Origin of the sequence: Streptomyces gamaensis, assembly GCF_042656465.1 — a bacterium.
Classification (GTDB): domain Bacteria; phylum Actinomycetota; class Actinomycetes; order Streptomycetales; family Streptomycetaceae; genus Streptomyces; species Streptomyces gamaensis.
Genome location: NZ_JBHSPB010000025.1, coordinates 1 through 57,490, shown reverse-complemented (window position 1 = coordinate 57,490; position 57,490 = coordinate 1). Strand labels below are relative to the sequence as shown.

At 72.6% G+C, this 57,490-nt stretch carries 46 protein-coding genes, 1 tRNA gene and 1 pseudogene; 27 read left to right on the top strand and 21 right to left on the bottom strand.

Going from position 1 to position 57,490, the window contains the following annotated elements:
* Positions 1 to 44: 44 nt before the first annotated feature.
* Positions 45 to 155, top strand: a pseudogene (locus ACFP1Z_RS29185) (hypothetical protein); the annotation flags it as partial.
* A 55-nt stretch (positions 156 to 210) separates the two neighbouring features.
* On the opposite strand, the gene ACFP1Z_RS29180 reads toward ACFP1Z_RS29185, so the two are convergent.
* Positions 211 to 1,110: a LysR substrate-binding domain-containing protein gene (locus ACFP1Z_RS29180; RefSeq protein ID WP_390320702.1), complete on the bottom strand. Its 900-nt coding sequence runs from the start codon at positions 1,108 to 1,110 to the stop codon at positions 211 to 213.
* A 138-nt stretch (positions 1,111 to 1,248) separates the two neighbouring features.
* On the opposite strand from ACFP1Z_RS29180, the gene ACFP1Z_RS29175 reads away from it, so the two are divergent.
* Genes ACFP1Z_RS29175 through ACFP1Z_RS29165 form a run of 3 tightly spaced genes read left to right on the top strand, consistent with a single transcriptional unit; the run spans position 1,249 to position 4,477 of the window.
* A complete protein-coding gene (locus ACFP1Z_RS29175; protein WP_390320700.1) occupies positions 1,249 to 1,986 on the top strand; it encodes an acetoacetate decarboxylase in 738 nt (245 codons plus the stop codon).
* Between the two features lie 23 nt (positions 1,987 to 2,009).
* Positions 2,010 to 2,975, top strand: coding sequence for a 3-hydroxyacyl-CoA dehydrogenase family protein (locus ACFP1Z_RS29170; protein ID WP_390320698.1), 966 nt, complete (start codon positions 2,010 to 2,012; stop codon positions 2,973 to 2,975).
* On the top strand, positions 2,972 to 4,477 hold the full coding sequence (locus ACFP1Z_RS29165; RefSeq protein ID WP_390320696.1) for a CoA transferase: 1,506 nt from the start codon (positions 2,972 to 2,974) through the stop codon (positions 4,475 to 4,477). Before ACFP1Z_RS29170 ends, ACFP1Z_RS29165 begins: the two co-directional genes overlap by 4 nt.
* A gap of 7 nt (positions 4,478 to 4,484) precedes the next feature.
* On the opposite strand, the gene ACFP1Z_RS29160 is transcribed toward ACFP1Z_RS29165, so the two are convergent.
* From ACFP1Z_RS29160 to ACFP1Z_RS29100, 13 genes are all read right to left on the bottom strand, one after another.
* Complete coding sequence (locus tag ACFP1Z_RS29160) at positions 4,485 to 5,912, bottom strand: hypothetical protein (protein WP_390320695.1); 1,428 nt, start codon at positions 5,910 to 5,912, stop codon at positions 4,485 to 4,487.
* A gap of 24 nt (positions 5,913 to 5,936) precedes the next feature.
* The gene (locus tag ACFP1Z_RS29155) at positions 5,937 to 7,772 is read right to left on the bottom strand and encodes a hypothetical protein (RefSeq protein ID WP_390320693.1); all 1,836 of its coding nucleotides are present in this window, start codon (positions 7,770 to 7,772) and stop codon (positions 5,937 to 5,939) included.
* Between the two features lie 119 nt (positions 7,773 to 7,891).
* A complete protein-coding gene (locus tag ACFP1Z_RS29150; RefSeq protein WP_390320691.1) occupies positions 7,892 to 9,547 on the bottom strand; it encodes an AMP-binding protein in 1,656 nt (551 codons plus the stop codon).
* A gap of 12 nt (positions 9,548 to 9,559) precedes the next feature.
* Complete coding sequence (locus ACFP1Z_RS29145; RefSeq protein WP_390320690.1) at positions 9,560 to 10,168, bottom strand: methyltransferase family protein; 609 nt, start codon at positions 10,166 to 10,168, stop codon at positions 9,560 to 9,562.
* Positions 10,169 to 10,220: 52 nt separating this feature from the next.
* Positions 10,221 to 12,482, bottom strand: a complete 2,262-nt coding sequence (locus tag ACFP1Z_RS29140) for an MMPL family transporter (protein WP_390320688.1) — start codon at positions 12,480 to 12,482, stop codon at positions 10,221 to 10,223.
* A gap of 38 nt (positions 12,483 to 12,520) precedes the next feature.
* On the bottom strand, positions 12,521 to 13,378 hold the full coding sequence (locus tag ACFP1Z_RS29135) for a 4'-phosphopantetheinyl transferase superfamily protein (RefSeq protein WP_390320687.1): 858 nt from the start codon (positions 13,376 to 13,378) through the stop codon (positions 12,521 to 12,523).
* A gap of 11 nt (positions 13,379 to 13,389) precedes the next feature.
* Entirely contained in the window at positions 13,390 to 13,947 is a 558-nt protein-coding gene (locus tag ACFP1Z_RS29130; protein WP_390320685.1) for a ferritin-like domain-containing protein, read from the bottom strand.
* Positions 13,944 to 15,050, bottom strand: a complete 1,107-nt coding sequence (locus tag ACFP1Z_RS29125) for an SDR family oxidoreductase (RefSeq protein ID WP_390320684.1) — start codon at positions 15,048 to 15,050, stop codon at positions 13,944 to 13,946. The genes ACFP1Z_RS29130 and ACFP1Z_RS29125 overlap by 4 nt, the downstream gene beginning before the upstream one ends.
* Complete coding sequence (locus tag ACFP1Z_RS29120; RefSeq protein ID WP_390320683.1) at positions 15,047 to 15,976, bottom strand: class-II aminoacyl-tRNA synthetase family protein; 930 nt, start codon at positions 15,974 to 15,976, stop codon at positions 15,047 to 15,049. The genes ACFP1Z_RS29125 and ACFP1Z_RS29120 overlap by 4 nt, the downstream gene beginning before the upstream one ends.
* Positions 15,973 to 16,269, bottom strand: coding sequence for a hypothetical protein (locus ACFP1Z_RS29115; protein WP_390320682.1), 297 nt, complete (start codon positions 16,267 to 16,269; stop codon positions 15,973 to 15,975). The genes ACFP1Z_RS29120 and ACFP1Z_RS29115 overlap by 4 nt, the downstream gene beginning before the upstream one ends.
* The gene (locus ACFP1Z_RS29110) at positions 16,259 to 17,176 is read right to left on the bottom strand and encodes a diiron oxygenase (RefSeq protein WP_390320681.1); all 918 of its coding nucleotides are present in this window, start codon (positions 17,174 to 17,176) and stop codon (positions 16,259 to 16,261) included. The genes ACFP1Z_RS29115 and ACFP1Z_RS29110 overlap by 11 nt, the downstream gene beginning before the upstream one ends.
* Complete coding sequence (locus tag ACFP1Z_RS29105; RefSeq protein WP_390320680.1) at positions 17,173 to 18,231, bottom strand: 3-oxoacyl-[acyl-carrier-protein] synthase III C-terminal domain-containing protein; 1,059 nt, start codon at positions 18,229 to 18,231, stop codon at positions 17,173 to 17,175. The genes ACFP1Z_RS29110 and ACFP1Z_RS29105 overlap by 4 nt, the downstream gene beginning before the upstream one ends.
* 306 nt (positions 18,232 to 18,537) lie before the next feature.
* The gene (locus ACFP1Z_RS29100; RefSeq protein ID WP_390320678.1) at positions 18,538 to 19,863 is read right to left on the bottom strand and encodes a PucR family transcriptional regulator; all 1,326 of its coding nucleotides are present in this window, start codon (positions 19,861 to 19,863) and stop codon (positions 18,538 to 18,540) included.
* Positions 19,864 to 20,384: 521 nt separating this feature from the next.
* On the opposite strand from ACFP1Z_RS29100, the gene ACFP1Z_RS29095 reads away from it, so the two are divergent.
* The 9 genes from ACFP1Z_RS29095 (at position 20,385) to ACFP1Z_RS29055 (ending at position 33,416) form a co-directional block, all read left to right on the top strand.
* Positions 20,385 to 21,605: an MFS transporter gene (locus tag ACFP1Z_RS29095; RefSeq protein ID WP_390320677.1), complete on the top strand. Its 1,221-nt coding sequence runs from the start codon at positions 20,385 to 20,387 to the stop codon at positions 21,603 to 21,605.
* 285 nt (positions 21,606 to 21,890) lie between these two features.
* On the top strand, positions 21,891 to 25,640 hold the full coding sequence (locus ACFP1Z_RS29090) for a non-ribosomal peptide synthetase (RefSeq protein ID WP_390320676.1): 3,750 nt from the start codon (positions 21,891 to 21,893) through the stop codon (positions 25,638 to 25,640).
* Positions 25,637 to 26,929, top strand: a complete 1,293-nt coding sequence (locus ACFP1Z_RS29085; RefSeq protein WP_390320675.1) for an ATP-grasp domain-containing protein — start codon at positions 25,637 to 25,639, stop codon at positions 26,927 to 26,929. Before ACFP1Z_RS29090 ends, ACFP1Z_RS29085 begins: the two co-directional genes overlap by 4 nt.
* Complete coding sequence (locus tag ACFP1Z_RS29080; protein WP_390320673.1) at positions 26,926 to 27,873, top strand: peptidase; 948 nt, start codon at positions 26,926 to 26,928, stop codon at positions 27,871 to 27,873. Before ACFP1Z_RS29085 ends, ACFP1Z_RS29080 begins: the two co-directional genes overlap by 4 nt.
* A 3-nt stretch (positions 27,874 to 27,876) precedes the next feature.
* Positions 27,877 to 29,718: an asparagine synthase (glutamine-hydrolyzing) gene (gene asnB / locus ACFP1Z_RS29075; RefSeq protein WP_390320671.1), complete on the top strand. Its 1,842-nt coding sequence runs from the start codon at positions 27,877 to 27,879 to the stop codon at positions 29,716 to 29,718.
* Complete coding sequence (locus ACFP1Z_RS29070; protein ID WP_390320669.1) at positions 29,715 to 30,560, top strand: hypothetical protein; 846 nt, start codon at positions 29,715 to 29,717, stop codon at positions 30,558 to 30,560. Before asnB ends, ACFP1Z_RS29070 begins: the two co-directional genes overlap by 4 nt.
* Positions 30,557 to 31,441 carry an aminotransferase class IV gene (locus ACFP1Z_RS29065; RefSeq protein ID WP_390320667.1) on the top strand — a complete coding sequence of 295 codons (885 nt, stop codon included), beginning with the start codon at positions 30,557 to 30,559 and terminating at the stop codon, positions 31,439 to 31,441. Before ACFP1Z_RS29070 ends, ACFP1Z_RS29065 begins: the two co-directional genes overlap by 4 nt.
* Entirely contained in the window at positions 31,432 to 32,382 is a 951-nt protein-coding gene (locus ACFP1Z_RS29060; RefSeq protein ID WP_390320665.1) for an AEC family transporter, read from the top strand. The genes ACFP1Z_RS29065 and ACFP1Z_RS29060 overlap by 10 nt, the downstream gene beginning before the upstream one ends.
* A gap of 71 nt (positions 32,383 to 32,453) precedes the next feature.
* Positions 32,454 to 33,416 carry a TauD/TfdA dioxygenase family protein gene (locus ACFP1Z_RS29055; RefSeq protein ID WP_390320664.1) on the top strand — a complete coding sequence of 321 codons (963 nt, stop codon included), beginning with the start codon at positions 32,454 to 32,456 and terminating at the stop codon, positions 33,414 to 33,416.
* 60 nt (positions 33,417 to 33,476) lie between these two features.
* Here ACFP1Z_RS29055 and ACFP1Z_RS29050 read toward each other — a convergent pair whose 3' ends face one another.
* From ACFP1Z_RS29050 to ACFP1Z_RS29035, 4 genes are all read right to left on the bottom strand, one after another.
* Entirely contained in the window at positions 33,477 to 34,619 is a 1,143-nt protein-coding gene (locus tag ACFP1Z_RS29050; protein WP_390320663.1) for a lanthionine synthetase C family protein, read from the bottom strand.
* Between the two features lie 128 nt (positions 34,620 to 34,747).
* Complete coding sequence (locus ACFP1Z_RS29045; protein WP_390320662.1) at positions 34,748 to 34,885, bottom strand: hypothetical protein; 138 nt, start codon at positions 34,883 to 34,885, stop codon at positions 34,748 to 34,750.
* Between the two features lie 3 nt (positions 34,886 to 34,888).
* The gene (gene lanL, locus ACFP1Z_RS29040; protein WP_390320660.1) at positions 34,889 to 37,534 is read right to left on the bottom strand and encodes a class IV lanthionine synthetase LanL; all 2,646 of its coding nucleotides are present in this window, start codon (positions 37,532 to 37,534) and stop codon (positions 34,889 to 34,891) included.
* 122 nt (positions 37,535 to 37,656) lie between these two features.
* Positions 37,657 to 38,478 (bottom strand): DeoR/GlpR family DNA-binding transcription regulator, encoded by an 822-nt coding sequence (locus ACFP1Z_RS29035; RefSeq protein WP_390320658.1) that lies wholly within the window; start codon positions 38,476 to 38,478, stop codon positions 37,657 to 37,659.
* A 128-nt stretch (positions 38,479 to 38,606) separates the two neighbouring features.
* On the opposite strand from ACFP1Z_RS29035, the gene ACFP1Z_RS29030 reads away from it, so the two are divergent.
* From ACFP1Z_RS29030 to ACFP1Z_RS29015, 4 genes are all read left to right on the top strand, one after another.
* Positions 38,607 to 40,214: an FGGY family carbohydrate kinase gene (locus ACFP1Z_RS29030; protein ID WP_390320657.1), complete on the top strand. Its 1,608-nt coding sequence runs from the start codon at positions 38,607 to 38,609 to the stop codon at positions 40,212 to 40,214.
* Complete coding sequence (locus ACFP1Z_RS29025) at positions 40,207 to 41,688, top strand: FGGY-family carbohydrate kinase (RefSeq protein ID WP_390320656.1); 1,482 nt, start codon at positions 40,207 to 40,209, stop codon at positions 41,686 to 41,688. The genes ACFP1Z_RS29030 and ACFP1Z_RS29025 overlap by 8 nt, the downstream gene beginning before the upstream one ends.
* A 129-nt stretch (positions 41,689 to 41,817) precedes the next feature.
* On the top strand, positions 41,818 to 42,420 hold the full coding sequence (locus ACFP1Z_RS29020; RefSeq protein ID WP_390320654.1) for a histidine phosphatase family protein: 603 nt from the start codon (positions 41,818 to 41,820) through the stop codon (positions 42,418 to 42,420).
* Positions 42,421 to 42,456: 36 nt separating this feature from the next.
* Positions 42,457 to 43,551, top strand: a complete 1,095-nt coding sequence (locus ACFP1Z_RS29015; protein ID WP_390320653.1) for a 2-hydroxyacid dehydrogenase — start codon at positions 42,457 to 42,459, stop codon at positions 43,549 to 43,551.
* On the opposite strand, the gene ACFP1Z_RS29010 is transcribed toward ACFP1Z_RS29015, so the two are convergent.
* Positions 43,514 to 44,614: a cytochrome P450 gene (locus tag ACFP1Z_RS29010; protein ID WP_390320652.1), complete on the bottom strand. Its 1,101-nt coding sequence runs from the start codon at positions 44,612 to 44,614 to the stop codon at positions 43,514 to 43,516. The genes ACFP1Z_RS29015 and ACFP1Z_RS29010 overlap by 38 nt on opposite strands.
* Positions 44,615 to 44,945: 331 nt before the next feature.
* Between ACFP1Z_RS29010 and ACFP1Z_RS29005 the strand changes: the two genes are divergently transcribed.
* A tRNA-Ala gene (locus ACFP1Z_RS29005) sits at positions 44,946 to 45,018 on the top strand.
* 137 nt (positions 45,019 to 45,155) lie between these two features.
* Positions 45,156 to 46,502 (top strand): cytochrome P450, encoded by a 1,347-nt coding sequence (locus ACFP1Z_RS29000; protein ID WP_390320651.1) that lies wholly within the window; start codon positions 45,156 to 45,158, stop codon positions 46,500 to 46,502.
* Positions 46,503 to 46,528: 26 nt separating this feature from the next.
* Here the strand turns inward: ACFP1Z_RS29000 and ACFP1Z_RS28995 are convergent, their stop codons facing one another.
* Positions 46,529 to 48,283 carry a fatty acyl-AMP ligase gene (locus tag ACFP1Z_RS28995; protein WP_390320650.1) on the bottom strand — a complete coding sequence of 585 codons (1,755 nt, stop codon included), beginning with the start codon at positions 48,281 to 48,283 and terminating at the stop codon, positions 46,529 to 46,531.
* A gap of 246 nt (positions 48,284 to 48,529) precedes the next feature.
* On the opposite strand from ACFP1Z_RS28995, the gene ACFP1Z_RS28990 reads away from it, so the two are divergent.
* The 3 genes from ACFP1Z_RS28990 (at position 48,530) to ACFP1Z_RS28980 (ending at position 50,691) form a co-directional block, all read left to right on the top strand.
* Entirely contained in the window at positions 48,530 to 49,345 is an 816-nt protein-coding gene (locus ACFP1Z_RS28990; protein ID WP_390320649.1) for a hypothetical protein, read from the top strand.
* Between the two features lie 87 nt (positions 49,346 to 49,432).
* A complete protein-coding gene (locus ACFP1Z_RS28985; RefSeq protein ID WP_390320648.1) occupies positions 49,433 to 49,801 on the top strand; it encodes a PadR family transcriptional regulator in 369 nt (122 codons plus the stop codon).
* On the top strand, positions 49,798 to 50,691 hold the full coding sequence (locus ACFP1Z_RS28980; RefSeq protein WP_390320647.1) for a hypothetical protein: 894 nt from the start codon (positions 49,798 to 49,800) through the stop codon (positions 50,689 to 50,691). The genes ACFP1Z_RS28985 and ACFP1Z_RS28980 overlap by 4 nt, the downstream gene beginning before the upstream one ends.
* Before the next feature lie 151 nt (positions 50,692 to 50,842).
* On the opposite strand, the gene ACFP1Z_RS28975 is transcribed toward ACFP1Z_RS28980, so the two are convergent.
* A complete protein-coding gene (locus ACFP1Z_RS28975; RefSeq protein ID WP_390320646.1) occupies positions 50,843 to 51,322 on the bottom strand; it encodes a hypothetical protein in 480 nt (159 codons plus the stop codon).
* Positions 51,323 to 51,692: 370 nt separating this feature from the next.
* On the opposite strand from ACFP1Z_RS28975, the gene ACFP1Z_RS28970 reads away from it, so the two are divergent.
* From ACFP1Z_RS28970 to ACFP1Z_RS28950, 5 genes are all read left to right on the top strand, one after another.
* A complete protein-coding gene (locus ACFP1Z_RS28970) occupies positions 51,693 to 52,181 on the top strand; it encodes a hypothetical protein (protein WP_390320644.1) in 489 nt (162 codons plus the stop codon).
* 160 nt (positions 52,182 to 52,341) lie between these two features.
* Positions 52,342 to 52,689 (top strand): hypothetical protein, encoded by a 348-nt coding sequence (locus tag ACFP1Z_RS28965; protein WP_390320643.1) that lies wholly within the window; start codon positions 52,342 to 52,344, stop codon positions 52,687 to 52,689.
* Positions 52,689 to 53,846: an MAB_1171c family putative transporter gene (locus ACFP1Z_RS28960; protein ID WP_390320642.1), complete on the top strand. Its 1,158-nt coding sequence runs from the start codon at positions 52,689 to 52,691 to the stop codon at positions 53,844 to 53,846. Before ACFP1Z_RS28965 ends, ACFP1Z_RS28960 begins: the two co-directional genes overlap by 1 nt.
* Positions 53,821 to 55,005, top strand: coding sequence for an amidohydrolase family protein (locus ACFP1Z_RS28955; RefSeq protein ID WP_390320641.1), 1,185 nt, complete (start codon positions 53,821 to 53,823; stop codon positions 55,003 to 55,005). The genes ACFP1Z_RS28960 and ACFP1Z_RS28955 overlap by 26 nt, the downstream gene beginning before the upstream one ends.
* A 381-nt stretch (positions 55,006 to 55,386) precedes the next feature.
* A complete protein-coding gene (locus ACFP1Z_RS28950) occupies positions 55,387 to 55,872 on the top strand; it encodes a hypothetical protein (protein ID WP_390320639.1) in 486 nt (161 codons plus the stop codon).
* Positions 55,873 to 57,490: the final 1,618 nt, after the last annotated feature.

The following is a 57,490-nucleotide window of genomic DNA, read 5'->3' as shown; positions in this document are numbered from 1 at the left end:
CCCCGGCGCCCTCGTCGCCGCAGCTCCCCAACCGCCCCGCGCACATGCGCGACCGGCTCGGCAAGCGCTGCGTGAGCGTCGGACTCACCTTCGGCCAGGGCTCGTTCAACGCCACGGGACCCGGCGGCCGGGTGCACCCGCACACCCTCGGCCCGGCCGGGCCCGGCAGCGACGAGCACGCGCTGGACCGGGTCTCCCGGCGCGACCACGTCACGCGTCGGCGGTGTGGCGCAGGCAGAGGTCGAGGAGCCGGAGCACGGCCGTGTCCGCCTCCGGGCGGTGCACGGCGGCGACCGTGGTCTCCAGGTAGGGGGAGGCCCCTCGCACGGGCACGAAGACGATGCCGGGGACGGGGAACGCGCGCAGGTCCTCCGGCAGCAGGCTCACGCACAGCCCGGCGGCGACATAGCTGAGCAGACCGGTCAGGTCGTCGGCGCGGGCCCGGCAGCGGGGGGCGAACCCGGCGGCCTGGCAGGCCAGTTGGGCCTGTTCGGCCAGGCCCGGCAGGGCCTTCGCGCCGGGCAGCACGAAGTCGTCCTCGCGCAGGTCCGCCAGGTCGACCGCCTCCGCCCCGGCCAGCCGGTGCCCTCGCGGCAGGGCGGCTCCGATGCGTTCGACGGTGAAGGTGTGCACCACCAGGTCGTCGGAGACGGCGGAAGGGTCCCGGAGGAACGCGAGATCCAGGGTGCCGGCCCGGATCATCTCGGCGAGCCCGGCGGTGGAGTCCTGGTGCAGATGGATCCGCAGACCGGGCAGCTCCTCGGCGGCGGCCTTCAGCAGCCTGGGCAGATCGCGGTGGCTGAGGATGCTCACATACCCGACCCGCAGATCCCCCTCCAGCCCCTTGGCGACGCGCCGGACGCGCTCCACGGCCGCGGACTGGGCGTCCAGCAGCCGCCGCGCCTCGACGGCGAAGGCCGCGCCCGCGGGGGTCAGCCGCACCCCGCGCGGCCCGCGCTCCAGGAGTGTCACGCCCAGGCCGCGCTCCAGCCGCTGGATCGCCTGGCTGAGCGGGGGCTGGCGCATCGCGAGGCGCTCCGCGGCCCGGCCGAAGTGCTTCTCCTCGGCCAGGACCAGGAACTGCTGGAGCAGACGTCTCGGAAAGTCCATATCGACGAGGATATCGAATCGGCTAGATCCATATATTGGACAGTAAAGGTCGTCGAGGAGTCCCATGGGTCCCACGGGCGCCGCGCGGAACCCTCCGCAGCTCCGCCCCTCCCGTGACACCCGAGGAGGCCCTCACCGATGCACGCGCACGACGTCGCGCAGTTGTTCACCACCCCGCTGGACGCGCCCGCCTTCGCCCCCACCCGGTACCGCTTCACCGACCGCGAGTACCTGAACATCACCTACCGCACCGACCCCGAGGCCCTGCGCCGCCTCGTCCCCGAGCCGCTGTCCGTCCCCGAGCCGCTGGTGCGGTTCGAGATCATGCGGATGCCCGATGTGAGCGGACTGGGCGACTACACCGAGGCCGGCCAGGTCATCCCCGTCGCATACGAGGGCGAGCACGGTGAGTTCAACCTCGCGATGTACCTCGACAGCGTCCCGGCGATCTCCAGCGGCCGGGAGCTCAGCGCGTACCCGAAGAAGGCCGGCTCGCCCCGGCTGTACGTCGACTCCGACACCCTGGTCGGCACCCTCGACTACGGATCGCTGCGCGTGGCCACCGCCACCATGGGCTACAAGCACCACCCGATGGACCCGGCCGAGGCCCGCGCGGAGATCTGCGTGCCCACGTTCATGGTCAAGGCGGTGCCCGGCTACGACGGCCGGCCGCGCATCTGCGAACTGGTCCGCACCCGGATCACCGACATCACCGTCAAGAGCGCCTTCCGCGGCCCGGCCCGGCTGGAGCTGTTCGCCCACGCGCTGGCCCCGCTCGCGGACCTGCCCGTCCGCGAGGTCGTCGCCGCGAGCCACATCCTCACCGACCTCACCCTCAGCCCCGCCGAGGTCGTGCACGACTACCTCGCCCACTGAGCGGCCCGGAAAGGACACACGCCATGAACGCATCCACCGCGTACCGCCGCGCCGCCGTCATCGGCGGCGGCGTGATCGGGATCTCCTGGACGGGGCTGTTCCTCGCCCACGGCCTGGACGTCGTCGTCAGCGACCCGCGCCCCGACGCCGAGGAGCAGGTCCGGGCCGGGCTGGAGGAGATCACCCCCGCTCTCGCGGAACTCGGCCTGCCCACCGCGGACCTGACCGCCCGGCTCCGCTTCGAGCCCGACCTGGCCGAGGCCGTCGCCGACGCCGACGTCGTGCAGGAGAACGGGCCCGAACGGCTGGAGGCCAAGCGGGAGATCTGGCGGACCGTCGAACAGGCCGCCCCGGACCACGCGCTGCTGGCCACCTCGACGTCGGGCATCCCCGCCACCGCGATCGCCGAGGCCCTGCGGGCCCCCGAACGCCTCGTCGTCGGGCACCCCTTCAACCCGCCGCACCTGGTACCGCTGGTGGAGATCGTCCCCGGGGAGAAGACCTCCGCGCGGACCCTCGCGCAGGCCGGCGACTTCTACACGGCCCTCGGCAAGAAGCCGCAGATCCTGCGCAAGGAGGTCCCCGGCTTCGTCGCCAACCGCCTGCAGTCCGCGCTCTTCCGCGAATGCGTGCACCTGGTCGCCGAAGGCGTGGTCACCGAGGCCGAACTCGACGCGATCGTCACCGACTCCATCGGACTGCGCTGGGCCGTCGCCGGCCCCTTCCGCACCTTCCACCTCGGCGGCGGCCCCGGCGGACTGCCGCACTTCCTGCGGCACCTCGGCCCCGCCATGGAGGCCTCCTGGACCGGCCTGGGCACCCCCTCCCTCGACGAGGCCACCGTCGCCCTCCTCACCGCGCAGGCGCGGGAGGCGTTCGCCGAAGAGCCCGTCCCCGAACTCGCCGCCCGCCGCGACCGCGCGCAGATCGCCCTGATGCGCGCCCTCGCCGCATCCTCCCCCGAACCGGCAGACAAGGCAGCAGCATGAGCCCCACCGACAGCACGACCCTCACCGACAGGATCGAAGCGGCGCTCGACCACCCGGTCACCGACGAGAGCGCGGACGACTTCGACATCCACGCCGCGCTCGACGACGTCCTCGGCGGCGTCGGCCTGAGCGCACAGGACGCCGGAGGCACCGTCACCTTCACCGGCGCCGACCCCGTCGTCCCCTCCGCCCTGCGCCTGGCCGCCGCCCCCGCCCTCGGCCTGACCGCCAAGTCCGTCGCCCTGGCCCGGCTGTGGCAGCACCGCGGCGGCCCCGGCCAGGACGTCACCATGGACCTGCGCAAGGCCCCGCACCGGCTGTGCCCCTTCTACGACGCGAAGTGGGAGAAGCTGGGCGGCTACCCCCTCGTCGCCCCCGACGACCCCTTCGCTCTCTCCTTCTACCGCGCGGGCGACGGGCGCTGGGTGATGCCCCTCAACGTCTACCCCGCGCTGAAGTCCCGCGCCCTGAAGCTGCTGGGCACCCCCGACGACGCCCAGGCGATAGCCAACGCCATCGCCCGCTGGTCCGGCGCGGAGCTCGAACAGGCCGGAGCCGACGCCGGAATCGTCATGCCGATGCTGCGCGGCACCAGGGAGTTCCTCGCCACCCGCCAGTACCGCGACGTCCTCGCCGGCCTGCCCCTGATCGAGGTCGAGAAGATCGGCGACAGCGACCCCGAACCGCTGCCGCCCGGCGCCCTCCAGCCGCTGGACGGCGTCCGCGCCCTGGGCCTGGGCCACGTCATCGCCGGCGCCGCCATCGGCCGCACCATGGCCCAGCACGGCGCCGACGCCCTCAACATCTGGCGGCCCGGCCAGTTCGAGAACGACATCCTCTACCACACCGCCCAGGTCGGCGTCCGTTCCACCACCCTCGACCACGGCCGCGACCCGCAGGCCGACGCCGTCCTGCGCGAACTGCTGCGCGGCGCCGACGTCTTCTACGCCAACCACCGCCCCGGATACCTCGAACGCAGGGGACTGACCGCGCAGGAAGCCGCCGCGATCCGGCCCGGCATCATCCACACCACCGTCAGCCTGCACGGACAGCACGGACCCTGGGCGCACCGCGTCGGCTTCGACCAGACCGCCGGCTGCGTGACCGGCATGATGAACCTGGAGGGCACCGACGACAACCCGGCCCTGCCCCCGATCAAGGTCGTCAACGACTACCTCGTCCCCTGGCTCGCCACCACCGGCATCATCGCCGCACTGCTGCGCCGCGCCACCGAGGGCGGCAGCTACCGCGTGCACGTCTCCCTGACCCGGGTCGCCCTGTGGATCCTGAGCCTCGGCGTCCTCGACAAGGACTACGCGCGCGAACTCGCCGGAACCGGCGAACAGCACGCCTACCTCGACCCGGACACCTTCACCGCGGACACCCCCTGCGGCCGCTACCAGGGCGTCACGGACCAGGTCGTCATGTCGCGGACGCCCGGCGCCTTCCGCACCGTCCTCGTGCCCCGCGGGTCGGGCCGCCCCGAATGGCTCGGCCGGTAGCGCCGGTTCAGGCCGTACGCGGCGGGCCGCCGCCGAGTCCCAGCCGGTCCTTCCAGACGTGGACGTGCTCGGCGGCGGCGAACCGGCCCGCGTAGGCGGGGGTGTTGAGCACCCGCTCGTAGGAGGCGTAGTCCGCCGCCAGGCCGGAGGCCTTCGCGGCCAGGTCGAGCCCCTGCTTCGTGAACGCCTCGAACTCGTCGTCCGCCACCGCCCCGCCGAAGCACGCGGTGAACAGGGACGGACAGTTGCGCTTCTTCTCCGCCTTGCTGACCGTCTCCGTGAACTCCTGCGCCTGCGCCCGGTGTTCGGCCTGCCGCCGCTTGAACAGCGCGTCGGCACCGTCGCGGCCCAGCTTCGGCAGCATGTCCCGCACCACGCGGATCCGCTGTTCGTCCTCCACCCGCGACAGCAGCTCCTCCAGCCGCTCCGTCGGACGGTACCCGCGGGCGTCGGCGATCCGGGCCCGCAGGAAGTCCGGCAGCTCGGCGGCCAGCTTCTGCTGGACCTCAAGAGCGTGCGGAGCGGTGAACGGCAGCAGATACCGCAGGGCGAAGACGGTGCGCAGACTGTCCTTGCCGGTCAGGAACGGCGCCTCCGCCTCCAGCAGCTTCAGTTTCCCGCGCTCCTGGCCCCGGTGGAACAGCCGCAACGGCATCGCCGCGCGCTTGCGCAGCAGCCGGTCCTGATGCTGGATCAGGAACCCCTCGACGCTGTCGGAGCGCGCCGCGGCGTGCTGGGCCCGGCAGCCCACGGCGGTCTCCCACAGGCGGCGCGAGAGCGCGTCCTCGGCCCCCTCCAGCCGGGCCACCTGCGCGTCGAGCTCCTGCGCCGACAGGCCGGTCAGCGACGCGGCGAAGGCCCGCGCCTCACGGTCGTGCAGCAGGTGCTGGAGCGTCCGGTGCGCTGCGGCGGCCCGGTCCGCCTCCGCCGTCCCGGTGGCGGCCGCCGCTCGCGCCAGCAGGCGTTCCGCCGCGCGGAGCGCCTCGGGGGAGTGGCCGTCCAGGTCCGGGTCCGTCCCGGCCGCCACCGCCCGGCGCGTGGCGGCCGCGACGGCCGCGCCCGTCACGAAGTCCTTCTCGTCGTCGGTCAGCGTCTCCAACTGCGGCAGCGTCGCGGCCATGTGCTCGGCCAGCAGGTCCAGGCGCCGCACGTCGGCCTTGCGCCGGTCCCGGGCGAGCCGGGCGCCGCGCGGCTGCAGCGCGGGCGGCAGATACTCCAGCAGCCCCTTGTCGCCGTCACGGTCCCGGGCCTCGGCACGCCACGCTGCCATACGCTCCCCGGCCGCGTTCCGGTAGGCGTCCACCCCGCCCTGAGCGGCAACCGCCCTGAGCAGCCCGAGCCGTGACGCGTCCGCCGGACCGTCGGCCCGGCGGGCGGGCGGACGCGTCCGTACGGCAGGCGAATTCTTCGGCTGCGGCAACAGCTCGTGCGACATGACCGCCGCTCCTTCCACGAGAGTTCACAACAACGCGTCCAACTGCCGGACCTGTTCTCGTACGGCGCTCCGCTGCGGCCTGGGCACCGCCGCCACCGCGTGCGGCGCGGCGATACGCAGACCGGTGGCGGCCGTACTCAGATACGGCGTCATCTCCAGCACGGCCGGGATCACCACCTTGCGCGTCGCCCACCCGAGCACCTTGCCCGGGGTCCGGGCGCGCCGCTCGCGCATCCAGTCCGGCGGCCGCCCGCCGGCGAGGGCGAGCTCGGTGTCCTGGGCGTCGCGCGCTGCCTGCAGCAGCCGGTCGACCGAGGCGGCGTCGACGGCCTGCGCGTGCGCGTCGTAGCGCACCGGCAGGCGGTTGACGGCTTGGCCGGCGGCCCGCAGCGGCGCCTTGTCCACCGGAGCGGGCTTCTCGGCGGTGAGGTAATACCCGGCCATGCGCCCGGCGTTGGCGAGCCGGTACAGGTTCTTCACCGGATTGACCACGGCGCTCGGCACGGCCCCGCGCGTGACGGTGTTCACGGCCGCCTTGACGGGTGCGAAGAGGTAGTCCAGGTACATCGCGTTCTCCCACCACCGCTCCCAGGAGTCCTTCAGCCCGGAGAACGCGTGCGGTGTGCCGACCTTGCCCTTCACCCACGCCGAGTAGGGGCTGTCGACCAGGTTCTTGTCCGCCACCAGCTCCTTCGGCTCGACCAGCAGGGTGCGCTGCGAGTAGTCCCGCTGACCGGACTGCTCATGGCTCTTGCGCGGCCTGTAGCCGAACTCCCGGGCCACGGCGGCCTCGTTGAGCCGCCACACCGTGTTGCGGGCCACCGCCGCCTCGTCGTACGCCCTCGCCAGGCCGGCGGCCTCCGCGGGAAGCGCGTCCCGGTGCACGCGGGCCGCGCGCGAGGCCGCCGCGAAGGCCGGTACCTGGAGGAAGCCGTCCGCGTGCAGGAAGGAGACACCCGCGGCACCCAGCAGGGCGTGCCGCACGGCTGTCCTGTCGCCCAGGGCGATCGCGGCGCTGCGGGTGGTGGCGTACGTACCGAAGGCGCCCGGGGTCAGCGTGCGGGGCACCGTGACGGGGGAGGAGTCGTAGGCGCCGGCCAGCATGTGGGTGGCGTGGCACAGCAGACTCGCCAGCATCACCACCGGGCTCCACAGGAAGGAGTCCGTGACACCGCCCAGTTGCAGCACGGTCGCGTACGGAAGGCCGATGACGACGCAGCTGCCCCGGCCGTCCCGCGCGGCGTCCGCGTCCCGGGGCACCACGGCCGTCGAGCGCAGGTCACGGCCCGCGTTGACGATCAGTACGCGGATGTCGTCGGCGGGCCGGGGCGGCCCGCCCGCCGGATCGAGCTCCAGGAAGGCACCGTCGTGGCCCCACGGCGGCCGCGCCTCGGCCCCGGCCGCCGGTACGGGCAGCAGCCTGGGCACCGCGGACAGCAGCGCGCTGCCGGTGGGCACCTGCCGCAGCTGGTCCACCAGTTGTCCCGCGTAGCCGGTGAAGGACAGTCCGCCGGCGGGCTTGCGGTCCTTCTCCCGGCCCCGCGCCCTGCGCAGGGCCGCGGCGGCCGGCAGCACGGTCTTCTCCAGGGCCTTGGTCGTCAGCCACGTATCGGGCTTGCCGGTGTGCCGGCGCTGCCAGTACGGCTGCGCGCCCCCGCCCGTCACCGACGCCGACGGCGCCTCGGTGCAGGCGATGCCGGGGGCCAGCATGACCGCGTCGACGTACGCCGGCTCGGGGCTGCCGCTGCCTTGCTGTCTCTCGCCCAGGTACAGGCGCCGTCGGCGTGCACGGTGACGTGCGCGCCCGCCGGCCCGGGGACGCGGATGTTCGGGCGCCGAGGGGTGGTCGATGGCCTTCACGTGTCCTTCGCCGATGCTCGCTGCGGGTGGACACCATGATCACAACGGACGCGGCCCGCGGTGGAGCGCCGAAGGATGACACCTGCGGCCAGAAGTTGATCAAGGACGGGGCGGCGCCCTCAGCGGATGACGGTCGCCCCCTTCACCCCGCCCTCCTGCAACAGCCGCCACATGTGCCGGCGCCGCAGCTTCCCGCTGGTGGTCCGTTCGAGCAGGCCGCGCCGCCCCGCGACGAGGGTGAGCGAGGGCTCCGGCCCGAGCTCGCCCCTCAGCAGGCCGGTCACCGCGTCCGTCCAGGGGCCGGGGGCCCGCTCCACGAACACGGCGAGACCGGCCCGCCCCCGGTCGTGGACGGCCACCACCCCGACACGGTCCTTGTCGAGGCCCGCCGCGGCCGCCACCTTCGCGTCGAGGTCCTCGACGTACACACTGCGGCCGCGCAGCTTCAGGCTGTCTCCCATCCGGCCCAGCACGAACAGCTCGCCACGCAGCACGAACCCGGCGTCCCCGGTGCGCAGTTCACCGCCCGCGAACCGGGTGGCACCGCCCTCCCGGCCGCCGTGGTAGCCGTCGGCGACCGAACTGCCGGTCACCGCGATCTCCCCCAGGCGGCCCTCGGACAGCGGGCGCCCCGCACGGTCGAGGACCCGCACACCGATACCGTCCGCGGGGTGCGGCGCGCCGTGCCCGGCCAGCCAGCCGGATCCGGGCCCGACCGGCCGGTCGCCGAGGGCCGTCTCCTCCAGGACCGTGACGGGCTCCCCCCACCGCAGCGAGGACCAGTCGGGGCGCACCAGCCGGACCGGGGCGCCTCCGCCGGTGACCGCCAGGGTGTTCTCGGCCAGCCCGTACGCGGGCAGATAGGCCTCGGGGGAGAACCCGGCCGGTGCCGCGCGGCGGGCGAACGCGTCCAGGGCCGCGGGGTCGACCGCCTCCGCCCCGACGAAGACCGTGCGCCAGCCCGAGAGGTCCAACTCCTCGATGACACCGGGCCGCAGCCGCCGCGCCGCGTAGGCGAAGGCGAACGACGGCGCCGCCGTGTGCGCCGCCCCGCCCGGCCCGAAACAGGCGAGCCAGCGCGCGGGATCGCGGATGAACTGCTCCGGCCGCATCAGCCACAGCGGGGACTGCGCGGCGACGGGGAAGAGACAGCAGCCGATGAGGCCCATGTCGTGGTGGAGCGGCAGCCAGGACGCGGTGCCGTCCCCGTCCCGCCAGCCGGTCATGCGCGCCTGCACCGCGTGGTTGGCGGCGATGTTCCCCCACGTGACCCGCACGCCGCGCGGCGCCCCGGTGGAGCCCGAGGTGAACTGCAGCAGGGCGATCCCGGACGCCGGGCGCACCGGCGCCGCCACGGTGCCCTCCCGGGGCGTCCACGGCGCGTCGGAGCGGCCGGCCCGGGCCATCGCCCGCGCGGCCAGGGGCGTGAACTCCTCGGCGGTCACCACGAGCGAGGGCTCGGCCTGCCGCAGGATGCCCGAGACGTAACCCACGTACTCGTCGTCCGTCTGGAAGGACGGCGGGAGCAGCGGGCAGACGGTGGCCCCCGCCGTCCAGGCGGCGAACAACGCGGTCAGGAAGGAGCGTCCGCTGGGGAGGACCAGGGCGACGACCGAGCCGGGCCCCACCCCCGCCCCGGCCATCGCGGTCGCGACCCGGCGCGCGCAGACGGCCAGCTCCCGGTAGGGCACGAAGTCCCAGCCGCCGCGGTCGTCGGCGAAACGGACACCCCGCTGCGGGTGCGGCCGCGTCAGCCAGGAGATCAGACGTGACATCACCGGCCCCCTTCAGTGCTCGACGGCCGCGGCGGCCGCCGGCGTCCCGTCCGCCGGGATCCTGCCCAGGCGCGGGAAGAAACGCCCGGAGCGCGCGAGGTACGAGCGGTACTGCGCGCCGAACTCCGAGGCGGCCAGCCGCCGTTCCTCCCGAACCGCCGTGGAGCGCAGCGCGGCGAAGCCGTACACCGCGAAGGCGGCGGTGACCCAGTGCGGCCACACGCACAGCGCGGCGAGGAACGCCAGCAGGAACGCCGAGTAGAAGGGGTGCCGGATCCGGCGGTAGGCGCCGTGGGTCACCAGGTGCCGGGGCGCGTCGTCGTCCTGGTGCCACAGCGCCAGCGGTACGCGGTGGGTGCCCAGCGTCAGGAAGATCAGCGCGATGGAGGCCGCGTCGAGGACCACCGCGAGCAGGTCCAGTCCGGTGCGCCAGCCCACGGGGGCGAGCGGCTCCCGGCCGAGGACCGCCGCGAGCACGACGAGCGCCGGGCACAGGAAGAACGGCCATGCCGTCAGCCACCACTTGACGTTGAGACGGCCGTCCGAGCGGAAGAAGACGCGCGGCAGGGCGCCGATGCAGGCGAAGTTCAGCGACAGCAGGAGGAGAGCGGAGCCGTCCACGTGCGGTATGTCCTTTCCGGGGTGTCTTCGAGGATGACGACTGCGGTGCGGTTCAGGGCCGGGCGGCGGGCTCCTCGGCCCCCACGGGCGGGGACGTCCGGGCCCGGCGCCCGGGCAGCCACCAGTTCCACGCGCCCATGAGCTGCATGGCGGCGGGCACGAGCACCAGCCGCACGACCGTGGCGTCCAGGGCGACGGCGACGGCCAGTCCCAGGCCGAGCTGCTGGATCGGCACGATGCCGGTGAAGGCGAAGGCCCCGAACACCGCCACCATCAGCAGGGCGGCACCGGAGATCAGCGGCGCGGTGCGTGCCATCCCGTTCGCGACGCTCGTGGTGTTGTCCGCGCCGCCGTCGAACTCCTCGCGGATCCGGTGCAGCAGGAAGACCTCGTAGTCCGTGCTCAGGCTGAACAGGATCGCCAGCAGCAGGGCGGGCACGAAGTTCTGCAGATGGCCGAACTCCTGGAAACCGAGGAGCCCGGCGACGGAGGAGTGCTGGAAGACCAGCACCAGCACCCCGTACGTGGCCCCCAGCGACAGGAGGTTGATGACAATCGCCTTCAGGGGCAGCAGCAGCGACCGGAAGCTGGCCAGCAGCAGGAGGTAGATCACCACCAGCATGACCGCGACCACCACGGGCAGCTTCTTCTCGATCGCGGCGTTGGCGTCCACGCCCTCCGCCGTCTCGCCGCCCACCACGGCGTCCAGGCCCGGTGAGGCCCACCGGTCCACCAGTGAACGCGTCGAGGAGACCAGGGCGCGGGAGGAGGGAGCCGCCGCGTAGTCGTCCGCGACGACCTCCAGCACCAGGGTGCGCCGGTCGGCGGAGACGAAGTGGTCGACGGTGGCGCGGGCATCGCCGGGAAGCCGGCCGAGGGCGGCCGTACCGAGCGCGGCGAACGGCCGTCCGGGACTCGCCGCCCGCAGCGCCTCCAGAGGCGAGTCCACCCGCACGACGTGCGGCAGCGCGGCCAGACGGTCCCGCAGCGCGACGAGCCGGCCGCCGTCCGCCGACGCGTCGAGCGGGGTGCGCGAGGTGACGGCCACCGTGAGCGGCGAGGCGCTGCCGGGCCCGAACTGCTCGCGCATCGCGTCGAATCCGGCACGCACCGGGGAGGACTCCGGCACGATCCGCGCGTCGGGAGTGAAGGTGCGCAAGGACAGCGAGGGCGCGGCGAGCGCCGCCGTCGCCAGGACCGCGACGGTCAGGAACAGCACCGGCCGGCGCATGATGTGCCGCGCCGCGCCCCGCCAGCGGCGTCCGCGCTCCTCGGGCCGTCCGCGCCGGCCGGGCAGCCGCCCCCACAGGACCCGCTCACCGAGCAGGTGCAGCACCAGGGGGAGCACGGCCACGGAGGCCAGGACCGCGAAGGCCACCACCACGACGACGCCCAGCGCGATCGACTGGATGACGTTGAGATCCACCAGGAACAGGCTCGACATCGCCAGGACGACCACCGTCCCGGAGAAGACGACCGTCCTGCCGCTGGTGCGCAGCGCCGTGGCGAGCGCGGTGTCGCGGTCGTGCCCGCGGGCGAGTTCGTCGACGTAGCGGGAGATGACGAACAGCGAGTAGTCGACGCTCACCCCGAGGCCGATCATCGTGGCGGCGTTCTCCACGAACACCGACAGCTCGACGTACCGGGCGAGCAGCGACATCACTCCCAGGGTGAGGACGATGGCCGTCGCGGAGACCACGAAGGACACCACGGCCGCCGCCACGCCCCGGTACAGGAACAGCAGAATCACCAACAGCAGCGGGAAGGTGACGAGTTCGGCCTTCGTCAGGCCCTCGCGGCTGAGCTCGTTGATCTCACCGAACAGCGTCGCGGCGCTCACCAGACTCACCCGCAGCCCTTCGGGCGCCCAGCGGCGGTCGATGTCCTTCTGCACGCCGGGCAGGACGCGCCGCGCCGTGCCGTCGTCCAGCTTCAGGCCGACGAGGGTGACGGCGGTGCGGCCGTCCTTGCCGAGGAACGGTCCGCGGTGGGCGGGGGAGAGCGTGGTCCAGCCGTAACTCCCCGCCACCCGGAGCCTGCCGTCCCCGGTCACCTCCCGTACCGCCCGGCGCACGCGCGCCTCGAACGCCGGGCTGTCGGCGGTGTTGCGTTCGTCCCGGACCACCACGGTCATCCCGCCTGCGCCCCGGTCGGCGAAGCCGGACCGCGTCGCGGCGACGGCCTGCTGCGAACCGGAGCCGGGTACGTACCAGCCGCCGCCGCTCAGCCGGTCGGCCAGCGGCAGCGCGGCCACCCCGGCCGCTACCAGCGCCACGAGCCACAGCAGGAGCACAGGAAGGCGGAACCGGGTCATGGCCCGGACCAGGCGCTCGGACACGGCGGGCCGCGGGCTCAGGGCCGGACGCCGACGAGCGCGGCGAGTTCGCCGAGCGTGCTGACGCCGCGCAGCTCGTGCTGGGTGAACACGGTGCCGAACTCCTCCTGCAGATCGATGGCCATCTCGACCAGCAGGAAGCTGTCGGCGGCGAGTTCCCGCAGCGTGGTCTGCGGCGTCAGTCTTTCCGCGGGGACGGAGAGCGTCGAGCCGACGCGGTCGGCGACGTCGTCGAAGGTGAGGGCGGGCACAGGGTTCTCGCTTTCCGGTTCTCGTGGTCGTGGCGCCGCGAGGGCCGCGGCGACGGTCAGACGGCCGCCGGGGATCCGGGCACTCGTGTAGCCGAAGACGGTGTCGTGACGGGTGTCGTGAGGGGTACGGGCCCGGCCGCTGCGGGCCGCCGGGTCGGCCGTGCGGTAGTCGTGCAGCACGGTGCGCCGGTTGTGCGGATCGGCCTTGAACAGCGCCTCCTTGACGGTCCACAGCCGAAGCCGCTCGCCGGCCCGCGCCGCCTCGGGCAGCGCGGCGAGGTAGGACCGCTCGCGCTCGTCGAGGAAGAAGCGCGCGGTGTCCACCCGCGCCGGCCGGTCCGCCTCGAAGTCGACGCCGAGGCCCCGCAGCCGGTGTGCCGTGGCGGCGGAGCGCGGCACCGCGCCGGCCGCCACGGCCGTCCCCTCGCCGTGCGAGAGCGACAGCCGCCGGTGGGGGAAGGCGTACGCGCCGGTGTCGGGCGGCAGCCCCAGCAGGCCCAGCAGCAGCCGCAGGGCACGCCGGGAGACGAGCCACTGGCCGCGCGCCCGCGCCGGGAGCGCGGCGAGCCGCTCCCGCTCCCGCGCGGTCAACGAGGCCTCGGCGAGCGGCTGCCGGGTCAGCACGGCGAGCACCTTCACGGGCGGTCACCGAGGAAGGCGACGCGTTCGCCGTACTCGGCCAGGGTCCTCGCGTAGACCTCCTCGTCGGCCGCGGTGAACCGGGCGAGGGTGTCGTCCACGACGTCCTGTCCGTAGGCGGCCGCCATCTCCCGCAGCGCGTCGCGCACGTACTTCACGTGCCAGCGCTCGTCCTCCATGATCGTCTCGATGGTCGTCCGGACGCGCGGGTGGACGTCCGGGGCCCGCAGGTGCCGGCGGTACTGGCCGATCACCCGCTTCTCGAAGACCTGGGTGATCGCCATGATCTCCATGAGGTTCGCGGGCAGGCCGACCGCGTCGAGGTACTGGTCCTGGTACGCGCCGGACAGCTTGCGCGCGCTGTGGCCGAGGTCCTCGATGCAGCGCGTCCACTGCTTGGCGTGGTCGGCCTCGTCGGCGAAGTGGTGGGTCACGTCCGCCTGGAGCGGGCCCCCGCGCAGGGTACGGGCGACCCGGCCGAAGAACAGGGCGCCGTTGATCTCGGACGAGCGGTAGTAGCTGAGCAGCCACAGGTCGTTCTCGGAAAGGTTCACGTGTCCACCTCCTGGGAGCGGCGGCCCCAGCGGGAGGCGACGAGCCGGCCGCAGACGGCTTCCGCCAGGGCGACGGGATCGGGAGCCGGGCAGGCCGGCCAGGCGGCCCGCAGCGCCGTGTTGTGGAAGGTCTTCGGCAGGTACAGCTGGTGGGCGAAGGGGGAGACCGAGGACAGCGCCTGGTGCACGGGCCCGGCCCGCAGCAGCCCGGAGGCGCCCAGCAGGTCCGTGAAGCTCTCCTCGTCGCAGGGCAGCGGGCGCAGCACCCCGCGCCGCGCGAACCCCTCGTCGCGCTCGAAGACGGCGAAGGCGGCATCGACGAGCTCACCGAGCGAGGCCGTCGCGCCCGGGTCCGGGCAGACGTGGTAGACCCCGCGGGAGACGGCGGGGTCCAGCAGCCTCACCAGCGCCGACGTCGTGAACGAGGCGGTCGCCAGGCTCAGCGGGGTGCTCCGCTCGCCCGGCAGGAGCGACAGCAGCCCGTAGAAGAACAGTTTGAGGGTGTTGTGGAAGACGTTGTGCTGGGTGACGCGGCCGCTGTCGTCGTCGGCGACGACGGTGGGCAACCGCAGTACACAGACCGGCAGTTCACCGGCGGCGTCCAGCACGAGCTCCTCCGCCGCCCACTTCGACCACTCGTAGTGGTTGACGAAGCCGGCGTCGGCCAGCCGTTCCTCGCGGACGTCGCCGCGCCGCCGGCCCGCCGCGTACAGCGTGGACAGCAGGGCGAACCGCTGGAGGCTGGCGCAGCGGGACGCGAACGCGAGCATCCGGGCGGTGCCGTCGACGTTGACGCGCCGTGCGGTGGCGCGCTCGACGGTGAAGCGGGTGACCGCTGCGGCGTGGACGATACGGGTCACGCGCCGCGCGTCGACGCCGTCCAGGACACCGTCCCGGGTGACGTCGGCGGCCACGATCCGCGTCCGGCCCGTCGCGTCCTCGCCGAGCGCGGCGGCCAACCGGGCTTGTTTCCCGTCGAGTTCGGCCCGGTCCCCGGCGCGGACGGCCAGGACGAGGTCGTCGTCGCCCTCCGCGAGCAGGGCGGCGGCGAGGCGCTGCCCGAGGTAGCCGTCGGCGCCCGTGAGGAGCGTGGTTCCCCTCATGCCGGGCCCCCGCCGAACGCCCGGCGCACGGCCGCCGCCGCCCGCACCGCATCGGGCCAGGAGCCGGGATCGGTGCCGTGCCGGCCGGTGAGCGCGCAGAGCCAGCGCTCGATGCCGAAGGCGACACAGGCGCTGTGCGCCGGCTCCCCGCCGAGCGTGATGTCGAAACCGGCACCGAAGTGGTCGTGGTGGCGGTTGACGGAGGCGATGGCCAGATCGCCGCCGTGGACGGCCTCGTGCTTCACCGGTTCGACGCGCTGCAGCAGGTAGCGCGGATTGTCGCGCGGCCGGAAGAACGGGTCCGTCGCGGCCTGCCACGCCGGCGCGAGGCCGACGAGGGAGAAGAACATGTCGAGGGCATCCCGGGCCAGTTGGAGAAAGGCGGCCGTATCGGCGGCCGTCCCCAGACAGACCACCTCCCGCATGGTGAAGGCGCTCAGCCGGCGCAGCGGCACGTACTCCCGCTCGTGCCGGAAGCAGGTGTTGCGTGTGGTCACGTACCGGGTGCCGTCGAGAGCCTGCCCCAGACGCTCGTCGAAGACGTGGTAGCAGGCGGCCGGGGTGAGGACCTGGGAGGCGGGGGAGAGCCGGGCGCGGGCCACGGCCCCGTCCTCGTCGAGGACCGGACCGGCCAGGAAGGCGTCGAGATCCGCCTCCCCGGGGCCCAACCGGGTGGCGAACGCGGCCTGATGGGGGAAGGAGCGCAGATAGTCGACCCGCTGCAGCCGGCTCGCGGGCAGCCAGGACGGGTGCCGCTCCTCCTCCGCCCGCCACAGACCGGCGAGATCCGCGAACGCCCGGTCGCAGTCCTCGGCCAGCCGCAGCAGAGGACCGCGCAGCACCACCTGCCCCGACGACCGCCAGGACAGCCCGACGCGGGCCAACTCCCCCAGCGGCACGGGCCCGTCGAGCGCGGTGCGGCTCATGACGCCACCCCGCTGCCGCCGATGCCGTCACCGGTGCCGTGCCCGCAGCGGCCGCCGAACCGGAGCATCATCGCGTCGATGGACCGGAAGTCCCCCGGGCGCAGGTCCTCGACGTCGACAGCCACTTCCAGCAGCCTCTCCAGCAGCAGGATCAGCTCGGGCAGGTGGATCGACCGCAGGTACCGCTCCTCGAACAGGGCGGTCCCGTCGGTGACGCGGTCACCGTCCCGGCCCGCGGACTTGGTGAGCACCCAGGAGCGCAACTGTTCCCGGATCTCCTGGTCAGAACGCATCCGCTGGCTCCTCGTCCACGATTCCCGTCGTCGTGAGAAAATCCATGACCCTCTGCGACACCGCGCGGCGGTGCTCCCGCTGCGCCGGCGCGGACCACGCCGACTCGGCGACTCCCCACGGGTCGTCAAGACCGGCGTCGGCGTAGACGTCGGGGTTGTAGTACTCCCGCCAGCTGGCGGTGACGTACTCGCGGAGGTGGTCGCGGACCCCGGCCACCGTGTCGCTGTCCCACGAGGGCGCGCACGCCTCCCACAGGGCGGTCACCAGGCGGCGGCCGAAGACCAGGTGACGCGCCTCCTCGACGTGGTGGTTGTGGTTGATGAACCGTGCCAGCGGGTGGAGCCGGGCGTCCCGGGACTGCGCCCGGTTGTAGTGGTCCACGATCTCCTCGAAGACCATGGTCCTGGTGAAGAACAGGAAGTCCTCGACGTCCCGGGGACGGTGGTCGCGCGCCTCCTCGAAGGAGAACCGGCGGCCGCGGTAGACCTTGGCGTACCGGGAGCAGAACCCGCCGAAGAAGACGCTGTGCTTGTTCTCCTCGTCGAGGAAGTGGTGCAGGTAACCGGCCACCTCCAGCAGGTCCTTGCGGTACAGCCGCTCGGCCAGGCCCTGCATCAGGCCCTTCTCGCCATGGATGTTGAGGCTGTAGAAGTTGGCGGCCTCGTGGAAGGCGAGGCGGCGGCGCGCCCTGTCGTCGAGCCGCTCCCAGTGGCCGGTGCCGTACAGGCTCACGTACTCGGGGCTGCTGAACCACTCCTCCTCGGGCCGGACTTCGCCGGGCCACTCCACCGCGGTGTAGGGGTTCTGGTAGGAGCGCCGCGAGAGGTGGCTGAGCCGTGCGGCGGTGGGGCCGAGCGAGGCGAGTGCCTCGGCCAGCCGGGCTGTGCGGGTGTCGGTCGTACTCACGCGGTCCTCATCGGATGGGCGTCGGACGGGCATCGGTCGGGTCGGGGGGCCGGGGCGGAGAAGGAGGGGCCGGGACCGGGCCGGACCCCGGCCACGGCCGGGGTGGCCTCCAGCAGCACGCACTGCCAGTTCAGGCCGAAACCGGCCATCACCAGGGCGATCCGCGCTCCGGGCCGCACCTGCCCGGTGGCGAGCAGCTCGCAGAGGTTGACGACGGTGTCCGCCGAGATGACGTGGCCGACGTCCGGCAGGGAGGAGAAGCAGACCCTGTCGAAGTCCACGCCCAGCAGCCGGGCCAGGATCTGCCACGCCGTGGCGTGCGTGTTCTGGGTGACCACCCAGTCGAGATCGGCCGGGGTCAGCCCGGCGCGGTCCAGGGTCTCGCGGACGAGCCGGTGGGTGTAGGAGAAGTAACTGCCCACCGTTTCGTCGTCGCCCGCCCGGCCCAGGCCGCCATTGGTGATCTGATGGGCCGTCACTATCCGGAAGGCGGCGGGCCGCCGGCTGACGACGCAGGCGGCGGCCCCGTCGGAGATGAGGTTGTACGCCTGCTCGTACAGGGCGCCCTCGGGGAAACGGTCGGCCGTCACGCACAGCACCCGCTCCCAGTCCTCCTCCGCCCGCAGCAGGGCCCCGGCCAGCCGCAGGGAGCCCAGCATCGCGGTGCACGCCTGCTGGTCCAGGCCGAACACGACGGCGTTCCGCAGCCCGAACTCGGCCTGCAGCCGGCTCGCGGGGAAGTCCATGAGGTGTTTGACGTCCCGGTCGGCCTCCCACGCCCGCGGGTCGTCGCCGCCCGCGTTGCCGGGCAGACAGCTCGCGTAGACGATCGCGTCGATACGGCCCAGCCGGCCCGAGTCCGCGAGCTCGGCCGTCACCCGCCGCGCCAGGTCGTAGGAGGTGGTGGCGGGTTCACAGATGTGGTGCAGGCGGAAGCCCGCTTCCTGAAGGTCCTGCGGCCGCGACACCAGCCGTCCTGCCGCGGCCGATTCGTGGACCTCCACCTTGCGTTCGCCCAAGGTGTGGACGAACGAGTCGACGAAGACATCCGTCACGGACAACTCCCCTGCACGCCAACGCGAACAGCCCGCGCCGCGGTCGCCTGCGCCCGCGCCGTCGCGGACGGGACCGGCGGATCGATCGGGCCTGTGCGCTCATCCAGAAGCCACACGGCCTGGTGGCCCCGTGGTCGAAGGCGGCATCCCCCGCACGCCCTCGCGTCCCCCGCATCCATGATTCCGCCCGGCCTCCGCCGCGTCGATGGCCGCCCGCTGCGGCTTGCCGGGGCGCGACTGTGCGCCGAGCACAACGGGCCCGCGGGGGCCCGCCGGGCGGGCGGCCGCGCGGCAGGCAGAGGGAACTCAGGCGGTCCTGGCCGCCGGAGGCGGGGGAGAGGCCGGCGGCAGGGTGCGCACCGCGACCAACGCCATCCGGCAGGCGAGCTGATGCCGGTCGTCGTCCAGCGACCGGCCGGTCAGGGACTCGACGCGGCGCAGCCGGTTGAGCACGGTATTGCGGTGGCAGTGCAGGATCTCGGCGGCCCTGGCCGCCGAACAGCCGCAGTGGAACCACGAGTCCAAGGTCGCCAGCAACAGGCTCCGTTCGTCCTGGGCACACTCCAGGAGCCCGCCGAGCGCGTGCTGGGCGAGCCGCCGGGCGACATGGGGGCTGGTCACCACGAACGCCTCCAGCAGCCGGTCGTCGAACGCGGCGACCCCGGCGGTCCCCGGCGGCAGGGTCTGCAGCGCCGTCTCGGCGAAGTGGTGGGCGGCCGCGAGCTCGGCGAGGCCGCCGACCTCGCCGGAGACGCCCATACGGTGGCCCCTGACCCCGGAGAGCCGTTCGACGAGCTGCCGCACCGGGGTGCGCCCCAGCTCCACCAGGCCGACGGTCCGGTCGCCGCGTGTCCGCCACACGGCCTGGACCGTGTGGACGGGCAGGGCGGGAGCGGGCCCCGGCGCCGCTTCGCCGCCGGTGTCCACGGTGATCACGACGAACCGGCCGCGGGGCGGCAGGCCGAGCGCGATGCCGGCCTCGGCGGCGACGGCGGGCTCGGTGCCGCGCCCTTCGAGCAGCGCGTCGACGAGCGCGTCCCTGCGGGCCGCGTCCTGGCGGCGGGCGTCGGTCTCCGCCGAGCGGTAGCCCTCGACGAGCGCGGAGGAGTAGGTGTCGAGCATCTCCCACACCGGGCCGCTCTCGTCGACGAGGCGCCGCAGCACCTCGGGGGAGTCCGCCCCGGCCTCGTCGAACAGCTTCTCCCACAGCAGTTGCGTGGCCAGGCGGTGCATCCGCAGCACCGACTCCACGGCCACGCCCTCCCGGGCCCGGCAGTGCCCCCAACCGGTGGCCACGGCCAGCGGATCCCCCTCCGGCGTCGGCCCCGCCGCGACGAACCGGAGGAATCCCAGCAGGTGTTCGCGCAGGGACCGGCGGATCTCCGTCTCGGGCAGCCGGTCGTGGTACCCCACTCCCCGCTCCTGCGCCAGCTCCATCAACTCCTCGACCAGTTGCGGTGCCCGCCTGATCAGCGCCCCGGCGAGTGCGGGGACCACCGAGCCGGCGCCGGCCGGCGGCTGCCGGTCGGGCAGGCGCACCAGGCGCGCTCCCCGGTCCGCCGTCCCCCGGCGGTTCCCGGCGCCGCCGACGGCGCCCCCGCGAACCCCGGCCGCGTGCACGGGTAACGACATGGGAACTCCCTTCCTCTCCTCGGCCGTCCACTGCCGACGGCTGTCGTTCGTAGGCTACGAGGTGTGACGAGGGAGTCGCCTGCCGTGTCCGCTTCCGGGCGGAAGCCCCGCCGGCGGCCGGGGGAGTTGAACATTCCGGCGCCCTGGGCGCTTCCAGGAGGGATCCCGCTCCCCTGAAACCTCCGCAAAATCCTTCTCAAATCCCCGCTGTCCGGTGAGAGTTGATCCGTTTGTGACGGGTGTCACAGGAGTAATTCCTGGACGCGATGACCCGTACCCGGCTTCGATGGAACCCGCGAGGCCGATGATCTCGGCCCGGATGACGGGGGATTACCCGAATCTTGTGGTTGGCGACGATGCCGAACGAGAGGTGGGGACATGTCAGGGATCCTGACGTGCAGAAAACAGATGTGCAGAAACCAGGCGTGCAGAAACCAGGCGTGCAGAGAACAAAAGGCCCGGGCCGCGCATCCGGCTCCCGGCCGGAGGTCCGGTTCACGGGACCGCGCCACAGCCGGATCATGCTGAGCCGCTTCCTCCCGCCGCGCGGGCCGGCGCGCACCCTCACCGGCATCACCCTGGTGCACACCACGGGACAAGGACTGTGGATGGCCCTCAACGCCATCTACGCCACGAGCGTGCTGCACCTGTCACCCGGACAGTTCGGCATCGGAGTCGGCGTGGCCGCCGCTGTCGCCCTCGCGGTGAGCACCCCGACCGGGCACCTGGCCGACCGCGTCGGCCCGCGCGCCGTGCAGATCTGCTCCTTCCTCGCCCTCGCACCCCTCACCGCGCTCCTCCTCGCCGTCCACGGCTTCGCCGCGTACCTGCTGGTGGTGAGCGTGCAGGCGGTGGCCTACAGTGCCAGCCGCAGCGCACGCATGGCGATGGTCGCCGGACTGGTCCCGCCCGAGGAGAGGGTGTCCGTCCGCGCCTACCTGCGGGCCGCGAGCAACGTCAGCGTCTCGGTGGGCGCCGCCCTCGCCGGTGTGCTGCTCGCCCTGGACGCGGTGTGGGCCTACCACTCGGCCGTCGTCCTCAACGCGGTGACCTGCCTGGCCACCGGGCTGCTCTCACTGCGGCTCCCCGCGGTCCCGCCCCAGCCCGCCCGCCCCGGACCGGCCCTGATCGTGCTGCGGGACCGGCCCTATCTGACCTTCGTGGTGCTGGACGGACTGCTGTCCATGCACAACCTGCTGCTCGACGTCGTCCTGCCGCTGTGGATCCTGCGCCACACCGGCGCACCCCGCTGGATGATCGCCGCGATCCTGCTCACCAACACCGTCGCCGTGGTTCTGCTCCAGGTCAGGGCGGCACGCGGCACCGACGAGCCGACGGCGGCGGCCAGGGCGTCCCGGACCGGGGCCCTGTGCCTCGCGCTCGCCTGCGCGGTGTTCTCACTGACCGGCGGCGTCTCCCCGGTGCTCGCGTGCGTGCTGCTCCTGGCCGGCGCCCTGGCCCATGTCCTGGGCGAGGTACGGCAGTCGGCCGGCAGCTGGGGCATGGCGTTCGGCCTGGCACCCGAGCACGCGCAGGGGCAGTACCAGGGCACGTACGCGATGGGTGCCGACCTGGGCAAGATGATCGCCCCGGCCCTGCTGACCTGGCTCGCCGTCGAGCACGGCACGGCGGGCTGGATCGCCATGGGCGCCGGCTTCGCCCTGACCGGCTCCGCCATGCCGCCCCTGGTGAACTGGGCCCGGCGCAGCGGAAAATCCGCACCCGGCCCCGCGGCGGCGTGACCGCGCCTCTTTTTCTGTAACCGCGTCTCTTTTCCGTACCCGGCCTCTCCCGTAATTCTCCGTGGCGTGCGGCGGAATTCCGCCGCACCATCGGCACGGCTGTCACGGGAGAAGAAGAACTCGTGCCACGCGTGAATTCGGCATGCACAGAAAGACGATTGTTCCCGCGTCCGGAGCGGCACGCGAAGAACATTTTCGACAAGGGGGAACACCACAGTGGGCGACCATTCCGCCGCCTCATCCACCGCGGCAGCGGGGGGCGCGGCTCCGGCCCTCCAACTGCCCGTGACCGACAGCGCGAGCGGGTCCGCGCGGGCGGAGCGCACCGCCGGACACACCTGGTCCGTCGACGGCCTGGAGCCGCTCGCCGCGCGCGCCGCGGCCGCCGGACCGGACCTCTCGGACTACTTCCACGCCGCGTTCACCGTGCTCGTGCACCACTACAGCGGCCAGGACGACTTCGCCCTGGCACGGGCCGGCGGCACGAACGGCACCCCCGCCGGCAGGCCCGCCGCCGTACGTGCGCGGCTCGACCGGGCCGCGCCCTTCGACGCGCTCGCGTCCGCCCTCGGCACCCGCTACCGCACGGCAGTCCGCGACGGCCTGCCCGACGGCCCGCCCGACCTGGGCACCGGACTGCGCGCCGGCTACGTCGAGGGCACGGCCCCTCCCGCCGGTCTCACGCTCGTCCTGGCGGCCGAACCCGGCCCGCGCGCCACGCGGTTCACCCTCCACTACGACGAGAACAGCCTCACCCGCGAGCTGATCTCCCGGATGGCCGCCAACCTCGGCACGCTCCTGCGCGACGCCGCCGCACGCCCCGGAACACCTGTCGGCGAACTCGCCCTGCTCTCCGGCCCCGAGACGCGCTACCTGCTGACCGAGGCGTGCGGCACCGTCCTGCCCTACGCCCGCGACACCCCGCTGCACGCCCTCGTCGAGGCCCAGGCCGCCCGCACTCCGCACGCACCGGCCGTCGAATGGCGGGACAACGTCCTGACCTACCGCCAACTCGACACACAGGCCAACCAGTTGGCGCGAGCCCTGACCTCCCGCGGGATCGGTGAAGGATCCCGTGTCGGACTGTCCCTGCCGCGCACCCACCGCAGCGTCGTGACCCTGCTCGCCGTCCACAAGGCGGGCTGCGCCTACGTGCCCCTCGACCCCGCCTACCCCGCGGACCGGCTGCGGGCCATCGCGGCGACCGCCGGCATGGCCGCCGTCGTCCACGACGGCACCGACGCCCCGGACTGGCTCGACGGCGTGCCGGCGGCAGCCCTGCCGTGGACGGACCTGTGGGAGAAGGCGGCGACCGAGCCCGGCACCCCCCTGGACCTCACGGTCGCCCCGACGGCCGTCACCCACCTGATCCACACCTCCGGCTCGACCGGCAGGCCCAAGGGCGTGGTCATCAGCCACCGCGGTGTGACCGCCCTCCTCGCCTGGGCCGAGGCCACCTACACCCCCCGGGAGCTGGCACGCGTCCTGTTCTCGACCTCGCTCAACTTCGACCTGTCCGTCTACGAGCTGTGGGCCCCGCTCACCCGCGGCGGCTGCGTGGTCGTCGCCGACAACGTCCTCGCGCTCACCGAGGACACGCGGCTGCGGCCGACCCTGGTCAACACCGTGCCCAGCGCGCTGAACGTCCTCCTCCAGCGCTCCGCCCTGCCGGAGTCGACCCGCGTGCTGAACGTGGCCGGCGAGCCGCTGTCCAAGGAACTCGTCAACGCCGCCTTCGCCGGCACGGCGATCGAACGGCTCTACAACCTCTACGGGCCCTCCGAGGACACCACCTACTCCACCTGGAAATGCTTCACCGGCCCCACCAGCACCACCCCCACCATCGGGACACCCCTCCCCAACACCGTGGCGTACCTGCTGGATCCCCACGGACGACTGGTGCCGCACGGCGCCACCGGCGAACTCCACCTGGGCGGCGACGGACTGGCCGACGGATACACGGGCGACCCCGAACGCACCGCCGCCGCGTTCGTACCCGCCCCGGCCCACCTCGGCCCACGCGCCGGAACCCGCCTCTACCGCACCGGCGACCTGGCCCGCTGGACCGAGGACGGCGAACTGCGCTTCCTGGGCCGCCGCGACAACCAGGTCAAGGTGCGCGGCTTCCGCATCGAACTCGGCGAGATCGAGTCCGTCCTGCGCGAGGCCGCCGGCCTGCGCGACGTGGCCGCCCTGGCCGTGCGCGCCGACGGCGACACCCACCTGGTGTGCTACGTCGGCCGGGACGGCGCCGACCTGACCGCCGCATCCCTCGCCGGCCACCTGCGCGACAGACTCCCGCACTACATGCAACCCGCCAGGATCATCGTCGAGGACCGGCTGCCGCAGCTGCCCAACGGCAAGGTCGACCGCACGGCGCTCGCCGCCCGGCCCGTCGCCTGGGAAACCGGCGGCGCCCCGGACCTCACCGGCGACGACCCCGACGAAGCCGCCGTCGCCCGCGCGTGGACCGAACTCCTGGGCCTGACCCGCCTCTCCCGCGACCTGGACTTCTTCTCCGTGGGCGGCCACTCACTGCTCGCCAACCTCCTCGCGGCCCGCCTGTCGGACGCGGCGGGCCGCACCGTACGGGTCGCCGAGATCCACGAACACCGCACCCTCGCCGACCAGGCCGCCCTGCTGCGCCGCAAGCGCGAACAGTCGCCCACCGCCCGCACGGCAGGCGGCGCCACCGCCCGGCTGCGCGCCGTCGCCGACACGCTGCGCGAATCCGCCCGGGGCCACGGCGTACCCGGCGCCGGAGCCGCCGTGTTCCTCGACGGCACCCTGGAGTCCACCTACCACGGCGTCGCCGACACCGACAGCGGCACGCCGTACGGGCCCGGCACCCGGCAGCGCGTCACCTGCATCGTCAAGCCCATGCTGGCCTTCGTCGCCCTGCGCCTGGTGGACCGCGGCCTGCTCGGCCTCGACGAGCCCCTCGACGGACTGCTGCCGCACGCGTTCGCCCGCCGCGACGGCAGCACCGTACAGGTGACGCTGCGCCACCTGCTCTCCCACACCAGCGGCGTCGACGACTCCTACGAGGTCTGGCACGACACCGACCTGCCCGACCTCGACACCTACCTGTCCACCCTGGCCGGATACGGCCAGCTCTTCGCACCGGGCGAAGTGTTCGCCTACTCGGCGGTCGGCACCTCCATCGTCGCCGCCCTCGTGGAGAAACTCCTCGGCGTGCCCTGGCGCCGGGCCGTCAACGAACTGCTGCTCACCCCCCTCGGGATCAAGGAGATCCCCGAGACCCTCACCGAGCAGGGCCACTACGGCACGGACGTCTCCGCCGGCTACCTGTGGAACGAACAGGCCAAGCGCTACACGCGCCACGACCCGCCCCGGCAGACCGTCGCCGACGACGCCGCCGGACCCTTCTCCGTCTGCCTCACCCTCGACGACCTGGCCCGCATCGCCCGGCTCGCCCTCGACGACGGCGTCGCCCCCGACGGACAGCGCCTGCTGTCCACCGCACTCGCCGAGCAGATGCGCACCCCCCAGATCCCCGTCCCCGGCCACCACTTCATGCACGCCTGGGGCCTGGGCTGGCTGATGTTCGGCCCGTCCGCCTTCGGCTTCAACTCCAACGGCAGCGGCCACCACAACTTCATCCAGATCTTCCCCGAACAGCGCTCCTTCCTGCTGCTCCTCACCAACGCCTACCCGGCGTTCGGCCTCTACGAGGACCTGCTGCGGGCCCTGACCGGCGAGGGACTGATCCGCACCGGACTGCCCTTCACGATGGAACTCGACGACTGCGCCGGCCTGTACACCTCCGACGGCTACCGGCTGAACGTCCTGCGCGGCAGCGACCACCTGCGCTACGAGTACGCCGAGCGCCGCCCCGACGGCACCTGGCTGCACCTCGACGAGGGAGACCTGGTCCTCTCCGGCGCGGGCGGATTCACCTCCATGTCGCCCAAGAACATCCTCGCCGGTTCCATCTCCTTCATCCCCGTCCCCGGCACCGACGTGCCCGGCTACGTCCGCATCGGCCAGCGATTCGCGAGGAAGAGCCGATGACACCACCACAGGACCCCACCGGCCACGACCACACCCCCCGGCACGTGGTGTTCGTGACCTGGAAGACCGGCAACGCCCCCGCGTTCGAAGCCGCCCGGCGCCTGGGCCACCACGTGACCCTCATCCGCTCCCTGGCCATGGAACGGTCCCAGAACATCGACTTCACCGCCTCGCCCTACGCGCGGCACGTCGACGACGTCCACCAGCTCGACGACGCCACCGACACCGACGCCCTGCGCCGCCTCGTCCTCGGCATCCACGCCGAGCGGCCCGTCGACGGATTCGTCGCCACCGTCGACGCCCTGGTGGTCCCCGTCGCCAGGATCGCCGAGGAGATCGGGGTGCCCTTCACCGACGCCCGCGCCGCCGAGGCGGCCAAACAGAAGGACCGCTGCCGGCAGATCCTCGCGGCAGCCGGCCTCGACAACACCCGGCACGCCGTCGTCGACGGGGCCCGGGAGGCGGCCGCGTTCGCCGCCACCACCGGATACCCCGTCGTCGTCAAACCCGCCCGGGGCTCGGGCAGCGAGGGCGCCCACGTCGTCGCCGACGAACAACAACTGCGCACGGTCCTCGACCGGGCCGCCGGACACCGCGCCTACGCGGCGGGCATCCTGATCGAGGAGCACCTGCGGGGCCGCTTCGTCTCCGCCGAACTCGGCCTGGCACACGGCCGGTTCCTGCGCCTGGCCGTCAGCGAACGCGCCACCTGGCACCGGCACGAGGCACTGGAGACCGGCACGACCATCCCCGCCGGAATCGGCGCCGAGGAACACGACCGCGTCATGGACTTCGCCGAGGCCGTGGCCGGCGCCCTCGGACTCGGACTCGGCGTCTTCCACATCGAGCTCATGCTCGGCGCGGACGGCACACCCCGCCTCATCGAGGTCAACCCCCGGCTCATGGGATCCTGCCTGCCCAACCTCTTCAGGCTCGCCGGCGGCGGCGACATCTTCGAACTCCTCGTGCGCATCCACCTGAACGAGGAGATCGAGCCCACCGCCCCCGCCTTCACGCACTACGCGACCGTCCGCTGGTTCGGGGCCGCCGACGCCACCCCGAAGCCCGCCGGGCCGCCCGACCTCGGCTGGGCCGCCGAGTACGGCGAGAGCCTGCACGCGCTCACCGTCCGCTTCCCCGACGGCGACGTCCTGCCGGCCTGCCGGGGCAATCTCGGCAACTTCGGCGAGGTCCAGGTCGTGCACAGCGACCGCGAGACATCCATCCGCATCGCCGAGGAGATCGTCGGCCGGACCGCCGGCCAACTCGGAATCGAGGTGACCCGGTGACCCCCACGACCGCTTTCTACGAACAGACCCGCTCCCAACTCGCCCGGCTGGGACTGCCCGACGCGGACCCGAACACCACCGCCGGCTCCCAGGCGGCCTTCCCCGACGGCAGCCACTTCCGCATCGAGGTACCCACCGTCAACTCGGTACAGGCCGCCGAGACCCTGCTCCGCGAGAGCCGCCGCCGCGGGATCACCATCAACCGCGTCACCGAGACCCGCGGCATGTACCGGCACACCGCCCGCGAGATCGCCGCCTATGTGGCCCTCGGCCAGGAGTACGGCGCCGAGATCCTCATGTCGGTCGGACCACGCGCCAGTTACGACATCGGCGCCGGCGCCCAGACACCGGAAGGATCCCGCATCGGCTACCGGCTGCGCGGCCAGGAACAGCTCGTGCGCGCCGTCGAGGACGTCAAGCGCGGCATCGACCTCGGCGTACGGGGCTTCGTCGTCTACGACGAGGGCCTGCTGTGGGTCCTCGGCCGGCTGCGCACCGCCGGAGACCTGCCCGCCGACCTCCACCTGAAGGTCTCCGCGCACTGCGGGCAGGGCAACCCCGCCTCCGCGCAGATGCTGGAGATGCTCGGCGCGGGCAGCTTCAACCCCGTACGGGACCTGACCCTGCCGATGATCGCGGCACTGCGCCGCGCGGTGACCATCCCGCTCGACTGCCACGTCGACAACCCCCGCAGCTCGGGCGGTTTCATCCGCACCTACGAGGCACCCGACATCGTCCGCGTCGCCGCGCCCGTCTACCTCAAGACCGGCAACAGCGCGCTCGAAGGCCACGGCGTCAGCCCCACCCCGGCCCAACTCGACGACATCCTGCGGCAGGTCGAGATCGTCACCGAGTTCCTCGGCCGCCACTACCCGGCCGCCCGCCAGAGCCCGCCCCGCCGCGCCCTCGAACCGGCCGGCTCCGCCCCCCACGCGGAGGGCTGAGCCGTGTGCCGGATCTACGGCTGCTTCGGCGGCGAACCCTTCGGCCCCGACGTGCTCGGCAGTGTCGCCGCGGCGATGCTCCCCGGCGGACCGGACGAGCAGTCCCTCCACCGCGGTGACGGCTGGGCGCTGGGCACCAACCGGCTCGCGATCCAGGGCGTCTCCCACGGCCGCCAGCCCTTCACGCACGGCGCGCTCTCCTGCGTGTTCAACGGCGAGATCTACAACCACCGGCAGCTGCGCGCCGAACTCGCCGCACAGGGACACTCCTTCGAGGGCGAGTGCGACGGCGACGTCCTGCTGCCGCTGTACGAGCTGTACGGCGACGCGTTCGTCTCCCGCCTGGAGGGCATGTACGCGATCGCGATCGTCGACCGCCGCGACGACGCGTGCCTGAAACTCTTCACCGACCACGCCGGGATGAAGCCGCTCTTCCACTACCTCTCCGCCGACGGCCGCCGGCTGTGCTTCGCCTCCGAACTGGGCGCCCTGCGCCGCTTCCCGGACTTCCCCGACGAGCTAGACCCGCTCGCCGTCGACCGCTACCTCGGCGGCCGGGCCGTGTGGGGACCGGGCACCGTCCACCCGCGCGTGCGCACCTTGGAGCCCGGGTCGGCCCTGCGGTTCACGGGCGGCAGGGCGACGGTCGCCCACACCGCGCTGAAGCCCGCCGAGCCCGACTGGCCGGCCGGCGGACCCACCGTCACGGCCGCCGCGGCCCTGCTCGATACGGTGCTGCGCGAGGAGATGCGCCGCATGCTCGACGCGGACGTCCCCGTCTGCGTCATCACCAGCGGCGGACTGGACTCCAGCTACACCACGGCCCTCGCCGCGCACCTGGTGCCGGACGTCGCCTCCTTCAACATCGCCTACCAGGGCGACTGGCCCGCCGACGAACGGCACTTCGCCGCCGAGGCCGCACGCCACTGCGGCACCCGGCACCACCAGGTGCTCCTCGACCCGGCCGGCTTCCCCGCCCTCGTCGAGCGGTTCGTGCGCCACCTCGACCAGCCCAACAACGCCCCGCACAGCCTCAGCACCTTCGCGCTGTTCGAAGCCGTCCACGACGCGGGCTTCAAGGTCGCGCTGACCGGCGACGGGGCCGACGAACTCTTCGCCGGATACGCGCGCTTCACCAAGGCCGACCGGGACGGATCCGCCACCTGGCACCGCACCTACCAGAGCACCATGGCCGCCGTCCACACCACGACCCTCGAAAAGCTCTACACCCCCGACTACCTGGCACACGTCAAGGCGTCCGGCGGCTTCTTCGGCGACCGCAGCGGCGACGAACTCGACCGGCGCGTCCGCGCGGGCACCCACGGCAAGCTCGAAACCCTGCTGCGCTACGACCAGTCCGCACGCTTCCCGTCCTACATCCTGCGCCGCGTCGACCACCTGAGCATGGCGCACTCGGTGGAGGCCCGCATCCCCTTCCTCCAGCCGTCCGTGATGCGCCTGGCGCACGCGCTGCCCGCCGACGTCAAGGTGGCCGGCGACACCGTGAAGGCACCGGTCGCCGAGGCCGCCCGCCGCTGGGTGCCCGCCCGCATCGTGGACCGGCCCAAACAGCCCTTCACCCTGCCGATCGCGGCGATGATCCGGCCCGGAGAGGCACTGCACGACATGATCGGCGACCTCCTCCTCGCCCCCGGCGCCCGCTGCCACGACTACGTGCGCCAGGACGCCGTCCGCGAACTGTTCCACCTGCAGACACAGAGCCCCGGAGCACACACCGCCGAGGCCCTGTGGTCGCTGCTGGTGCTGGAGAGCTGGCTCCGCGCCCACAGCACCCCGCCCCGAGCACCCCTCACCCCCCGCACCGTCGGAAGGAGACGGCCATGAACCCCACCCTCACGGGCACCCCGGCCATCACCTCGCTCCTGGCCACCGTGACCAGGAGCGACATACGCCGCGACCCGTTCCCCCACATCGTCGTCCGCGACGCCCTGCCCAGGGAGCTCTACGACGCCCTGTCGACGACGATGCCCACCGCGGAGTACATCGCCGAGCGGATCGGCAAGCCGATCACCTCCAACGAGCGCTACAACTACATGTCCGAACTCGTCCTCCACGACGGGACGATGGCACAGGTCTGGAAGGACTTCGTCACCCACCACTCCTCGCCCGCGTTCTACCGGCAGTTCCTCGACCTCTTCGAGGACGACCTGCTCGCGAACCTGCCGACGGCGCGGGAGCGGACCGGCCCGCTGCGCGAACTGCGCGCCGGCCGCCGCCACCGGGACACCTTCGCGACCCACGACATCCTCCTGGACTGCACGGCCGTCATCAACTCGGCGGTCACCGGCCGCCCCTCGGCCTACCGCGGCCCCCACGTCGACAAGCCCTACAAGCTCTTCGGCGGCCTGTTCTACATGCGCCTGCCCGAGGACGACGCCACCGGCGGCGACCTCGTGCTGTACAAGTACCGGACCGGAGCGCACACCTTCCACGCCAGCGCCTCCGAGTACGGCGACAGCCGCTTCGACATCGACCCGCAGTACGTCGAAGAGGTCACCACCGTCCCCTACGAGGCCAACACCCTCGTGATGTACCCCATCAACCGCTTCGCCCTGCACGGCGTCTCGGTGCGCGGCCTCACCCGGCACCAGCGCCGCTTCGTCGCCCTCGTCGGCGACCTCCAGCACCCCCTGTTCGACCTCGCGCTCCGAAGGGAGCACCCGTGATTCCCTTCGACCGGCGCACCGGCAGGATCTGGTACGACGGCGGCCTCGTGGACTGGGCCGACGCCACCCTGCACGTGCTCACCCACGGACTGCACTACGCCTCCAGCGTCTTCGAAGGCGTGCGCGTCCACGGCGGCAGACCCTTCCTGCTGACCGAACACATCAGCCGGCTGCGCGCCTCGGCCCGCATCCTCGACTTCGACCTCGCACACGACGACGAGACGCTGCACACGGCCACCCTGGAGGCGGTCGCCGCGTCCGGCATCACCGAGGGCTACATCCGCATGAACGCCTGGCGCGGCTCCGAGGTCATCCAGACCGCCGCGCTGAAGACCTCCGTGCACACCTCCATCGCCGCCTGGGAACTCCCGGAGGGCTACTACGCGGCGGCCGACGCCCTCGATAAGGGCATCCGTCTGGTCACCGGCCGCTACCGCCGCCCGGACCCCGGCTGCGCACCCGTCAAGAGCAAGGCCGCCGGCAACTACATGATCGGCACCATCAGCAAGAACGAGGCGCTGCGCGCCGGTTACGACGACGCGCTGCTGCTCGACGGCCACGGCAACTTCGTCGAGGCCACCGGGGCACACCTGTTCTTCACCAAGGACGGCGCCCTCCACACACCGACGACCCGCTGCACCATCGACGGCATCACCCGGGCCTGCGTCCTGGCCATCGCCGAGCACGCGGGCATCGAGTGCACCGTCGGCGACCTGCCCCCCTCCTTCGCCGGCGAGGCCGACGGCGCGTTCCTGTGCGGCACCGCCTGCGAGATCCTCCCCGTCGCCCGCATCGACGAGCACCCCTACGACCCGGGCAACGACCTCGTCCGGCACGTGGTCACCGCATACCGGGAGATGACCCTACGCGCATGGGAGTGATGGCGGCTCTGGAAAAGCTGGCACCGGTGGTGCTGGCCTTCGGCTGCGGGGTCCTGCTCGCGAAACGGAAGATCGTGCCGGCCGACAGCTCCAAGGCCTTCGCCGACTACGCCTTCCTCTTCGCCGTGCCGTGCTTCCTCTTCGGCAACATCTACCGCAGCGACCTGGGAGCCCTGTTCGACTGGTGGGCCATCACGGGCTACGCGGCGGCGGCAGGCGTCGCGGTCCTCCTCACCGGCGCACTGGCCTGGGCCTTCGGGGTACGCGACGCGCGCGGCGTCGCCCTGCGGATCATGGCGGCCGTCCAGGTCAACACCGCCTACTTCGCCGTACCGGTGTTCATCATGCTGTTCGGCAACGCGGCACCGATCTTCCTGGTGCTCCTGTTCCAGGTCTGCGTGCTGTCCCTCGTCGTCATCTCCATCATGGAGCTGGGGCGTTCGGACCGCACCGGAGGGCCCGGCAGACGGCTCGCCTCGGCCCTCACCGCCTCCCTGGCGACCCCGATGGTCATCGCCTGCAACGCGGGCATCGTGCTCAACCTGCTGTCCGTGCACCTGCCGAGAACGGTCCTCGACAGCTTCGCGTTCGTGGGCGACAGCGCCTCGCCCGTCGCCCTGTTCGCCCTCGGACTGCACCTCGGCGGCATGGGCCTGAAGATCCGCGGCACCACCGCCGAGGAAATCTGGATCATCGCGTTCAAGTGCGTGGTCTTCCCCCTGCTGGCCTTCGCCGTGTGCCACTACGGCTTCGGCATAGGAGGCGAGTGGCTGAACTACCTCGTCCTGATCGCCGCGATGCCCACACCCCAGAACCTGTTCATCTTCGCCCAGCGCTACGACGTCGGCGTCGACATGTCCGCGGCCATCGTCGTCAAGAGCTCGGTCGTCGCGCTGGTGCTGCTCCCGCTGTGGATGCAGTGGGTGGCCCACTCGACCTGAAGCCGCGAACCAGAGCCGAGAACCAGAGCCGAGAACCAGAGACGCGAACCCGTCCGTGAAAGGCAACAACCATGCCCCAGACCGTGCAGCCCCCCGCACTCACCGTCCGCCGGGTGGCCGGCCGCATCGGAGCCGAGATCTCCGGCGTCGACCTGCGCGAGGAACTCGACGAACGCACCGTCGCAGGGATCCGGCAGGCCGTCCTCACCCACCGGGTGGTCTTCTTCCGCGGCCAGGACCTCGACCACGACCGGCACATCGCCTTCGGCCGCCGCTTCGGGACGCTCACCCGCCGCGAGGGCGGCAAGCACGGCGTCCACCCCGAGGGCCACCCGGAGATCCTCACCGTCGACCCGAAAGCCGACACCCGGCGCTACGGCGCCGACTTCGAGGAGCACTACCGCCGCAAGTGGGTCTCCCCGCTCGCGGGCTGGCACAGCGACCTCAGCCCGTACGTCAACCCGCCGGACCTGTCGATCCTGCGCGCCGAGCGGACCCCCGACTTCGGCGGCGACACCCAGTGGACCAACACGGTCGCCGCCTACGAGGGACTCTCCGCCCCGCTGCGCGAGTTCGCCGACCATCTCACCGCCGAGCACGCCTTCTTCACCGCCGTCAACCTGCGCCACTCCGACGAGCACGACCGCCGGATCCTGGGGCTCTACTGCGAACAGCCGCAGGTCGCCGTCCACCCCGTCGTCCGCGTCCACCCCGAGACCGGGGAGAAGGCCCTGTTCGTCAGCCCCGGCTCGACCACCCGCATCACCGGCTTCACCGAACTGGAGAGCCGCCACCTGCTGGACCTGCTCTTCCAGCACCTGACGAGCGCCGAGTACACCGTCCGCTTCCGCTGGGAACCCGGCAGCATCGCCCTCTGGGACAACCGCACCACCTGCCACTTCGCGCCCACGGATTTCGCGCACCTCGACGTGGACCGCGTCATGCACCGCGTGACCGTCCTCGGCGAACCCGCCCAGGGGCCCGGCGGATTCGTCTCGCGACAGGTCGAGGGAGAGCCCATGCGCGCCTGGTAGCCGCGCTTCCCGCGACCCGCCGGTGACAGCCGGCCGTCCTCCCTCTGTGGCTGTCGGCGCCTACGCCAGGAGCAGCGCCCGGTCCCAGGCGGGAGGGACGTCCGTGGTGGCGGCGAGGAGGGCCAGGACCACCCCCGCGGCCCCCTCCAGGAAACCGGGGCCGTCCCGGGCGACATCGCCGGACCGGCAGAGCCGCGCGGTCAGCCGGGCCGCCGCACGGGAGAACTCCGGGTCCCCGGTGTCGTGCGCGAACCGCAGCGTGATCTGGAGCAGTCCGGCGAGCCCGTGGCACAGCCCCGGTGCGCCGCCGGTCTCCCCGGGCACGGACGGACGGCGCAGCGCGGCCTTCATGGCCCCCACCGCCGTCCCGCGCAGCGACGCGTCGTCCAGTGCCGTACCCGCGAGCCACAGGGACCGGGCCACCCCCGGACTGCCGTAGCACCACGCGCCGCGCGCCGGAGGAGCGGGGCCGGGAGCGGCGGCCAGGCCGGTGATGCCCGGCCAGTACGGGCCCCACGCGTCGTCGGCCCGGCACGCCAGGAGCCTGCCGGCCGCCCGGAGCACGGCATCCTCCTGCCCCGGTACGCGCACCCCCGCCGACCGGGCCAGGGAGAGCAGGGCCAGTGGGCCGGCGATCCCGTGCGCCAGGCCGCAGTTGAGGGCCCCGTGCGGGAAACGCGCGCGCAACGCGTCGTCCGTCATGGCCCCGGCGGGCGTGAACCAGCGGGGGATTCCGGCGCGTTCCCCGCACAGCGCCACCAGGGCGCCGAGCACCGCGCGCAGGACCCGCTCGGCGGCCGGCGACCGGCCGGCCCGGCACAGCAGGAAGGCCCCGGTTCCCGCGAGGCCGAGGATCACGTCGAAGTCCCGCCACGCCACCCCGTGCACGCGGCCGGCGAGCGCCGCCGCCCGCCGGACCGTCTCCTCGCCGGCACGCGGGCCGAGCGGACACTCCTCTCCCGAGTGCCAGGCGGCGAACGCCGGTCCGGCCAGCCCTCCGTGGAGGCCCGGAGCCGTCACCCCCAGCCGCCGGACGCCCGCGGCCGCGGCGGTGAGGTATCCGCCGGCCATGGCGTCCCAGCCCTCGCCGGGCCGGCAGAGGTCCAGTTGGCGGTAGGCGAGGGCCAGCCCGGCACCGCCGCCCGCGAGATCGGGCCGTACGCACCCGGGCACGGCGCGCGGCCGGCCGGCCAGCGCGGTCACGAGGGACAGCGCCGCGTCCGCCGTGCCGCCGGAGACGGCCGCTGTCCACGCCCGGCCGCACGCGGGTGTCCCCGCGTGCGGCCGGGGTACCGGCCGGGGCGGCTCCGCCCCGGCCGGTTGTGGGGATCTCAGTGGCACTTGGGCGGTTCGGTGCAGCCGTCGGTCCACTCGGTGCGCGGGATGCTGTCGGGACAGCACATCATCGGCTCCAGCATCTCCCCGTCGGTCTCCGGGAGTTCCTGCAGTTCGAGCACCTCGGTCTCCATGGATCACGTCTCCTTCACGGTTGGCTTGTCGTGCGTGTTCTCCGGCCTGCGGAGAGCCAGGGGGTCGGCGTACCAGGAACGGCCGCCGCCGCACCTGAGCCGCAGGAGGAAGTCCAGGACGCCGGCCAGGCCGACGTTGTAGCTCGCGCAGATCCCGCGCAGCGTGTCGTCCGGCACCAGCAGCCGTCCGTCCCGCAGCGCGGCGCGGACGAAGAGACAGACGGCCGCTTCGGAGGCCTGCCGCCGGTAGGGCTGCTCCCCGGTCGCGGCGGCCAGGTCGAGCAGCAGCTCGGCGTTGCCCGCCACTCCGTGGCAGGTGCCCGGGCCTGCCCGCCAGCGGTCGCGGTACACCGCCGCCGCTGCCCCCTCGGCGTGCTCACGGAACCGCGCGTCACCGGTGGCCCGCCACAGCCGTACCAGGAAACTGCCCACGCCGGCCGCGCCGTTGCACCAGAAGTTCAGCCCCGTGCGCTCGGTGGTGCCCGGGCCCTTCGGCCAGTCCGCCGTTCCTCCGCCGCGCCACCGGGCCGCCGCGCACAGCGTCCGTCCGGCGTCCGTCGCCGTACCGACGAGATCCGGCCGGTCCAGGGCCCGTCCCGCCGCGAGCAGGAAGGCGGCGTTCCCGGCCAGGCCGTGCCCGTAGCCGTACAGCGCGGGGGCCTGTACGCCGGTGCTCCGGCGCACGCCGTCCGCGCACTCCAGGGCCCGCTCGGCGAACCGGCCGTCGCCGGTGGCGTGCCACAGGTGCAGCTGGGCCGTTCCGGCGCCGGACAGACCGTGGCAGATGTCCGGGTTCTCCCAGCGCAGCGGGATCCGCAGGGCGAACCGCAGGGCGCGGTCCGCCAGTTCGTCGTCGTCCAGCGTCCGTGCCGCCCCGTACAGCGCCCACGCCGTGCCGGAGCGGCCGAAGTACAGCCCGGGAAGCACCCGTTCCGGCAGGGAGATCCTGTATTCCAGCCATCGCGCGGCCGTCCGCAGGGCGGGGCGCGCGCCCTGACGGCCGCAGCGCACGGCACGGTCCAGGACGGCCAGCACCCCCGCCGTGCCCACCTGGACGTTGCACGGGTCCCCGGGAGGCAGCGTCCGGGGGCGCGGCCACAGGTACTCCGCGTCCGGGGCCATCGTCTCGGCGAGATGGGCGAGGCCGTCATCGATCAGCCGGTCGATGCCGGCATCGCCAAGTGGCGGACCGGGGCGTGCCGTTGCCGCGACGGGCGTGTCCCGCAGGAACGCGGCCGCCCGCCCCAGCGGCCAGCGCTCGCCGGGATCCGCCGTGAGACCGAGGAGCAGCGGGGCGAGGGAGCGCAGCGCCGGGTGCGCGGGGGCGGCGGCGCGCACGAGCGCGGCGAGCCGCTGCCCGGCCGTCCTTCCCGAGCCGGGCGTGTCCGGGGCCAGGACGGGGCTGATGCCCGAGACGGCGTGCAGCAGGGTCGCCCCCAGGCTGTGGCAGTCGACTTCCGGCCTGGGCGCGGGCGGCGCGGCCACGGCGTCCCGCTCCGGGCCGTCGAGGTACTCCGGGGCGGTGAAGCCCTGGGTCCCGGCGACGTGCGCGGTGCCGTCCGCGTCGGCCGCGCACTCCATGTCGACGAGGACGGGCGTACGGTCCGGTGTCATCACGACGTTGCCGGGTTTGAGATCGCGCAGCACGAAACCGGCGGCGTGCACCCGGCCGACGACCCCGGTCAGCTCACGGGCCAGCGACCAGGCCGCGTCCACGGCGATCCGGCCGTCGCCGCACTGCACCGCGTCAACGGTCCAGCGGTGCAGGCTCGTTCCGGGGACCAGGTCCTGGACGAGGAAGAGATGCCCCGCGGACGCGAAGACGTCCCGCAGGCCCGGGGTGACGCCCTGCGGGGCCAGACGCCGCAGCACGTCCGCCTCGTGACGCAGCCAGTCGCGGGCGTCGTGGCCCTGTACGTCGGCCCCGACGTGGGGGCGGGCCTCCTTCAACAGGACGTCCTCGCCGGTGCGTTCGTCGTACGCGCGGTAGACACCGCCGCGATTGGCGTGGCGGACGGCTTCCCGTACCAGATAGCGGCCGGCGAGCCGCACCGGAGCACCGCGCCCGCTCCGCGCGGGAGACGCCCCCGCCCCGGGCGGCGGGAACGGCAGGGGAGCCCATGGGGGAGGGGAGAACCACGGGTTCCGCAGGTCCGGCACGAGCGTGCCGTCCGGGGCCCGCAACCGCCCTTCGTAGAAGCCGTCGTCGTTGAGCTCATACGGTCTGTCGAAACAGCCGTAGCGGTAGTGCACCAGGCTGTGCGGCCGGTAGCGCCGGTCCGACAGGATCGCGGGACCGGCGAGTCCCGCCGTGGCCCGGTGCAGCCGCTCGGCCAGCTCCCGCAGCCCCTCGTCGTCGCCGGGGTAGGCGGTCAGGAACTTCCCCGACCGCGCCCGGTCGGCCCGCACACCGTTGAGCTGCGCGGCGACCTGCGGAGTGATGGCGAACTTGAAGGCGCACCCGTGCCCGAGAAGCACCTCGGCCGCCTGCTCCAGGACCCGGGGCGCCGAGGCCGGTGTCGCCGACAGGTGCAGCTTCCAGCCCTGTTCGCGGGGCGTGTGCCGGGGCGGGACGGCCATGCACCAGAACGCCCCGTCGCGCAGCTGCCAGGAGTCCGAAAGACCCGACCGGTGAAGAAGGTGTGCCACGATGCGCCGATAGCCCGCTGCCACGGGCACAGAATGGCACGACGGCCCGGCGGAGGATACGGCTCTCGTTTTCGCGGGCCGGAGAGCGGTCGCCGGTCGGCGGGAGAGGCGGACGCCGAAGGTCAGCGCCGCACCGTACGGACCGCCACCCCCAGCTCCCGCACGCGCCGCACCTCCTCCTGCGGCAGCCCGTCGTCCACGAGCACCACGTCGAAACGGGTCAGCGGGGCGAGCGCATACAGGCCCTGGCGGCTGAACTTGGTGTGGTCGACCAGGAGCACACGCCGGGCGGCACACTCCATCAGCGCCCGTTTGACCTGCACGGTCTCCTCCGACTGGTGATAGCAACCACCGCCCGTCACCGCCGTCGTCGACATGAACAGCACGTCCGCGCGGAACGAACGCGCCGCCTGCGCGGTGTGCAGTCCGAGGAAGGCGTCGTACGCCGGGAAGTACGAACCGCCCAGCGCGATCAGGCCGACGCCCGGAACCCCGGTGAGCATCTTGATCACCGGAAGGAAGTTGCTGATCACGGTGAGCGGGGCGCGGTCGGACAGCCGCTGCGCCAGGTACAGGCACGTGGTGCTGTCGTCGAGCACGACCGTCTGCCCCGGGACGAGCAACTCCCGTGCGGCGGCGGCCAGCCGGCGCTTGGTGCCGGCCATCGAGGCCATGCGCTGGTCGAGGTCCCCGTGGAAGAGCGCCGAGGGCAGTGCCGTCGCCCCGCCCCGCACCTTGCGCAGCCAGCCCTGCGCCTGCAGCGCGTCCAGGTCGCGGTGGACGGTCATCAGGCTCACCGAGAACTCCTCGGCCAGCGCGCGCGTGCCGACGAAACCCTCGCCGGCGACGCGCTCACGGACCCGCCGGCGCCTCTCGCGCCGCGCGTCGGAAGGCGCCGGAGCGCCGTCCGCTTCCGCCCGCGCGGCCTGTGCTGCGGTTGCCATGCCTGTGATGGTCACAGACACATCACACAGCACGCAACAGCAAGTCCAGGGAGAACCAGCCCCGTTGGCGCGGCCGCCGGTGCGGATCACAGGGCGCCGCGCACGGCCCGCGAGGGATTCCGGACAGCGTGTTGACGCCCCGTCAGACAGCGGATTGCATCGAGCGCACCGACCCCACCGCCCTCGGCCCCCGGGAGGACACGATGGCCGCGCTGGCCCTGGACATCGGCACCTCGGTGATCAAGGCCGTCGTCCTCTCCGACGAAGGCGAGGAAACGGCCGTGGCCCGCGCCACCACCACCGTGCTCCACCCGCGGCCCGGCCGGGCCGAACAGGACATGGACGCCCTGTGGGACGCCGTCGTCGTGGCCGTCCGCGCGGCCCTGACACAGGCCCGCAGCGCCCCGCGCTTCGTGTCCGTCACGGCCCAGGGCGACGGATGCTGGCTCGTCGACGGCCAGGGCCGCCCCACCGGACCGGCCGTACTGTGGTCGGACGCCCGCGCGGCGGACCTCGTCGAGGAATGGCGGGCGGCGGGCGTACTGGACGAGGCGTTCCGCCGCACCGGCTCGCTCCCCTTCCCGGGACTGCCCACCGCCGTACTCGGCTGGCTCGCCCGCCACGACCCCGAACGGCTCGCACGCTCCGCCACCGCGCTGACCTGCGGCGGCTGGCTGTTCCTGCGACTGACCGGCCGACCCGGCATCGACACCTCCGACGCCTCGGCCCCCTACCTCGACGCCCGCACCCGCACCCCGGATCCGGACCTGTGGCCGCTGTTCGGGCTGGCAGCGGCACACCGCCTGATGCCACCGCTGCGCGACGACGGCGAACGGACCGCCCCGCTCACCCGCCCGGCCGCCCGCCGACTCGGCCTGCCCGAAGGACTTCCCGTCGTGATGGCCCCCTACGACGTGGTCTGCACGGCCCTCGGCGTCGGCGCCGTGGAACCCGGGCAGGCGTGCACCGTACTCGGCACCACCCTGTGCACCGCCGTGGTGCGTACGGAACCCGACACCGGCGGCGAACCGCGCGGACTCACCCTCGCCCACGGCCCCGACGGCCGCGTCCTGCGCGCCTTCCCCACCCTCGCCGGCACCGAAGTCCTCACCTGGGCCGGCCGACTCCTCGGCACCGGCGCCCCGGCACGCCTCGCCGAACTCGCCGCCCAGGCACCGCCCGGCGCCGGCGGCATCGTCTTCCTGCCCTACCTCTCCCCGGCCGGGGAACGCGCCCCCTTCCTCGACCCCTACGCCCGGGGCACCTTCTGGGGACTGTCACTGGAACACGGCCGGGCCGACATCGCCCGCGCCGTATTCGAAGGACTGAGCCTCGTCGTCCGCGACTGCCTCACCGCACCCGGCACCGCCGCCGGCGAACTGCGCCTGAGCGGCGGCGGAGCACAGAGCGAGCTGTGGTGCCGACTCATCGCCGACGTCACCGGCCTGCCCGTGCTCCGCGCCGCCGGCACCGAACACGGCGCCAAAGGCGCCTTCCTGACCGGGCTCGTGGCCACCGGCGCCGAACCCGACCTGCGCACCGCCGCCGCACGGTACGTACACCCGCGCACCACCCGCGCCCCCGACCCCGCCATGACCGCCTTCTACTCCGCCCTCCACGACGACTTCCTCGCCCTGCGCGCACTGGCCGCCGCCGGCGGGCACCGGCTCGCCGCCGCCCGCGCCCGCACCCCCGGCGACACGACCCTGCTGAGCACCGGAGGCGACCGTGCCTGACCGCGACCTCTGGCTCGGCATCGACGTGGGCACACAGAGCGCCCGCGCGGTCGCCGTCGACAGCACCGGACACGTCCACGGCTCGGGCACCCACCCGCTGACCGGACACCGCGCCGGCAACCGCCACGAACAGGACCCCGAGCAGTGGTGGACCGCCACCGCCCACGCCTGCCGCGCCGCCCTCACCGGCCTCGACACCACCCGGATCCGGGCCCTCGCCGTCGACGGCACCTCCGGCACCGTCCTGCTCACCGACCGCCGGGGCCGCCCCCTCACCCCCGGCCTGATGTACGACGACGGCCGCGCCACCGCCGAAGCCGACCGGGCCAACGCACTCGGCGCACCCCTGTGGCAGGAGCTCGGCTACCAACGGATGCAGCCCTCATGGGCGTTGCCCAAACTGCTGTGGCTCCTCGACCGGCACCGCGACGCCGTCGCCCACGACGACGCCCGGCTGTGCCACCAACCCGACCTGATCTGCCGCCGCCTGGCCGGACACCCCCTGCCGACCGACACCAGCCACGCCCTCAAGAGCGGCTACCACCTGCTCGCCGACCGCTGGCCCGAGGACACCCTCACCGCGCTCGGCGTCCCCGCGGCCGTCCTGCCCGACGTCGTCCGCCCCGGCACCGTCACCGGCACCGTGTGCGCCCGGGCCGCCGTCACCACCGGCATCCCCGAGGGCACCCCCGTCGTCGCGGGCATGACCGACGGCTGCGCGGCCCGGCTCGGCGCCGGCGCCCTCGAACCCGGAGCGTGGAACGCCGTCCTCGGCACCACCCTCGTCCTCAAGGGCGTCAGCCACGGCCTCGTCCACGACCCCACCGGCGCCCTGTACTGCCACCGCGGCCCGGACGGCCTCTGGCTGCCGGGCGGCGCCTCCAGCAGCGGCGCCGGCGTCCTCGCCCACCGCTTCCCCGGCGCCGACCTCGACAGACTCACGGCCCACGCCGTACGGCGCCGGCCACGGGCCGTGGCCTACCCGCTGGTCTCCGCGGCAGGCGAGCGCTTCCCCTTCCGCGCCCCCGACGCCCGGCCCTTCGTCCTGGGCGACACGGCCGACGACACCGACCTCTTCCTCGCCCAACTCCTCGGCGTCGCCTGCCTGGAGAGACTCTGCCTCGACCACCTCGACCTGCTGGGCGCCCCCGCCGACGGCCCCTACACCCTCACCGGAGGCGGAGCCCGCAACCCCGCCTGGTGCCGGCTGCGCGCCGACGTCCTCGGCCGCCCCGTCCGCCTGCCCCAACACACCGAAGCCGCCCACGGGAGCGCCGTCCTCGCCGCGACCGCCCACGGACAACCCCTCGCCGAGGCCGCACGCACCATGGCCCGCACCCGCCAGGACCTCGCACCCGACCCCACGGCCACCGCCCGCCACACCGAGCACTACCTCCGCCTCGTCGACGCACTCGCCCGACACGGCTGGCTCGGCCGCACCCTCGCGGACCACGCACACCGCAGAGCCGCATGACCCGTCCCCGCGTGCGACGGCCCGACCCCACCCCCGGCGGCGCAGAGGGACACCGCCCCACGATCCGCCCCGCCCCAGGCCCCGGCCCCACCCGGCCCCCGCCGACCACACGCGCAGGAGAACCACCGCATGACCCGACTCGTCCTCGTACGCCATGGGGAGACCCCCTGGCACGCCGACAACCGCTACACCGGCAGCAGCGACCTGCCCCTCACCCCCCGCGGCCGCGCCCAGGCCGCACGGCTCGCCCACTGGGCGCGCGACGCGGGCCTCACCGCCCTGTGGACCTCGCCCCTGACCCGCGCCCGCGCCACCGCCGCCCCCGTCGCGCACGCCACCGGACTGCGCCCCCGCCACGACGAGCGGCTGCGCGAACTGCACTTCGGCCGCGCGGAAGGACTCACGGCGGCCGAGATGGCCGCCACGTTCCCCGCCCGCCTGGCGGCCTTCCACGCCGACCCCGCCGCCAACCCGCTGCCCGGCGGCGAGGACCCGTACAAGGCCGCCCACCGCGCCGTCACCTGCCTCGGCGACATCGCCGACGCCCACCCCGGCGGCCGCGTCCTGGTGGTCACCCACGCGACCCTGCTGCGCCTGGTCCTGTGCCACTGGCTCTCGCTCCCGCTGGGCGACTACCGCCGCGTCTTCCCCGGCGTGGACAACGCGACCCTGACCGAGGTGCGGCTGGCCGACGGCAGGGCGGCCCTGCTGCGCCTCAACAGCCGCCTGTGAAAACGCCGTTGACGCCGACCGCCCGAGGAGACCGCCATGCCCGCCACCGTCCTCGCCGCAGGCGACCACTTCGTCCTGCCCGGCCTGCTCGCCGACGCCGTCCGCGCCGAAGCCCCGAAGACCGCGCTCACTGTCCGCGAACTGCTGCTGCCCTGGCCGCACGTGCCCTTCGGCCCCGTCGCCGAAGTGGCCGAGGCATCGGGCAGCGAGGACGAGATCGTCCACGCCCTGCGCGGCGTACGGATCTGCGTGACCCAGATGGCCCCGATCACCCGCCGCGTCCTGGCCGCGTGCCCCGACCTGGAGCTGGTCTGCGTCACCCGCGGCGGCCCCGTCAACGCCAACCTCCGGGCCGCGACCGAGCACGGCGTCGCCGTCTGTCACGCCCCCGGCCGCAACGCGGCCGCCACCGCCGAACACACCCTCGCCCTCATCCTCGCCGCCGCCCGCCGCGTCCCCGAGCTCCACGCCGAACTCCGCCGGGGCCACTGGCGGGGCGACAGCTACACCTACGACAACTGCGGCATCGACATCGACGGCAGCACGGTCGGACTCATCGGCCACGGGGCGATCGGCAGCAGAGTCGTCCGCGCGCTGACCGCGCTGGGCGCCCGCGTCCTGGTCCACGACCCCTACGTCCCGCAGGCGGCCCTCGCGGGCCTGGCCGAACAGACCTCCCTGGACGACCTGCTGGCCCGCTCCCGCATCGTCACCCTGCACGCCCGCCTGACCCCGCAGACCCGCGGCATGATCGGCCGCCGCGAGATCGCCGCGATGCGGCCCGGGTCCCTGCTCGTCAACTGCGCCCGCGGCGCCCTCGTCGACTACGAGGCCGTCCGCGAGGCCCTCGCCTCCGGCCACCTGTACGGCGCGGGCTTCGACGTCTATCCCGAGGAACCCCCGGCGCCCGACTCCCCGCTCCTGCGCACTCCCGGCACCGTCCTCACCCCCCACGTCGCCGGCGCCAGCCGCCGGGTCGCGCACAAGGCGGCCGCCATCGCCGCGGCGGAGACCGGCCGCCACCTGCGGGGGGAACCCCTGCGGCACTGCGTCAACCCCGAAGTCACCGCGCCGGGCAGGGCGTTCCGTCCCCTCACCAGCACACGGGCAGCGCGTGGACCCCGTAGGTGACCATCATCTCCCGGGTACCGATCTCCTCCGCCGGGACGGCGAGCCGCAGCCGGGGGAAGCGCCGCAGCAACGACTCGTAGCCGACGGCCAGTTCCAGACGGGCCAGATGGTGGCCCATGCACAGGTGCGGACCGTTGCCGAACGCGAGGTGCCGGGTCGCCCCGCGACGGATGTCGAAGGTGTCGGGATCCTCGAAGCCGAGCGGGTCACGGTTGGCGGCGGGCAGCGACACCGTGACGACCTCGCCCTGACGGATCGCGTGCCCCTCGAACGCGAAGTCCTCGGCGGCCACGCGGATCGGACCGATCTGCACCACGCTGAGATAGCGCAGCAACTCCTCGACGGCGCCGTCCATCAGGGACCAGTCGGCACGCAGGGCGGCCAGTTGGCCAGGGTGGCTCAGCAGCGTGTACGTGCCGAGTGCCAGCATGTTGGTGGTGGTCTCCAGCCCGGCGATGAGCAGCATGAGCGTGATGCCGAGCAGTTCCTCGTCGGTCAGGGCCGTCTCGACGGTCAGCCGCCCGAGGATGTCCGGGCCCGGGTCGCTGCGTGCGGCCGCGATCAGGGCGTGCAGCATGCCGCCGAGATCCGTCATCGACCGCTGCATCTCCTCCCCGCTGCTGGAGAGACTGAAGAGCACCTCGACGTGATGCCCGAACCGTGCGCGGTCCTCCTCCGGCAGCCCGAGCAGTTCCGACGTCACCAGCGTGGGCAGCGGCTTGGCGAAGGCCTGCACCAGGTCGACGGGGCCGCCCGCCCCCTCCATGCCGTCCAGCAGCCGGTCCGTCATCTCCTGGATCCGCGGCCGCAGTTCCCGTACCCGCCGGACGGTGAAGTGCTTGCTCAGCAGGCGGCGGTAGCGGGTGTGCTCGGGCGGATCCGTGTTCACGAACATGCCCGGAGGCAGGACGTCGGTGCTCAGCACGGAACCGGGCAGCTTCACCGGAGAGCGCTTCCCGGCCGGCAGCGAACTGAACCGGGTGTCGCCCAGCACGGCCCGCGCGGTCTCCAGACCGGTGACCAGCCGGCCGACGTGTCCGTCGGGATACCGCAGCGGAGTCATGGGACATTCCTCGCGCGCCTCCGTGAACGGGGCGGGCGGGTCGAAGGGGCAGCCCGAGGGACGTGCCGTGGGGAAGGGACGGGGTAAGTGCTGTTCGGCTTCTCGTGCTTGCGTCATGAGTGGCGACACCTCTTCATCGGGGGCAGCGCGGGAAAGGGCAGTGCGGGAAAAGGCTTGCAGCAGCCCACCACTCTTCCACGGCCGCACCTGGGGTTCTCCCCAGTGATGCGGATCACCGGCCTCCGCTGCCGCCGGAAGCGATTTGGTGAAGCACGGCGGCGGTCATGTAATCTTTTGCCTGTCGCCGGGAGAAACCCGGGGACAGGGATACGGGGCTATAGCTCAGTTGGTAGAGCGCCTGCATGGCATGCAGGAGGTCAGGAGTTCAATTCTCCTTAGCTCCACTGGAGATCGAGGGCCGCTTCTTCCGGAAGCGGCCCTCGACCCATTGCCGGGAACGTTCTGCGAAAGGCCCTGACTCGGGCGCCGATCAGGGAGACAGTGGTCTCCCACAAGCCGAGCGCACTGCGGAGGACCGGCCATGGACATCCCCGGCCCCGAGCCCTGTACGGACGGCGGAGCCGGCGCCGTCGCGGCAGCGGGCGGGCTGCACACCTACCAGTTACGGCTGCACGCCGAGTACGGACCCGTCGTACGGTTCCAGCTCCCGGGCGCGGAAACGGCCGTATCGATCGCCGACCCCGTGCTGCTGGAGGCCACGGCCCGGATCGACAAACGGCCGGAGCCGCTCTTCGCGTTCCTCTCCCCGCTGTTCGAGACGGGGAACCTCCAGGTGATGCCCGCCGACGAACACACCCCGTGGCGCCGCCTGCTGCTGTCGGTACTGGCCGGACGGCCGTCCCACGAACGGCACTTCGCGCGGCTGACCGAACTCGTGACAGCGCTCGCGGACCGCTGGGCGGAGCGGGCCGGCCGCGAACCCGTCGAACTGCAGAAGGACCTCACCGCGCTGTCGCTGCGGATGATCTGCGCGTACGCGCTCGGAGGCGACACCGAGGACCCGGAGCGGATCGTCGCCGCGTTCGAGGCGGTGCTCACCGAACACCTGGGGCGGCTCTACCAAGTGCCGTCCCAGGACGGGCAGGAGGAGCGGAGCAGGCGGGCGGAGGAGGCTCTCGCCTCCTTGCGCGCGGCGGTCGGCCAGGTCGTCGCGGCGCACCGCTGCGGAAGCCGCACGGACGCCGGCGATCTGATCGGGGCCCTCGTCGAGGCCGGAGAGCGGCCCGCGCGGATCCGCGACACCGTCATGGTGGCGATGCTGGCCGCCCACCACACCACCGGCGTGGCCGTCTCCTGGACCCTGCACCTGCTGGGCCGGCATCCGCGGGCGGCCGCACGCGTCGCCGAGGAACTGGACCGCGTGCTCGGGGACCGCGCGGCACCCGAGTACGCCGACCTGCGGCGGCTCACCTATCTCGACGTGGTCCTCAAGGAATCGATGCGGCTCCGGCCGCCTGGCCCGTACGGGGCGCGGGAGACGACGCAGGACCTGGTCCTGGGCGACTACGAGATCCCGGCCGGTACCACGGTCTTCTACCCGTTCTGGGCCGTGCACATGAACCCCGACCACTGGCCCGACCCCGAGAAGTTCGAGCCCGAACGCTTCACCCCGCACGAGGTGGCCAAGCGGCCGCGGCTCGCCTACATCCCCTTCGGACTCGGGCCGCGCAGCTGCGAGGGCGCCGCCCTGGCCATGGTCGAGGCCGCACTCGTCCTGGCCGTCCTGCTCAAGCGCTTCCGGTTCGAGCCCGTACCGGGCCACGAGGTGACCCCGGTCGAACGCTTCGTGCTCTGGGCCGCGGACGACATCCGCATGACCGTGAGCCCGCGCAAGGGCTCCTCCGGGAGAACCCGGAGGAGCCCTTGAGACACCTCACGAACACCTGACGTACGTCACCGCACCGTGGCCACCGGCGCCAGCTCACCGTCGAGGTAGAGCGCGCGGCACGCGCGGCGCTGGACCTTGCCGCTGGTGGTACGGGGCAGGGAACCGCGGCGGATGACGAGCACCTCGTCGGCCTTGAGCCTCTGCCGGTCGTCGACCGCCAGCCGCACGGCCTCGCGCAGCCGCTCCGCACCCGTGTCCCGCAGGACCCGCCCGTCCGCCTCCACGACGATCACGAGCCGTTCCGTGGCACCGTCGTCCACGGAGAACGCCGCGGCACAGTTGGGGTGCAGTCCGGGAGCCGAGTCCTCCGCCGACAACTCGATGTCCTGGGGATAGAAGTTGCGGCCGTTGCGGATGATGATGTCCTTCGACCGGCCCGCCACGAACAGCTCGTCGTCGTGGAAGAAGCCGAGGTCACCGGTGCGCAGGAAGTCGGGGCCGTCGGGCTGTCCGGCGAGGCGCGCCCCGAACGTCTCCCGCGTCTCCTGCGGACGCCCGCGGTATCCGCGGGCGACACACGGACCGCTGACCCAGATCTCGCCGATCCGGCCGGGCGCGAGGGGCGTACGGGCGTCGGGGTCGACCACGACGACGCGCGTGGCGTGCGAGGGGACCCCCGAGCCGACGAGCGGCTGGACGCCCTCGTCCGCCGCGTCGCGCAGTTCGAGCCGCCCGTCCAGCAGCGCGGCGGACGAGGCCCACACCACCGTCGGCTTCCGGTCCGGGGTACCGGCGGTGGTCTTGAGCGTGTTCTCGGCCAGCCCGTACCCGGGCGTCATGGCCTCCGGCGCGAACCCCGCGCCGGCGAACGTCTCGCTGAACTCCTGGACGGCCCGCAGGCGTACGGGCTCGGCACCGTTGACCGCCACGCGCCACGACGACAGGTCGATCCCGGCCCGGGTGTCCTCGTCCGCCTCCTCCCAGGCCTTCACGCACAGTTCGTAGGCGAAGCTGGGCGCGGCGGCGTGCGTGCCGCGGAACCGGGATATCGCCTTCAGCCAGCGGAGCGGCCGGCGGACGAACGCGGCGGGCTCCATCACGTACGCGGGGATCCCCGAGCAGACGGGGAACAGCGCCCCGAAGAGCATGCCCATGTCGTGGAAGAGCGGGAGCCAGGAGACGACGACGCCGTCGGGCCCGGTGGGCCAGGCATCCTCCATCTCGGCGACGTTCGCGAGGAAGTTGGCGTGCGAGACCATCACCCCCTTGGGGTCGCCGGTGGAGCCGGAGGTGTACTGCAGCAGCGCGATGTCCTCGGGCGCCGGCGCGGGACCGTCCCACCCGGCGGCGGGGGGCAGGGACCCGGCGTCGACGAGCCGCAGGCCGTTCTGCTCCAGCACAGGGCCGAACTGCCGCTCCAGGTCCTGCTTGACGGCACGGGTGGTCAGGACGACATCGGTCCCCGCGTCGTCGGCGATGCGGCGCAGCCGCTCCAGACCGCGCTGCCGGGTGGGCACCTGCACGGGGGCGGCGGCCACCCGGGCGTACATGCAGCCCAGGAGCGAGCGGACGAACTCCGGCCCCGTCGGGCACACGAGCAGGGCGCTGTCGCCGCCGCGCAGCCCGGCGGCCTGAAGGGCCGCGGCTCTGGAGCGCGCGTCCTCCTCCAACTGCCGGTAGGTGAGCGGATCCTGCGGGGTCTCGCCGTCGCGCAGGAACACGTGGCAGATCTCGTCGGGCTGCTTGACGCTGCGCAGCCCGAGGGCCTCGGTCACGGTGCCGACGACGGCCGCCGTGCTCGTGGGACGGGTACGGGACATGGGGGTGGGTCCTCTCTTCAGCCGTAGCGGGGGCGGGGTGCCGGCGTCCGGCTCCCGCGGCTCCACGCGGATAGGACCCCCGGGAGCGGCGAAAACACGGGAAAAGGTGGGAACGGTTCAGAACCGTTCCACAACTGCCCCTAAGGTTCTCCTTAGTGATCTGGCTCACCGGCTTCCGCGGTACGCGGACGCGCGCGGATCACGGCCGCGCTGCGACAACTGCAGGGCGGGGCACGGACCTTGCATGTGCGCGCGTACCAGCCGTACGCCAAGGACGCGCCGGACGCGGCCTTCACCCCGGCGGAGCCCACGCGCTACCTTGGCGAGGGCCGCAAGCTCGACCTCGTACTGCAGTTCCGTGAGCCGTCCGGGGAGGTCGACGGCTGGCTGGAGTTCGTGCGGAAGACCGTACGGGACCAGGGAGCGCGGATCGCCACGCTGCAGATCTGCGAGGAGCCCAACGCCGACCTCCCCGTCCTCGACGGCAGCACGCCGAACGTCCTGCAGGCCCTGGTACGGGGCGTGACCGCGGCCAAGGAGGAGGCACGCTCCTGCGGCCACGACGTGGCCGTCGGCTTCAACGCCGTACCGGCCTTCGACGCCGGCAGCACGTTCTGGCGCGAGCTGGGCGCGCTCGCCGACGACCGGTTCCACGAGGCGCTGGACTACGTGGGGCTGGACTTCTTCCCCGACGTCTTCCGGCCCGTGGCCGCCGGCCAACTGCCCGACGCCGTACGCGCGGTGCTGCGGCAGTTCCGCGACGTGAGCCTTCCGCAGGCCGGGATCGGCACGTCGGTCCCCGTCCGCGTCTGCGAGAACGGCTGGCCCACCGGTCCGGACCGGAGCGAGGAGCGGCAGGCCGAGGTCGTCGAGGACGTCGTCCGTACCGTCGCCGCGCTGCGGGACGAACTGGCCGTCTCCGGCTACTCGTTCTTCGACCTGCGCGACGCGGACTCGGCCGGCACCGGACTCTTCGACCGCTTCGGCCTCCTCCGCGACGACTGCACGCCCAAACCGGCCTTCGAGACCTACCGGCGGCTGATCCAGGAACTGACCGTCTGAGCGAGGACGGGCCCGGCGCGCTCCCCGCACAGCCGGAGAGTATTCCGGCGCTCGCCATATGCCGATGATCGACCTATGATGCCGATCATGACTGACCGACCTCTCCAGGAGCCCACCCTGCTGCTCCTGACCGCCCTGGCCGACGAACCGCGCCACGGCTACGCGATCGTCCAGGAAGTGCTCACCATCTCCGGCGGCCGGGTGCGGCTGCGCACCGGCACCCTGTACGCCGCCCTCGACCGGCTCGTGCAGGAGGGACTGATCGAGGTGCACCGCGAGGAGATCGTCGACGGACGACTGCGCCGCAGCTACGCCCTCACCGGCGACGGACGGGTACGGCTCGCCGCCGAGGCCGAACGGCTCCTCGCCACCGCGAAGGAGGCCGAACGCCGCCTGCGCGCCCGGCCCGTGCTCCGCTCCCTCGGCGCACCGGCCCCGAAGGGGGCCACCGCATGAGCCGCACGCCGTGGACGCTGGCCCTCTACCCGCGCGCGTACCGCCGCGCACACGGCGACGAGATCGCCGCCCACTACGCCGAGTCCACCGCCGGCGCCTCACGGACCGAGCGCCGGCGCGAGGCGGCCGACGTCGCCGGGCACGCCCTGCGCGTACGACTGCGGCTCACCTCGGGGGACCCGCTGGGCCGGGCCCTGGCCGTGGCCGCGCCGTACGCGGTGACCGGGGCCGCCGCCTACGCCCTGGTGGTCTTCGCGCAAATGGTGATGCGCGTCGTCTGGTTCCGCAACCCGATGTTCCTGCCGGACGGCCTCTCCCTCGGCCTGATCACGGCGGCCGACCTGATCCTCATCGGGGCGGGTGCCGCCGTGCTCGGCGGACGCTGGCGCGCCGCACGCCGGCTGACCCTGCTCGGCACCGCCGCCATCGCCGTTCAGCAGGCCGCCACCGGCGTGTACGTCCTCGACGGGCCGAGCCGACTGCTGTCCCTCGCCCTGTCCTTGGTGCTGGTGCTGGGCTGTCCGCCCGACATCCCGCCGGTCGGCCGCCCGATCCGCAGGGCGGCGGGCGTCTTCGCCGCCGTGACCTCCCTGCTGCTGCTCGTGCCGGTGCTCGGCGGCGGGTTCGTGCTGTTCGTCAGCGTCATCGCCTCGGTGGTGCCGGTCCTCGCCCTGTCCGTCGTCCTCGCGGTCGCCGGCCCGCGCTCGGCCGCGCCCGGCGCGTACGCGGCAGGCATCGGCCTCGCGGTGCTGCCCTGGCTCACGTACGTCGTCCAGATGCTGCGATGGGAACCGGAGATCACGGGCGTTCTTGTGGCGCTGCCGGCGGCGGGGGCCGCGGTGGCGTGGGCACGCGTCCGTCTCGCGCGACCCGCCGGCGCCGGCGGGTGACCGCTCTCCCGACATCCTGTCGACCGGGCGGCCGTCGTAGCACGGCCGCTCCGGCACGGCGCTCATCTTCCGGCGTTCTCAGGCGAGTCGGTCGGACGGGCACGCGCCCGGCAGCGGGCGGCCCGTCCTCGGGGAGAGGCCGGACAGGACGTCAGTGATTCGTCCCGGTGGCCCAGATCGCCTGGCTGCCGTCGTAGATCACGACATTGCCGTCGTCCTGCACGGCCAGGCGGGAGCCCGGGTGTCCGGCGGTGCCGGAGGCCCACACCGCGTGGCCCGAGCGGGTGTAGACGACGAAGTTGCCGTCCTCCTGGAAACGTGCCGTCCAGCCCTGCCCGACGGTGTTGGAGGCCCACAGGGCCTTGCCGAACTCGTCGTAGATGACGAGATTGCCGTCGGACTGCATGATCAGCCGGGCCGTGTCGGAGTTCAGCGACTCGTTGGGGTTCAGCACGAACGGCGCGTTGCGTATCTGGGTCGACTGGACGCCCGGTTTCGCCGCGTGGACCGTGGCCGACGCGGGGGAGCGGTGCGGGGCGGCCGCGGTGGCCTGGCCCGCGAGGGTGACCGCGGCGAGGGCGGAGGTCGCGAGCAGGACGGCGGCTCTCTTGCGCACCGATCTCTTTCTCACTGGGGACTCCTTCGTCCGGTAGTGCACCGTGCGCTGCCCGATCGGGCAGCACTCCAGGACTCTGTCAGCGCGGCCTCCCGAAAACATGCGTTCGGCATAGTCCTGGCGCGTTCATGCCTGCCTTTGGCCGGAAGACCGGTCCTGGTCCCCGGGCCGGCAGAGCCGCACCGGCGAGCCGTAGGCGGACGATGCCCTTCTCAACTGCTCGGAGCCCCCGCCGTGTTGCCAGGCGGCGGGGGTCCCCGGCCGGCTTCTGCCCGGCGTTCCCCTGCGGCGTCGCGGGAGCCGGCCGATCTTACGACGGTGTCCAATCAGGCCATACAGTGAGCCAATACAGAAGACACGGGAGGACCGATCAGGGAGCGTGGAGATGACAACGAGTGCTGGCCAGGGCCGTGCGGGGTCGCTGGCCGAGCGGTTGAACACGTTGTTCGCGACGGTGAGATGGTCCGATGCCCATGGCCGTCAGCGGGAGTACTCGACCGCTGAAGTGGCCAAGGCCGTCACCGCGGACCCGGCGCACCCGGCAACTCTGTCACGGAGTTACCTGGCCATGCTGCGCAACGGATCACACACGAACCCGACGCTGAACGTGCTTGAGGGTATTGCGAAGTTCTTCGACGACCACCGCGAACCGGGATCACCTCCGATCACGGTCCATCACCTGGTGGCGCAGGAGGACCCTGAGGATGAAATGTTGCGGGAGCGGCTTGCCAGTGGGCAGGTACGGATGATTGCGATGCGGGCGGGCGCGATGACGCCGACCATGCGCGAGCAGCTGATCAAGATGATCGAGGTACTCGATCACGGCAAGGTGTCGGAAGCCGAATCAGAGAGAGAACACCGTGGCCGTACGTGAGCGTGAGCTCCGCCGATACTGCAGACGACTGCTGCGTCAGCTCGATATTCAACCCCCGCTGCGCGTGGATGAATTGTGCCGCAGGCTGGGCGAGCACCGGGGAAAACCGATCAGATTGATACCCTGGGCATTGCCGATACCCGGTCCGTTCGGAGTCTGGATGTCCCGGTCCGACGAGGAGTGCATCTTTTATCAGGAGGAAACCACCCGGGTGCACCAGGACCACATCATCCTGCACGAGATCGGCCACATACTCGCCGACCACCGAAATGAGGAGGAGTTCGGGGAGGCGGACCCCGGCCCCGGCTCAAAAGACCCCAACGGATTCATCACACGAGGGTTCCGCCGTACCTGCTACACCGAGGACTACGAACGCGAGGCCGAGCTCGTCGCGACGACCATCCAAGAGTGGGCGGTGGTCATCGACTACATCACCCCCAGGGCCCCCGAGAACTCCGAACTCGACCCCCTGCGGTCCGCTCTGAACCCCCGCTGGGGGTGGACGTGATGTTCCAGGAACCAGTCATCGCGATGCTGATCGTCGGGGCGATATGGAAATCCGTCGACCTGGTGCGCGCCCCGCACGACCGGATGCTGCGCCTCCTGGTCGTCTGCCTGGTCCTGCTGGCCGCCGGTGAGATCCTGAGTTTCCCCGAGGCGAACCGCGCCGTGGACGCGTTCACCGCGGTCGGGGTCGGGAAGATCGTGTTCAACGGGATCTACATGTCCGGTCTGGGCGCGCTCATCCTGTTCTTCGTCTCCGCCACCCGTGGCACGACATCCCGCTATGTGCGGCAGCTGCGCCTGAACGTGGGCCTGCTGGCCGCTGTGCTGACCGTTCTGACGGCGGCCATGCTTGTCACACCCGCCGCCACGCGCGGGCACACACTGAGCACGCCGTACATGGCAGAGCCCGCCATCACTTGCTTCTATGTCGTCGGCAACCTCTACTTCGTCTACGCCTATCTGACGTCCGGGCTGTGGGCAGTGCGCTATGCCCGGAAGGCAACCCGCCACCTGGCTTTCGGTCTCCAGGCCATGGCTTTCGGCCTGTTCGGCTTGACGATCACAGCAGTGAACCGTTTGATCTGGGTATATCTGCGTATCCACGATCCGGGATCGCACCAGGCGTTCAACACCGTGAACTGGTCGATGACCGACGGGGCGCTGGGCGTTGTCCTGCTCGGCGTCGTCTATTCCGCCGGAGCCCAACTCGTCGCACACTCGCGGTCCGTGATGCACCACCGCCGTCTGTACCACGAGCTCGCCCCGCTGTGGACAGCGCTGGCCGCCGCCTACCCGGAACTCGTCCTGCACAGGGAACCCGTTGGCTCCCGGCGGCGTCGCTTCCGGCTTCGCCGGACCCACGCGCGGTTCTATCGCCGGCTCATCGAATGCCGCGACGGACTGGTGCGCCTCAGCCCCTATCTCGCGCAGGTCGCTCCGCAGGCCGACCTGGCCCACTGCCCGCCCGACCAACTGGCCCGGTACATCGCCGCCGCGCTGGCGGTGAAACCGTCCAGCGAGGATCCCGACAGCGGGTTGTCCGCCGCGCGTATCGCCCTGCCTTCCGGCAATGACCTGGAATCCGAAGCACGTGAACTCGTCTCCCTGTCCCGTGCCTACTCGAAAGGCCACCGTGAGCAAGACACTGATTCTCACTGACCGCGCCATCACCGGTCCTGCCACCCAGGTGATCGACGATGCCGCAGTGCTCGTGGACGGCGGCGTGATCGCCGCCGTGGGCCGTGCGGCCGAACTGGACCCGTCGGTGGACATCAGCGTGCCCCGGCTGCGATGCCCTGGTGCGACCGTCATGCCGGGGTTGATCGACTGTCACGTCCACCTCGCTTTCGACGCGGGGCCCGACCCGCTGCGCACAGTGGCCCACGCCGATCCCCACAAGCTCGCCGCCGCCATGGCGGAGCGTGCCCAGCAGATGCTGGCCGCCGGCGTGACCACGGTCCGCGACCTCGGTGACCGCGATGCCCTCACGGTGGCGCTGCGCGAGTCCATCGCATCCGCAACCGTGTCCGGCCCCCGCATTCTCGCCGCGACCACACCGTTGACCTCGCCCGGCGGCCACTGCGGATTCCTCGGCGGCGAAGTCGCCACCGACGACGAGATCCGTACGCAGATAGCGCGGAACGCGAAAGCCGGGGCCGACCTGATCAAGGTGATGGCCTCCGGCGGCGCCCTCACTCCGACCGGCCCGCGCATGTGGGAGCCGCAGTTCACCGCTGACCGACTGCGCGTGGTCGTCGACGAGGCCTCCCGTCACGGTCTGCGGGTGGCCGCACACGCGCACGGCACCGACACCATCGCCGAGTGCGTGGCCGCCGGTGTGCGCACCCTGGAGCACTGTTCCTGGCGCACCGCCGACGGCATCGTCTACGACCGGGCGGTCGCGCGAAGCATCGTCGAGAACGACGTTGCCGTCTGCCGCTGTGTCTCCGGTGACTGGCGCCTGTTCCTGGAGCAGTTGGGCCCGGGCCGGGCGGAGGCCATGACCAAGGTGATCCAGGACATGCGGGCGGACGGGGTCCGGTTCATCGCGGGCACCGACGCCGGCGTTCCCGGCGCCCGCTTCGGCGACTACGCCGGCATGCTCGAATTCTTCGCCTCGCTCGGTTTCACCCATGCCGAGATCCTCGACATGGCGACCGTCGACGCCGCCGAGGCTCTCGGTCTGACGGACACCGGTGCCCTGGCTCCGGGACTGCGCGCCGACCTCATCGTCCTCGACGGCGACCCCCTTTCCGAGCTGGACGCCCTCCGCCGCATCCGGCACGTCTTCGCCGCGGGCCGTCAACTGTCCCTGTGAGCCAGGGCTTTCGCGTTCGCCCCCTGGGCTGAGCTTACGGACATGCCATGAATGGATCCGGTTTGCCGCTGATTGCGGCGTATGCAAAAGCTCCTTGACCTCAGGGTTCATCAGGTGCCAATATCTTGGACACATCGCTCATGAGATGGGCGTGGGGTGTGGGGCGTGCTGGACAGGTGGGAGGGGACGGGGGTCTCTCCCACCGGCCGGGAGCGCTGTCCGCGCAGGGCACCCCGTGGATCGCCGGAGGCGACGCAGAACGCGCTCGTCACCGGCGATTCACCGCACCCACGGTCCACGACCGTGTACCGCCGTGCCGCGCGGCGGAAGTCCGTCTCAGGACTAGGTATTTACCGCCTCGCCGAATGAGACCCTCGGCCGATGAGTCACTGTTCACGTGCTTGGTTACGCCGACACCTCAAGACCCTGGCAGCCCTTGAGCTGTGCAACGTCCCGGTTCAGTTCGTCATCCCCTTCGTGGTGCTCGGCTTCCCGCTGACGCCGCCGAACCTCGTGGGGTTCGCGCTGGTGGCCCTGCTCCTCGTCCAGGGCACCGGATACTGGGTGGCCAAGCGCGTGCAGCTGGCGGGTCCGGGTATCCCGCTCCCCGGCGCCCGGGTCTTCGCGGCCCTGCGTCTGCTCAATGTCCTCCTCCTCGTCTGCGGAGTGCTGTTCGCCCTGTGGGCGGTCGCCGATACCGCCGACGGAGGAAGCATCCCCGGACTGGCCCTCGCCCTGTCCGCGGTGTCGGAGCATGTCAACTACTTCCACGTTCAGCTGAAGTGCGGCAGCACCGAAGACCTCCGCCGCCTGAGGAAGAACGGCCTGCGCAGGGCACACCTCGCCCGTGACCTGGCCCGGGCCTGAAACGGCGCCCTGTGCCCTTGAGATGTTGTCCTTCGCGTCAGGTAGGCGGTGATGTCCGTCGCCGGACGGGCCCTCGGAGGCGAGGAACGCTGCGTTGCCCCAGGCGCCGAGCAGAGTGTTCTGGACGCGGTGGATCGCGGCGAAGTCGCTGCCGTCTGCGGCCATGCCCTCAGGGGAGAGTGTGGTGGGTTTGCCAGGCGTGCAGCTGGTCGGTGAGGGGCGCGGTTTTTGTGCTGTCGGCTGGCAGTGTGGCGTTCAGCTGCGTGTGTGTTTCCTTGAAGGGTTCCTTCGGTAGCCACTGTGCTGTTGTGCCCGGGTACTCCGGGGCGTGTTGTGCTGGCGGTGGTTGTGTTCCGTCCGGCTGCCGGGCTGCCGCGTGTAATGCCTGTACCTGTGCGGCCAGATATCGGGCAGGCTCCGGACCCAACGGCATGTCGTCCAGTAATTCCTCGGCGTCATTGACCAGTTGACTGTACGGGGGCGGTACCTCGTGCCGTATGTGGTCGCTCCATTTCTGTGGTCTCCGGTAGATGAGCACGGTTTCTCCTGTGTCACCGGCTATCCGGCGGTTGATGTGCAATGTCAGCAGCGGATAGCTGTGCAGTCATGTCTGTTCTGTATCGGAGATCGGTACCTCTGCCCCGTTGTGCTGGTTCTGCTGGATACCGAGGGAACGGGCGGTCCACCTGTTGACGTGTCCGCAGTGATCGCCAGCGGGTCGGCGGTCGGCAGGGCTGTGCGGAACTGCTGGCTGGTGATGAGGGGGCTGCGCGCGACCGGCCTGCTTCGTCCGTGAGTGTGCTGATCCGCACGTCGTCCGGCCCAGTCCCACTCCGTGTACAGGGCCATGGAGCCGGGCAGCCGGGAATGGGTGATGCCAAAGGCGAGTTGAGCAGGAGGAGCCGGCCCGACGCTGCTCAATGGTGCTTGATTGTCTACACTGCTTCCTTCGGAAGCACAGACGGCGGGCTCAGTACCGCTGTCCTCCGTTTGTCAGAGGTGTCTCTTTCCAGTCACCCGTAGTGTTCTGATCGGCTGTCACTTGGCTGGAGCGCAGCGGAAGCCACCTGTCCCGAAGAGCAACGGGCACTTCAGGCTTACTTCCCCGCGTAGTTGACCTAATATCAGTGGAGCTATCGGGGGGTGGTGAGCGTAGCGAGCCGCTCCGCTCACGCGGAGCGTGAGTGATGCCAGTCCGCTACGCGGACTCCCTCCAGTCCTGTGTCGCGCTGCGCGCGACAACTCCTCGCGCAGAGAGGAGCATTACTCCTTTCCAGAGCCCGCGCAGCGGGCTCTGGATCCCTTTGTGAGCGTAGCGAGTCCTCCCCGCTGCGCGGAGAGGAAAGAAGCGAGCAAAGCGAGTAGCCCGCGCGAAGCGCGGGCTTTGTACTCCGCGAGCGCAGCGAGCGCTTCCCTTGCTCTCCGCTGCTCTCCGCGCAGCGGAGAGCAAGGGAACCAGTGGAGTATCTCTGCGAGCGAAGCGAGCTCCCCCGCGCAGCGGGGGAAAAGCAGGGAGCGAAGCGAGCTGCTCCGCGCGCAGCGCGGAGACTCCTGCGAGCGAAGCGAGCAGCTTCGCTGCTCCGCGCGCAGCGCGGAGGGCCCCGCTCCGCGGGGGGGG

What these genes read in the sequence shown, in the direction of transcription:
- ACFP1Z_RS29180 (WP_390320702.1), bottom strand. Translation starts at nt 1,110, where the DNA reads ATGGACTTTCCGAGACGTCTGCTCCAGCAGTTCCTGGTCCTGGCCGAG.
- ACFP1Z_RS29175 (WP_390320700.1), top strand. Translation starts at nt 1,249, where the DNA reads ATGCACGCGCACGACGTCGCGCAGTTGTTCACCACCCCGCTGGACGCG.
- ACFP1Z_RS29170 (WP_390320698.1), top strand. Translation starts at nt 2,010, where the DNA reads ATGAACGCATCCACCGCGTACCGCCGCGCCGCCGTCATCGGCGGCGGC.
- ACFP1Z_RS29165 (WP_390320696.1), top strand. Translation starts at nt 2,972, where the DNA reads ATGAGCCCCACCGACAGCACGACCCTCACCGACAGGATCGAAGCGGCG.
- ACFP1Z_RS29160 (WP_390320695.1), bottom strand. Translation starts at nt 5,912, where the DNA reads ATGTCGCACGAGCTGTTGCCGCAGCCGAAGAATTCGCCTGCCGTACGG.
- ACFP1Z_RS29150 (WP_390320691.1), bottom strand. Translation starts at nt 9,547, where the DNA reads ATGTCACGTCTGATCTCCTGGCTGACGCGGCCGCACCCGCAGCGGGGT.
- ACFP1Z_RS29140 (WP_390320688.1), bottom strand. Translation starts at nt 12,482, where the DNA reads ATGACCCGGTTCCGCCTTCCTGTGCTCCTGCTGTGGCTCGTGGCGCTG.
- ACFP1Z_RS29125 (WP_390320684.1), bottom strand. Translation starts at nt 15,050, where the DNA reads ATGAGGGGAACCACGCTCCTCACGGGCGCCGACGGCTACCTCGGGCAG.
- ACFP1Z_RS29120 (WP_390320683.1), bottom strand. Translation starts at nt 15,976, where the DNA reads ATGAGCCGCACCGCGCTCGACGGGCCCGTGCCGCTGGGGGAGTTGGCC.
- ACFP1Z_RS29115 (WP_390320682.1), bottom strand. Translation starts at nt 16,269, where the DNA reads ATGCGTTCTGACCAGGAGATCCGGGAACAGTTGCGCTCCTGGGTGCTC.
- ACFP1Z_RS29100 (WP_390320678.1), bottom strand. Translation starts at nt 19,863, where the DNA reads ATGTCGTTACCCGTGCACGCGGCCGGGGTTCGCGGGGGCGCCGTCGGC.
- ACFP1Z_RS29095 (WP_390320677.1), top strand. Translation starts at nt 20,385, where the DNA reads ATGCTGAGCCGCTTCCTCCCGCCGCGCGGGCCGGCGCGCACCCTCACC.
- ACFP1Z_RS29085 (WP_390320675.1), top strand. Translation starts at nt 25,637, where the DNA reads ATGACACCACCACAGGACCCCACCGGCCACGACCACACCCCCCGGCAC.
- ACFP1Z_RS29070 (WP_390320669.1), top strand. Translation starts at nt 29,715, where the DNA reads ATGAACCCCACCCTCACGGGCACCCCGGCCATCACCTCGCTCCTGGCC.
- ACFP1Z_RS29060 (WP_390320665.1), top strand. Translation starts at nt 31,432, where the DNA reads ATGGGAGTGATGGCGGCTCTGGAAAAGCTGGCACCGGTGGTGCTGGCC.
- ACFP1Z_RS29055 (WP_390320664.1), top strand. Translation starts at nt 32,454, where the DNA reads ATGCCCCAGACCGTGCAGCCCCCCGCACTCACCGTCCGCCGGGTGGCC.
- ACFP1Z_RS29045 (WP_390320662.1), bottom strand. Translation starts at nt 34,885, where the DNA reads ATGGAGACCGAGGTGCTCGAACTGCAGGAACTCCCGGAGACCGACGGG.
- ACFP1Z_RS29035 (WP_390320658.1), bottom strand. Translation starts at nt 38,478, where the DNA reads ATGGCAACCGCAGCACAGGCCGCGCGGGCGGAAGCGGACGGCGCTCCG.
- ACFP1Z_RS29020 (WP_390320654.1), top strand. Translation starts at nt 41,818, where the DNA reads ATGACCCGACTCGTCCTCGTACGCCATGGGGAGACCCCCTGGCACGCC.
- ACFP1Z_RS29015 (WP_390320653.1), top strand. Translation starts at nt 42,457, where the DNA reads ATGCCCGCCACCGTCCTCGCCGCAGGCGACCACTTCGTCCTGCCCGGC.
- ACFP1Z_RS29010 (WP_390320652.1), bottom strand. Translation starts at nt 44,614, where the DNA reads ATGACTCCGCTGCGGTATCCCGACGGACACGTCGGCCGGCTGGTCACC.
- ACFP1Z_RS29000 (WP_390320651.1), top strand. Translation starts at nt 45,156, where the DNA reads ATGGACATCCCCGGCCCCGAGCCCTGTACGGACGGCGGAGCCGGCGCC.
- ACFP1Z_RS28995 (WP_390320650.1), bottom strand. Translation starts at nt 48,283, where the DNA reads ATGTCCCGTACCCGTCCCACGAGCACGGCGGCCGTCGTCGGCACCGTG.
- ACFP1Z_RS28985 (WP_390320648.1), top strand. Translation starts at nt 49,433, where the DNA reads ATGACTGACCGACCTCTCCAGGAGCCCACCCTGCTGCTCCTGACCGCC.
- ACFP1Z_RS28980 (WP_390320647.1), top strand. Translation starts at nt 49,798, where the DNA reads ATGAGCCGCACGCCGTGGACGCTGGCCCTCTACCCGCGCGCGTACCGC.
- ACFP1Z_RS28970 (WP_390320644.1), top strand. Translation starts at nt 51,693, where the DNA reads ATGACAACGAGTGCTGGCCAGGGCCGTGCGGGGTCGCTGGCCGAGCGG.
- ACFP1Z_RS28965 (WP_390320643.1), top strand. Translation starts at nt 52,342, where the DNA reads ATGTCCCGGTCCGACGAGGAGTGCATCTTTTATCAGGAGGAAACCACC.
- ACFP1Z_RS28960 (WP_390320642.1), top strand. Translation starts at nt 52,689, where the DNA reads ATGTTCCAGGAACCAGTCATCGCGATGCTGATCGTCGGGGCGATATGG.
- ACFP1Z_RS28950 (WP_390320639.1), top strand. Translation starts at nt 55,387, where the DNA reads ATGAGTCACTGTTCACGTGCTTGGTTACGCCGACACCTCAAGACCCTG.